The 44638-nt window shown below is 70.2% G+C and carries 59 protein-coding genes and 1 tRNA gene (1 of these 60 cut by a window edge); 46 read left to right on the forward strand and 14 right to left on the reverse strand.

What is annotated here, in order from left to right:
* The 9 genes from J7F03_RS20645 to J7F03_RS20685 form a co-directional block, all read left to right on the forward strand.
* On the forward strand, nucleotides 1-108 hold the end of the coding sequence (locus J7F03_RS20645; RefSeq protein WP_214951496.1) for a hypothetical protein. The gene continues 138 nt to the left of window position 1, outside the view; 108 of the gene's 246 nt are visible here — the last part of the coding sequence; its start codon lies off the left edge, out of view; the stop codon is at nucleotides 106-108.
* Between the two features lie 77 nt (nucleotides 109-185).
* The gene (locus J7F03_RS20650) at nucleotides 186-608 is read left to right on the forward strand and encodes a hypothetical protein (protein ID WP_214951498.1); all 423 of its coding nucleotides are present in this window, start codon (nucleotides 186-188) and stop codon (nucleotides 606-608) included.
* A gap of 2 nt (nucleotides 609-610) precedes the next feature.
* Entirely contained in the window at nucleotides 611-1015 is a 405-nt protein-coding gene (locus J7F03_RS41105; RefSeq protein WP_251072194.1) for a hypothetical protein, read from the forward strand.
* Nucleotides 1016-1109: 94 nt separating this feature from the next.
* Entirely contained in the window at nucleotides 1110-1475 is a 366-nt protein-coding gene (locus tag J7F03_RS20660) for a hypothetical protein (protein WP_214951500.1), read from the forward strand.
* On the forward strand, nucleotides 1475-1699 hold the full coding sequence (locus tag J7F03_RS20665; RefSeq protein WP_214951501.1) for a hypothetical protein: 225 nt from the start codon (nucleotides 1475-1477) through the stop codon (nucleotides 1697-1699). The genes J7F03_RS20660 and J7F03_RS20665 overlap by 1 nt, the downstream gene beginning before the upstream one ends.
* Nucleotides 1696-2010: a hypothetical protein gene (locus J7F03_RS20670; protein WP_214951503.1), complete on the forward strand. Its 315-nt coding sequence runs from the start codon at nucleotides 1696-1698 to the stop codon at nucleotides 2008-2010. Before J7F03_RS20665 ends, J7F03_RS20670 begins: the two co-directional genes overlap by 4 nt.
* Nucleotides 2007-2156, forward strand: a complete 150-nt coding sequence (locus J7F03_RS20675) for a hypothetical protein (protein ID WP_214951505.1) — start codon at nucleotides 2007-2009, stop codon at nucleotides 2154-2156. The genes J7F03_RS20670 and J7F03_RS20675 overlap by 4 nt, the downstream gene beginning before the upstream one ends.
* Complete coding sequence (locus J7F03_RS20680) at nucleotides 2153-2623, forward strand: hypothetical protein (RefSeq protein WP_214951507.1); 471 nt, start codon at nucleotides 2153-2155, stop codon at nucleotides 2621-2623. Before J7F03_RS20675 ends, J7F03_RS20680 begins: the two co-directional genes overlap by 4 nt.
* A 99-nt stretch (nucleotides 2624-2722) precedes the next feature.
* Nucleotides 2723-3433 (forward strand): hypothetical protein, encoded by a 711-nt coding sequence (locus J7F03_RS20685; RefSeq protein ID WP_214951509.1) that lies wholly within the window; start codon nucleotides 2723-2725, stop codon nucleotides 3431-3433.
* 1 nt (nucleotide 3434) lies between these two features.
* Here J7F03_RS20685 and J7F03_RS20690 read toward each other — a convergent pair whose 3' ends face one another.
* From J7F03_RS20690 to J7F03_RS20700, 3 genes are all read right to left on the reverse strand, one after another.
* Nucleotides 3435-3665, reverse strand: a complete 231-nt coding sequence (locus tag J7F03_RS20690) for a hypothetical protein (protein ID WP_214951510.1) — start codon at nucleotides 3663-3665, stop codon at nucleotides 3435-3437.
* Between the two features lie 88 nt (nucleotides 3666-3753).
* Nucleotides 3754-3960: a hypothetical protein gene (locus J7F03_RS20695; protein ID WP_214951512.1), complete on the reverse strand. Its 207-nt coding sequence runs from the start codon at nucleotides 3958-3960 to the stop codon at nucleotides 3754-3756.
* 2 nt (nucleotides 3961-3962) lie between these two features.
* Nucleotides 3963-4211: a hypothetical protein gene (locus tag J7F03_RS20700; RefSeq protein WP_251072195.1), complete on the reverse strand. Its 249-nt coding sequence runs from the start codon at nucleotides 4209-4211 to the stop codon at nucleotides 3963-3965.
* 140 nt (nucleotides 4212-4351) lie between these two features.
* On the opposite strand from J7F03_RS20700, the gene J7F03_RS20705 reads away from it, so the two are divergent.
* The 31 genes from J7F03_RS20705 to J7F03_RS20850 all read left to right on the forward strand — a co-directional run bounded on the left by J7F03_RS20705 (nucleotide 4352) and on the right by J7F03_RS20850 (nucleotide 28968).
* Complete coding sequence (locus tag J7F03_RS20705) at nucleotides 4352-5113, forward strand: hypothetical protein (RefSeq protein WP_214951514.1); 762 nt, start codon at nucleotides 4352-4354, stop codon at nucleotides 5111-5113.
* Nucleotides 5110-5406, forward strand: a complete 297-nt coding sequence (locus J7F03_RS20710; RefSeq protein ID WP_214951516.1) for a hypothetical protein — start codon at nucleotides 5110-5112, stop codon at nucleotides 5404-5406. Before J7F03_RS20705 ends, J7F03_RS20710 begins: the two co-directional genes overlap by 4 nt.
* Nucleotides 5403-5762, forward strand: a complete 360-nt coding sequence (locus tag J7F03_RS20715) for a hypothetical protein (protein ID WP_214951518.1) — start codon at nucleotides 5403-5405, stop codon at nucleotides 5760-5762. The genes J7F03_RS20710 and J7F03_RS20715 overlap by 4 nt, the downstream gene beginning before the upstream one ends.
* Before the next feature lie 206 nt (nucleotides 5763-5968).
* Nucleotides 5969-6100 carry a hypothetical protein gene (locus tag J7F03_RS42020; RefSeq protein ID WP_285440474.1) on the forward strand — a complete coding sequence of 44 codons (132 nt, stop codon included), beginning with the start codon at nucleotides 5969-5971 and terminating at the stop codon, nucleotides 6098-6100.
* A gap of 8 nt (nucleotides 6101-6108) precedes the next feature.
* Complete coding sequence (locus tag J7F03_RS20720) at nucleotides 6109-6393, forward strand: hypothetical protein (RefSeq protein ID WP_214951520.1); 285 nt, start codon at nucleotides 6109-6111, stop codon at nucleotides 6391-6393.
* A 305-nt stretch (nucleotides 6394-6698) separates the two neighbouring features.
* Nucleotides 6699-7142, forward strand: coding sequence for a hypothetical protein (locus tag J7F03_RS20725; RefSeq protein WP_214951522.1), 444 nt, complete (start codon nucleotides 6699-6701; stop codon nucleotides 7140-7142).
* Nucleotides 7143-7160: 18 nt separating this feature from the next.
* Nucleotides 7161-7700 (forward strand): helix-turn-helix domain-containing protein, encoded by a 540-nt coding sequence (locus tag J7F03_RS20730; RefSeq protein ID WP_214951525.1) that lies wholly within the window; start codon nucleotides 7161-7163, stop codon nucleotides 7698-7700.
* The gene (locus J7F03_RS20735) at nucleotides 7690-8985 is read left to right on the forward strand and encodes a PBSX family phage terminase large subunit (RefSeq protein ID WP_214951527.1); all 1296 of its coding nucleotides are present in this window, start codon (nucleotides 7690-7692) and stop codon (nucleotides 8983-8985) included. Before J7F03_RS20730 ends, J7F03_RS20735 begins: the two co-directional genes overlap by 11 nt.
* Entirely contained in the window at nucleotides 8972-10510 is a 1539-nt protein-coding gene (locus J7F03_RS20740; protein ID WP_308379813.1) for a phage portal protein, read from the forward strand. Before J7F03_RS20735 ends, J7F03_RS20740 begins: the two co-directional genes overlap by 14 nt.
* Nucleotides 10510-11649 carry a phage minor capsid protein gene (locus tag J7F03_RS20745; protein ID WP_214951529.1) on the forward strand — a complete coding sequence of 380 codons (1140 nt, stop codon included), beginning with the start codon at nucleotides 10510-10512 and terminating at the stop codon, nucleotides 11647-11649. Before J7F03_RS20740 ends, J7F03_RS20745 begins: the two co-directional genes overlap by 1 nt.
* 41 nt (nucleotides 11650-11690) lie before the next feature.
* A complete protein-coding gene (locus tag J7F03_RS20750; protein WP_214951531.1) occupies nucleotides 11691-12437 on the forward strand; it encodes a hypothetical protein in 747 nt (248 codons plus the stop codon).
* A 16-nt stretch (nucleotides 12438-12453) separates the two neighbouring features.
* A complete protein-coding gene (locus tag J7F03_RS20755; RefSeq protein ID WP_214951533.1) occupies nucleotides 12454-13458 on the forward strand; it encodes a major capsid protein in 1005 nt (334 codons plus the stop codon).
* Nucleotides 13459-13472: 14 nt separating this feature from the next.
* Nucleotides 13473-13694 (forward strand): hypothetical protein, encoded by a 222-nt coding sequence (locus J7F03_RS20760; protein WP_214951535.1) that lies wholly within the window; start codon nucleotides 13473-13475, stop codon nucleotides 13692-13694.
* On the forward strand, nucleotides 13691-14278 hold the full coding sequence (locus J7F03_RS20765; protein WP_214951537.1) for a hypothetical protein: 588 nt from the start codon (nucleotides 13691-13693) through the stop codon (nucleotides 14276-14278). Before J7F03_RS20760 ends, J7F03_RS20765 begins: the two co-directional genes overlap by 4 nt.
* Before the next feature lie 10 nt (nucleotides 14279-14288).
* Entirely contained in the window at nucleotides 14289-14795 is a 507-nt protein-coding gene (locus tag J7F03_RS20770; RefSeq protein WP_214951539.1) for a hypothetical protein, read from the forward strand.
* 11 nt (nucleotides 14796-14806) lie between these two features.
* Nucleotides 14807-15223, forward strand: coding sequence for a hypothetical protein (locus J7F03_RS20775; RefSeq protein WP_214951541.1), 417 nt, complete (start codon nucleotides 14807-14809; stop codon nucleotides 15221-15223).
* Complete coding sequence (locus J7F03_RS20780) at nucleotides 15220-15540, forward strand: hypothetical protein (RefSeq protein WP_214951542.1); 321 nt, start codon at nucleotides 15220-15222, stop codon at nucleotides 15538-15540. Before J7F03_RS20775 ends, J7F03_RS20780 begins: the two co-directional genes overlap by 4 nt.
* Nucleotides 15537-15890, forward strand: a complete 354-nt coding sequence (locus J7F03_RS20785; protein ID WP_214951544.1) for a minor capsid protein — start codon at nucleotides 15537-15539, stop codon at nucleotides 15888-15890. Before J7F03_RS20780 ends, J7F03_RS20785 begins: the two co-directional genes overlap by 4 nt.
* Nucleotides 15883-16305, forward strand: a complete 423-nt coding sequence (locus J7F03_RS20790; RefSeq protein WP_214951546.1) for a minor capsid protein — start codon at nucleotides 15883-15885, stop codon at nucleotides 16303-16305. The genes J7F03_RS20785 and J7F03_RS20790 overlap by 8 nt, the downstream gene beginning before the upstream one ends.
* A gap of 71 nt (nucleotides 16306-16376) precedes the next feature.
* Complete coding sequence (locus J7F03_RS20795) at nucleotides 16377-16835, forward strand: phage tail tube protein (RefSeq protein WP_214951548.1); 459 nt, start codon at nucleotides 16377-16379, stop codon at nucleotides 16833-16835.
* Nucleotides 16832-17311 (forward strand): hypothetical protein, encoded by a 480-nt coding sequence (locus J7F03_RS20800; protein ID WP_214951550.1) that lies wholly within the window; start codon nucleotides 16832-16834, stop codon nucleotides 17309-17311. The genes J7F03_RS20795 and J7F03_RS20800 overlap by 4 nt, the downstream gene beginning before the upstream one ends.
* A 144-nt stretch (nucleotides 17312-17455) precedes the next feature.
* Nucleotides 17456-20077 (forward strand): hypothetical protein, encoded by a 2622-nt coding sequence (locus J7F03_RS20805; protein ID WP_214951552.1) that lies wholly within the window; start codon nucleotides 17456-17458, stop codon nucleotides 20075-20077.
* 10 nt (nucleotides 20078-20087) lie between these two features.
* Nucleotides 20088-22784 (forward strand): hypothetical protein, encoded by a 2697-nt coding sequence (locus tag J7F03_RS20810; protein ID WP_214951554.1) that lies wholly within the window; start codon nucleotides 20088-20090, stop codon nucleotides 22782-22784.
* 11 nt (nucleotides 22785-22795) lie between these two features.
* Nucleotides 22796-23233, forward strand: coding sequence for a hypothetical protein (locus tag J7F03_RS20815; RefSeq protein WP_214951556.1), 438 nt, complete (start codon nucleotides 22796-22798; stop codon nucleotides 23231-23233).
* Between the two features lie 62 nt (nucleotides 23234-23295).
* Nucleotides 23296-24156, forward strand: a complete 861-nt coding sequence (locus J7F03_RS20820; protein ID WP_214951558.1) for an N-acetylmuramoyl-L-alanine amidase — start codon at nucleotides 23296-23298, stop codon at nucleotides 24154-24156.
* 2 nt (nucleotides 24157-24158) lie between these two features.
* Entirely contained in the window at nucleotides 24159-24422 is a 264-nt protein-coding gene (locus J7F03_RS20825) for a hypothetical protein (RefSeq protein ID WP_214951560.1), read from the forward strand.
* Entirely contained in the window at nucleotides 24423-24683 is a 261-nt protein-coding gene (locus J7F03_RS20830) for a hypothetical protein (protein ID WP_214951562.1), read from the forward strand.
* A gap of 8 nt (nucleotides 24684-24691) precedes the next feature.
* Nucleotides 24692-26293, forward strand: a complete 1602-nt coding sequence (locus J7F03_RS20835; RefSeq protein WP_214951564.1) for an SGNH/GDSL hydrolase family protein — start codon at nucleotides 24692-24694, stop codon at nucleotides 26291-26293.
* Nucleotides 26294-26384: 91 nt separating this feature from the next.
* A complete protein-coding gene (locus J7F03_RS20840) occupies nucleotides 26385-27569 on the forward strand; it encodes a helix-turn-helix domain-containing protein (protein WP_214951566.1) in 1185 nt (394 codons plus the stop codon).
* A gap of 108 nt (nucleotides 27570-27677) precedes the next feature.
* Nucleotides 27678-28004, forward strand: coding sequence for a DUF6415 family natural product biosynthesis protein (locus J7F03_RS20845; protein WP_214951567.1), 327 nt, complete (start codon nucleotides 27678-27680; stop codon nucleotides 28002-28004).
* Nucleotides 28005-28353: 349 nt separating this feature from the next.
* A complete protein-coding gene (locus J7F03_RS20850; protein WP_214951569.1) occupies nucleotides 28354-28968 on the forward strand; it encodes a hypothetical protein in 615 nt (204 codons plus the stop codon).
* 389 nt (nucleotides 28969-29357) lie between these two features.
* Here the strand turns inward: J7F03_RS20850 and J7F03_RS20855 are convergent, their stop codons facing one another.
* Entirely contained in the window at nucleotides 29358-29597 is a 240-nt protein-coding gene (locus J7F03_RS20855; protein ID WP_214951570.1) for a helix-turn-helix domain-containing protein, read from the reverse strand.
* 168 nt (nucleotides 29598-29765) lie between these two features.
* Nucleotides 29766-31181 (reverse strand): recombinase family protein, encoded by a 1416-nt coding sequence (locus J7F03_RS20860; RefSeq protein ID WP_214951572.1) that lies wholly within the window; start codon nucleotides 31179-31181, stop codon nucleotides 29766-29768.
* 202 nt (nucleotides 31182-31383) lie between these two features.
* Here J7F03_RS20860 and J7F03_RS20865 point away from each other — a divergent pair, with 202 nt between their 5' ends.
* Nucleotides 31384-31680 carry a DUF3303 family protein gene (locus J7F03_RS20865; protein WP_214951574.1) on the forward strand — a complete coding sequence of 99 codons (297 nt, stop codon included), beginning with the start codon at nucleotides 31384-31386 and terminating at the stop codon, nucleotides 31678-31680.
* Here the strand turns inward: J7F03_RS20865 and J7F03_RS20870 are convergent.
* Nucleotides 31667-32968, reverse strand: coding sequence for an MFS transporter (locus tag J7F03_RS20870; protein ID WP_214951576.1), 1302 nt, complete (start codon nucleotides 32966-32968; stop codon nucleotides 31667-31669). The two genes, J7F03_RS20865 and J7F03_RS20870, sit on opposite strands and share 14 nt — an antisense overlap.
* A 106-nt stretch (nucleotides 32969-33074) precedes the next feature.
* Entirely contained in the window at nucleotides 33075-33575 is a 501-nt protein-coding gene (locus J7F03_RS20875; RefSeq protein ID WP_214951578.1) for a MarR family winged helix-turn-helix transcriptional regulator, read from the reverse strand.
* A 93-nt stretch (nucleotides 33576-33668) separates the two neighbouring features.
* Between J7F03_RS20875 and J7F03_RS20880 the strand changes: the two genes are divergently transcribed.
* Nucleotides 33669-34493, forward strand: coding sequence for an NAD(P)H-binding protein (locus tag J7F03_RS20880; RefSeq protein WP_214951580.1), 825 nt, complete (start codon nucleotides 33669-33671; stop codon nucleotides 34491-34493).
* 116 nt (nucleotides 34494-34609) lie between these two features.
* On the opposite strand, the gene J7F03_RS20885 is transcribed toward J7F03_RS20880, so the two are convergent.
* The 4 genes from J7F03_RS20885 to J7F03_RS20900 all read right to left on the reverse strand — a co-directional run bounded on the left by J7F03_RS20885 (nucleotide 34610) and on the right by J7F03_RS20900 (nucleotide 37339).
* Nucleotides 34610-34682 (reverse strand) — tRNA-His (locus J7F03_RS20885).
* Between the two features lie 106 nt (nucleotides 34683-34788).
* Complete coding sequence (orn, locus tag J7F03_RS20890) at nucleotides 34789-35391, reverse strand: oligoribonuclease (protein ID WP_214951581.1); 603 nt, start codon at nucleotides 35389-35391, stop codon at nucleotides 34789-34791.
* An 81-nt stretch (nucleotides 35392-35472) separates the two neighbouring features.
* Nucleotides 35473-36642: a helix-turn-helix domain-containing protein gene (locus tag J7F03_RS20895; RefSeq protein WP_214951583.1), complete on the reverse strand. Its 1170-nt coding sequence runs from the start codon at nucleotides 36640-36642 to the stop codon at nucleotides 35473-35475.
* A 376-nt stretch (nucleotides 36643-37018) separates the two neighbouring features.
* Nucleotides 37019-37339 (reverse strand): hypothetical protein, encoded by a 321-nt coding sequence (locus J7F03_RS20900; protein ID WP_374104368.1) that lies wholly within the window; start codon nucleotides 37337-37339, stop codon nucleotides 37019-37021.
* Nucleotides 37340-37814: 475 nt separating this feature from the next.
* On the opposite strand from J7F03_RS20900, the gene J7F03_RS20905 reads away from it, so the two are divergent.
* Both J7F03_RS20905 and J7F03_RS20910 read left to right on the forward strand, forming a co-directional pair.
* The gene (locus tag J7F03_RS20905; protein WP_214951587.1) at nucleotides 37815-38345 is read left to right on the forward strand and encodes a universal stress protein; all 531 of its coding nucleotides are present in this window, start codon (nucleotides 37815-37817) and stop codon (nucleotides 38343-38345) included.
* A gap of 99 nt (nucleotides 38346-38444) precedes the next feature.
* Nucleotides 38445-39011: an acetate uptake transporter gene (locus J7F03_RS20910; RefSeq protein WP_214951589.1), complete on the forward strand. Its 567-nt coding sequence runs from the start codon at nucleotides 38445-38447 to the stop codon at nucleotides 39009-39011.
* 99 nt (nucleotides 39012-39110) lie between these two features.
* On the opposite strand, the gene glmS is transcribed toward J7F03_RS20910, so the two are convergent.
* The 3 genes from glmS to J7F03_RS20925 form a co-directional block, all read right to left on the reverse strand.
* On the reverse strand, nucleotides 39111-40928 hold the full coding sequence (gene glmS, locus J7F03_RS20915) for a glutamine--fructose-6-phosphate transaminase (isomerizing) (protein WP_214951591.1): 1818 nt from the start codon (nucleotides 40926-40928) through the stop codon (nucleotides 39111-39113).
* A 70-nt stretch (nucleotides 40929-40998) separates the two neighbouring features.
* Nucleotides 40999-41274, reverse strand: coding sequence for a hypothetical protein (locus tag J7F03_RS20920; protein ID WP_214951593.1), 276 nt, complete (start codon nucleotides 41272-41274; stop codon nucleotides 40999-41001).
* Between the two features lie 107 nt (nucleotides 41275-41381).
* Entirely contained in the window at nucleotides 41382-42293 is a 912-nt protein-coding gene (locus J7F03_RS20925; protein ID WP_214951596.1) for a DUF4429 domain-containing protein, read from the reverse strand.
* Nucleotides 42294-42345: 52 nt separating this feature from the next.
* Between J7F03_RS20925 and J7F03_RS20930 the strand changes: the two genes are divergently transcribed.
* Together J7F03_RS20930 and J7F03_RS20935 are read left to right on the forward strand one after the other, a co-directional pair.
* Nucleotides 42346-43935: a beta-N-acetylhexosaminidase gene (locus J7F03_RS20930; protein ID WP_214951598.1), complete on the forward strand. Its 1590-nt coding sequence runs from the start codon at nucleotides 42346-42348 to the stop codon at nucleotides 43933-43935.
* 479 nt (nucleotides 43936-44414) lie between these two features.
* The coding region (locus J7F03_RS20935) for a hypothetical protein (protein WP_214951600.1) at nucleotides 44415-44638 on the forward strand (224 nt) is incomplete at its 3' end.

Genomic DNA, 44638 nt, shown 5'->3' on the forward strand with positions numbered 1-44638 from the left:
GGGACCTGCGAGCACTGTGGCGAGCGCTTCACCCCCGGAACCCCGATCCGCATGGAGATCCCGGCTGGCTGGCGCGCCGCCTGCTGCTCTACCACCCCGTCCACCTGACCCGCCCGACCGCCGGCCCGCACTCGACCTGCGGGCCGGCGGCCACCCCGAGCATCCCACCGATCAAGGAGCAGACCGTGAACCGCTTCGAGTACACCGACGAGCACGACCAGCGTCTGCGCATCGCCCCCGTCGAGCGCGAGCAGCCCAACGAGGAGCCTGCGCTGTGGTTCGAGACCACCGACGGCGGCTTCCGGGGTACGTCCGTCAAGGTGCCGCTGTCCAAGCTGGAGGAGGTCATTGCCGGGGGCCGCGACATGGCCCGACAGGCCGTACCGCTCCCCGGCGCCCGCATCACCGACGAGCAGCTCGCTACCGCGCAGGCCGTGCTCTCGCCCGGAGCCGTCGTCACTGCCGCCGCCGTCCTCAGCACCGCCGAGCGCCAGTTCCTCACCTTCGCCCTCGACCTCGCCTTCGACCGCATGGTGTCCGAGGACGGGTTCACCAGCGAGGACGAAGCCGTGCTCGCCCGACTGCGCCAGCTCGCCAAGGAGGCCTAACCATGTCCAACTCCCGCCGCTTCCACCTCCTCCGCCATCAGGACATCTCCGGCGTCTCCGGTACCGGCATCGTCGCTGTCGGCGTGCTCTGGCCCGACGGCACCGCGAGCGTCCGTTGGCTCGGCGAACGGCCGTCCACCGTCCACTGGGACCGCATCGCCGACGCGAAGGCCGTACACGGCCACGGAGGCGCCACAGAGATCGTCTGGGACGACAACGGCAGCGACGCCAGCAGGCTCGCCCGCATCGCCGAGGGCCACAGCAAGAACCAGGTCCGCGGCATGACCTCGGGTCTGTGCGACGAGTGTGAGCAGAGCTGGCCCTGCCCCACCTACGCATGGGCCACCACCAACCGCGACGTCCTCGCCACCTGGGACCCGGACGACGACGAGGTGACCGAGCCGTGATCGTCCTCGCCGTGGCCGCCGGCTGGTGCGCCGCCTCCATCGCCGTCTGCGCCCTGTACAGCCTCACCCGCGCCCTCTACCGCAGGAGCCACCGATGACACCCGCCGAAGAACTCGAGGCCGCCGCCTCCCTACTCCGCGACCGTGCCACCGCGGCGATCCACGAGGACCGCACCACCTGGTCCACCGGCCACACCCTCGGCAGCAAGAGCCCCGTCGTCGTGGACGACCAGGAGAAGCCCAGCGTCCTCATCGAGACCTACGCCGCCCGCCTGGAGGCCGTCAACCGCTACCTCGCGCTCCTCGGCCCGGCCACCGGACTCGCGCTCGCCGACTGGCTGGAGCAGCAGGCCGCGACCCTCGCCGCCACCACCCATCCCGCCTGGCAGGAGACAGTCAGCGAACACCCCCTCGCCGCGGCCCGCGCCATCCTCGGCACCCAGCCCGACGGGAGCAGCTGATGACCGCCCAGCCCGCCCGGCACACCGTCGACACGATCACCTCGGACGACCTTGATCAGCTGTACGCCGAGCGGGACGAGCTCACGGCCCGAGCGAGCGTCCTCGCGGCCAAATGGGGTTACGCCTTCGGGCTCCTCGCTCGGGCCGTGGACTGGCTCCCCGAAAGCGACCTCCGCGACCGCATCCGTGCCTCCCTCGACGAGCCCAAGGCGTCCCGCCCGTGAGCGCCCTCCCGCCGTTCTCCGGCGACGAACCGACCTGCGCCAAGTGCGGTCACAAGGGCGCCAGTACCGAATACCTGGCCTTCGGCGACTGCCACCACGCGCCCCGCACCGGGATCACCATCGGCTGGCATGCCAACCAGCGGCTTCACCGTGAGTGCGGACGCTGCGGACACCAGTGGGACGAAGCCACCGTGCCGCCCGTCCACCTCGGCAACGGAGCAAACGCCGAGGACTGCCCGGCCTGTCACGGCACCAACCCGCCGTACCCGTTCATCTGCCCCGGCGAGACCCCGCCGGAGCCCACCCCGTGACCGGCCAGCCCGAACACTGGCCGGCCGCCTGGGCCGACGAGCCATGCCTCGACCCCGACGAGCAGCACGGCAACCCCTACGCCAACCTCCCCGACGACGACAGCCGCGACGTCGTGACCGTCCTGCCCAGCAAGGAGTACCTGTGAGCACCAGCACCAACGCCGTCCTCGCCTACGGCTACAACCTCGGCGGCGACGACGCCGGATGGACGTTCCGGGAGACCGGAGAGTACGGCGAACCCAACCTCGACTGGTACGACAACGAAGCCGAGGACGACTTCGCCACCGCCGCCGAGGCCCGTCTCCTCGCCAGCGTCGGCCTCACCGAGAAGTGGGGCGACAACCCCGACGGCGGATTCTGGGAACGCGAGAAGGCAGCCAAGGCCCGCCTCGCCGTCGAGCTGGACTCGTACTGCCACGTCGAGCACCCGATGTACGTCCTCGCCGCGAAGGTCATCACCGTGTACCGAGGCGACGCCAAGATCCTCGATCCGACCGAGCTGGCCGCCATCCCGCCCGAGTGGGACGAACGCCTCGCCGCCGCCGTGGCCGCGCTCGGCATCACGCCCGACCAGGAGCGGCCCGGCTGGGTCCTCGTCTCGTACTGGGGCTAACCGGCCCCACGCATGCGCGAGGGCGCGCGCCGGAACTCGCCAGGACAGGCGCGCGCCCCAGGTGATGGAAACCGTACCGCTTGAGCCCCAGGAGCAACGATGACCACCGCCACCGCACTCCGCACCATCGCCACCGACTGGCCCCGCCTCACCACCGCCCTCGAAGACGGCACCAACGGCACCTGGCCCCCCGCCGGCCGCATGACCGACTACCTCCGCGCCCTCGACGTGGAACAGGCCGAATACGACCGCTGGCGGGCCGGCCACCGCGCTGCCCTCGACCGGAACCCGGCTCAGCTCGGCGCAACCCGCCCGCCCCTGTCCATCCACGTCCACGACGCGATGCGCACCATCGAGATCGCCCTCGCCGGATGCGCCGACGTGATCGCGGCACAGTCCCAGATCGAACCCACCCCCTTCGCAACCGCGGACTGGCCGGCAGCCGACCGCACCCGCCGGAACGCCCGCGCCCGCGCCGACCTGGCCGATCCGAAGCGCTGGCGATTCCGCGGGAACGTCCCCCGCGCCCCGTACACGGCCTTGTGGCTCCTCGCGCGAGTCGAGGCCCGCCCTGGCCCCTTCCGGCCCCTCACGGACGCAGGACGGCGCCACATCGCCGGTATCGCGCGGGAGGCGGTTACTCGCATGGACCGCGTGCTCGGACTGGTCGTCGCCGACGTTGAGGACGCGCGCCCCTGCCCCGACTGCGGCGGCCTCATCACCGTCCGCTCCGGGGCCGGCGCACCGCCCATGGCTCGCTGCTCCGGCTGCGAGCGGCTGTGGACCATGGCCGACACCATGGCCGCGTAGGTCAGGCGGGCGGGCCCGACGTCCACACCTCGGGCCCGCCGCCCTCCCACCGGATCGGCCCGTCGTCCGACAGATCCACATCCTCCAGGCCAGCCCGGCGGAGGAACTCGGACACGTCCAGCGGATCGAACGCCCGGCCGAGGTCCGCATCCACGCCATGAACGTGCGCGGTGACCTTCCGGCCGCCCTTCGGCGACACGGGATGCACGATGATCTCCGTCTCATCCGCCATGCCACCAGGCTCACCCGGGACGGGCCCGGACGCACCCGGACAGCACGAAGCCCCCGCCCAAACGGGTCGGGGGCTCCGGCGCGTGCGGCTACTCGGCGGCAGCCATCCCCAGACCGAACGCGCGGACGTTGAGAGCCAACCCCATGAGCGCCTGTACGACGTTCCGCGTCGCCCCAGCAGGGACGGGCGGCACGGCCGCACCCGGCTCGAACACGCCGACCATCACGACGCGGTACCCGCCGTCCTCCTGGTACACGTCGAGGACTACGTCGGTGCGGTCGCCATTGCTGATCATCGTTACTCCTTGTTGAGGTCGGTGCGCTGCCCCTGTCGCGACTTCCGCCCGGCGAAGTACGGGCGCGCGAGCAGGTAGTCCACGGCCATGGACCGGCCGACGGGGACGACGGGCGGGAAGCCCTCCGGGTCGTCGCGGCGGATCTGAGAGACGCGCTGGTGAGTCATCCGCTGCACGATGCCGTCTTCGACGAGCCGTCTGGCCAACTCCCTGAAGCTCACCATGTCTGGCCCCTCTCTCTCGTCGGCCATGCGCACCATTCTCTCTGACTTCCTTGCCACATGGCAAGGAAGTCGTTACGGTCGTACCAGGAACACAGAACGGCCCCGGCCGGCGCTCGCAACGCCATTGGCCGGGGCCAGCCATCCACCTGCACGAACAGGGGACAGCCATGACACACCGTACCCAGCTCAGCCAGGCCGAAGAAGCCCTCGACCAGGTCACCGCCGAAGAACTCGTCACCACCGCCACCTGCCCGACCTGCCACGCCCCCGCCGGGAGCCGCTGCATCACCCGTGCCGGGAAGCCCGCCCGCGAACCACACGGCCGCCGCTTCGAGGCGCTGGAGCAGGCTGCCGGCATCACGGCACACCGCGCCGCCGCTCGCCGCGAGGCGGAGGCCCGCGGCGGCTGGGTGGCCGCCCTCGACCGCAAGGCCGAAGGCGCCCTGTTGACGGAGTATGCCGCCCGGCTCCGCCCTTCCGCGCAGCCGGACGCCGACTCGATCGCCCCCACCGCCCCGACCCCGGCCACCGAGCCGAGTCAGAACGCCACCCCGGCGCGACGCCAGCTCAACCACGCCCTCACCGCGCTCGCCGCCACCACCCCCGGGCGCCGCCGCTACATCGCCGAAGCCGCACAGGAGTACCTCGACCAGATCGACGGCCGCCGCCTGCCCCTCGGCTACGACCGCCCCTTCCCCGCCTGGGACGGCGCACGAAACAGGTCCGACGCCTACCGAATGCGCCGCGGCTGCACCGTCGCCGCCATGCTCGGCCTCGCCATCCAGTCCCACGACGAGCACTTCCCCACCACGGCACGCGCCATCATCACCGCCGTCAACGCACCCATCGACCGGCTCGTCGAGGCCGCGCACACCACCGGCGCTCCGGCCGCCGTCGCGCTCGCGCACATCCTCGGTGGTGCCCGATGACCTACCCCAGCCAAGCCGAAGAAGCCCTCCGGCAGGTCACCCGCGACGAGCGCGTCCGCGCCGGCCTCACCTACGCCGTGCAGCGCCTCACCGACCGCCGCTCCCACCACGTCATGACCGACGTCGCACGCCTCGCCATCGCCCAGCGGTACGCCACCGACACCCTCGGCTGGACCGACGTCGCCGACGAGCTGATCCGCGACCTCCTCACGGTCATGCCGGAGATCACCCGGGACATCACCCGCGGCGAGTACGCCGTGATCATCCAGCCCACCGCAGGGGCCCACCGATGACCACCGCGGCCACCCTGGCCGAGCAGCGCGCCACCGTGCGCCATCTCGCCCAGAGCGGCTCGTCCCACCGCGAGATCGCCCGCCAGCTCGACGTCTCCCGCGCCAGCGTGGCAACCATCCTGGCCGCACCCCCGACGAAGCGAGAACGACTGGCGCTCAAGGTGGTCGAGGCAGAAGCCGCCGTGGCCCAAGCCGTTGCCGCAGCTCAGGCCCTGGAGGCAGCCAGGCCGGCCTACACCTTCGCCGACGACGAGACGGCCCGGCGCTGGCACGACACCCTCCGCGCCGCCGCGGCGCAGCTTGTGAGCCAGGCCGATGCATTCGCCGACTACTACCCGTGCGCCGGTGGCTCATGACCGAGGTACCGATCACCCCGACGCGGATCATCCCGCCCGGCGCCGCACTCCCCCCGCGACTGCCAGCGCCCGGCGAAGCGCCGCCCTGGCGCACTCCGCCGCCGCCCCCGGCGCCACCTCCTGCGCCACCAGCCGAACCAAGGTGGTACTCGGCCCCTCCGCCGCCGGCGCCCGGGCCGATCGAAGTCCGAATCACCTACGCCCCGATGCCGCTCCCGCCGGAGCCCTCCCGCTGGGAACGCCTCCGCGACTGGCTGCGCCGGTTCGGCACGCCCTGGCAGGCCGCCGCCGCGCAGAAGCCGCCGACGCCGCCCCAGTCCGCACCGAAGAAGGGATGATGGACAGCATGAGCGAACAGCGCTTCACCCTCGACAACAGCGGCGCCACGTTCACCCCAAGCGAGCCGCGCACGCCCGTCTTCCGCCACAACCTTCGCTTTGAGAATCACAGCCGTGTGCTCGACTGGGAACCTGGGTCGACATACTCCGAGCGTGTGCCCACCGGTGAAACCACAGTCACATGCACGTGCGGCCTGGACACGGGCGGGGTGCCAAGCGATCGGGCACGCCTGGTCTACGAGGAACACCGCAACCTGATCCGTGACGAGATCGCCGCCGGGACTGACGGCTGAAATCCAGCCACGCGTGAGGGGTGTTGTTCCGGCCAGACCGGGCGTAGCGTGACCGCAACACCTGGAGGGGTCGGCGCGCTGGCAACCTCCGAGGACGGCAGCGCGCCACCCGAAGAGCCCCGCCCCGCGACCCCATCGCCCGGCGGGGCTCTTCTGCACCTAGTTGCAAAACCGGCGCCCGTGCCCCATCCTGGCCTCACGTCCGGCGTGCCCGGACCTGAAGCCCCGCCCCGAGCGGGGCTTTCGTGCGTCACAGGTACGTCACAGCCACCCCACAGCCGCCCGGCCCCGGCCAGCATGGCGCGATGCGCACACACCACACCATCACCGCCCTCGCCGCCGCAGGCCTCCTCGCCCTCACCGGCTGCTCATCCAGCGACCCGAAGCCTGCCCCGGTCGACGCGCCGGCGCCCACCTCCTCGCCGTCACCGAAGGTCGACCCGGCCAGAGTCGACCTGGAGAAGGCCGTCCGCGCGTACAGTGCCGCCTACTTCAAGCCCGATGGGGCCGCCGCATACGCCGCACTGTCGAAGCGCTGCCAGGACAAGGCCGGCGACGCCGACGTCTTCACGATCATCGTGGACACCGCGGCGAAGGCCTACGGCAAGCAGGAAATCCAGACCCTGACGATCGACCAGCTCGCCGGCGACCTCGCCCGCGTCTCGTACACGTACTCGGTGCCCAAGTTGAACCAGACCTCGCAGCCCTGGGCGCGCGAGGCCGGGACCTGGAAGTACGACGGCTGCTGACACTTGGAGGTGACCGGGATGGCCACACAGAAACAGGCCCCCCACATCCCGGTCACCCCGGACGAACACGACGAACTACGCCGCCTCCACGCCGAAGGCCACAGCCGCAACGAGATCGCCCGCAGGATGGACCGGAGCGGCCGCACCATCTCGCACCTCGCCGTCGAACTCGGCCTCACCTTCGACCGCACCAAGACCGCCATCGCCACGCAGGCCCGCGTCATCGACGGCCGGACCCGCCGCATCGCCCTCACCGAACGCCTCTACGCCCAGTCAGAGAAAATCCTGGCCCGCCTAGAGCGCGACGAGCACCACATCGTCGAGGTCAGCATCGGCAAAGTCGTCCGCTACACCGCAGCCGACCTGCCATCCGCTGACGTCCGCAACCTCCTCAACGCGTCCGCGCTGGCCATGAACCAGGCCGTCAAGCTCGAATCGATCGACTCCAACGGCGGCATCGACGACGCAAAGTCGATGCTCGGGCAGCTCGCCGCCGGCCTCACCGCCGCCTACACCGCGATGAACGAGGTGACCGAGGGGGACGGTGATGCTCCGTGACGTTCCCCTGCCTCTCTCGCCGGCCCAAATCCGGTCCATCGTTGAGTCCCAGGACGCGCCCATCGCCCTGTGGTCCGGGGCGGTGTCCAGCGGCAAGACGATCGGGAGTCTGATCGCGTTCCTGATGCGCCTCGCGGTCGCCCCCGACCACGGGCTGATCGTCATCGTCGGTCGGACGTTGCAGACCATCGAGCGGAACATCATCGACCCGCTCCAGTCGACGCACCTGTTCGGGCCGCTCGCCAAGCACATCATCCACACCAACGGCAGCACGACGGCCGTAATCCTCGGCCGGACCGTGCACCTCGTCGGCGCGTCGGACGCCCGCGCGGAGGGCCGGATCCGCGGCTCTACGATCGCTCTCGCCTACGTGGATGAGGCCACGCTGGTGCCGCACCCGTTCTGGATGATGCTCCTGTCCCGGCTGCGCGTCGGCGCCGAATCCCGGCTCCTGGCCACGACGAACCCTGATGGGCCGTTCCACTGGCTACGGAAGGACTTCATCCTTCGGGGCGCCGAGGTCGGCCTGCGTAACTGGCACTTCACCCTCGACGACAACCCCAGCCTCGACCCCGGGTTCGTCGAACGCCTCAAAGCCCAGTATGTGGGGCTCTGGTACCGGCGGTTCATCCTCGGCGAATGGTGCCTCGCAAGCGGCGCCGTCTACGACATGTTCGACGAGCACCGGCACGTCGTCGACATCCTCCCGTACATGCGCCGCTGGACGTGCGTGGGCATCGACTACGGCACTGTGAACCCCTTCAGCGCCGTCCTGATCGGGCAGGGCGAGGATGACCACCTGTACGCCGTGTCCGAGTACCGGCACGACAGCGTCCTCGCGCACCGGCAGCTCACCGACGCCCAGTACTCCCTGAATGTCCGCCAGTGGCTCGCGAACGTGCGCCGGCCCAGCGAGCAGGGCTCAGACCGTGGCGTCCGCCCCGAATGGATCTTTGTGGACCCTTCGGCGGCCAGCTTCATGAACCAGCTCTGGACCGAACGCGTGCCCGGCATCTCCCCGGCCGTCAACGACGTCTTGGACGGGATCCGCTCTGTCGGCGTCGCCCTCGGCTCCGGCCTGCTCCGCATCCACCGCTCCTGCGAGGGCCTCCTCGGCGAACTCCCCGGCTACGCCTGGGACGAGCGGGCCGCCGAACGAGGCGAGGACAAGCCCCTCAAGTTGGAAGACCACTCCGCAGACGCCCTCCGCTACGCCCTGCACTCCACCGTGCACGAGTGGCGCCATCTGATCGACTACGAGGAGGCGACCAGTGCCGCTGCCTGAGAACAACGTGCCGTGGCCGCCGCCCGCCATCGCCCCGCAGCTCGCCGACATGGCGATCGATGACGCCTGGTACTCCGGCGACAAGGCCCGACTCCGCCGCGTCTACGCGACCGAGGGCCTCGGCTACGGCACCAGTGAACGGGACTCTGCCGGCCGTCCCTGGCGGTTCTGGGAGCGGCCCCGCCCCATGGGTCGCCGCGACAACCGGCTGCACGTGCCGCTCGCCGCCGACATCGCCGCGAAGAGTGCGGCCCTGCTCTTCGCCGAGCCGCCCACCGTGTCCTTCGAGACCACGGAGACCCAAGACCGGTGGGAGGAGATCTCCGACGCGGGCGGCTTCGACGCCACCCTGAGGGAAGGCGCGGAGGTCGCGTCCGCGCTCGGGGGCACAGCATTGCGCGTCACCTGGGATATCGACCTCGCCCAACGCCCGCTGATGACCGCCGTGCACGCCGACGGAGTCATCCCCGACTGGCGGTACGGCGTACTGACCGGCATCACCCTGTGGCGGGAGGTCCTCCGCGAAGGCAACCGCGTGCTGCGCCACCTGGAGCGTCACGAGCCCGGCAAGGTCCTCCACGCCCTATTCGAAGGCACCGCGACCAACCTGGGCATGCGGGTCCCGCTCACCGAACACCCCGACACCGAGGCCATCGCAGCGAGCCTGAACGCCGACGGCGAGACCATCACCACCGGCGTCAAGGGCCTGACCTGCTGCTACATCCCCAACATGCGGCCCAACCGCAAGTACCGAGGCTCGATGCTCGGCCGCTCCGACTGGCAGGACGACGGCATCCGCGACCTGTTCATGTCCCTCGACGAGACGTACACGTCGTGGATGCGGGACATCCGCCTTGCGAAAGCCCGGCTCGTCGTCCCCGCCGGCTACCTGAACTCCGAGGGCCTCGGCAAGGGCGTCTCCTTCGACGACGACAAGGAAGTCTGGTCGCCGATCAGTGCATCGCCCACCTCCGGCGAAGGCCTGACCATGGTCCAGTTCGCGATCCGCGTCACCGAACACGAGCAGTCCTGGCGGGCTCTCAGCCGCAAGGCCGTCGAGTCTGCCGGCTATTCCGCTCAGTCCTTCGGCCTCGGCGACTCCACCGCGATCACCGCGACGGAAGTCGTCTCCCAGGAGCGCAGCTCGCTCCTCACCAAGGGGCAGAAGGGCGGCTACTGGATTCCCGAGCTCGCCTCGTTCATCGAGACCGTGCTCCAACTCGACAAGGCCCTCGGGTTCTCCTCCGTGACGCCCGAGCGGCCGCACATCGAGCTGGCCGACTCCGTCTCGGAGGACCCCAAGACGGTCGCCGAGACGATCGAGCTCCTCGCCCGCGGCACCGCCGTCAGCACCGAGATGAAGGTCCGGATCCGGAACCCCGACTGGGACGACACCGCGGTGAAGGAAGAGACCGACCGGATCCTGAAGGAGACCGGCGCGCTCGTCGCCGACCCGACGATGACCGGCGCCGAGGACCTGGGCGCGCCCGGCTTCGGCGCTTCTGGCGGTGAGGAGGCGGTCTAATGCCCGTTTCCCCGGCCATGGCCGAAGACCTCGCCGCGGCGATCACCGTGCTGTACGAGGACGCCGAGATCGCCCTGATCGAGATCCTCCGCAAAGCCCTCGCCGAGGGCATCGACAGTCCCCGCTGGGCCGAACTGAAGCTCCGCTCCGTCGGCGACCTCCGGGAGGCCGTCGAGGCGGTCACTCAGGCGCTCCAGACCGACGCGAACGGGGCCGTAGCCCAGGCCCTAGCCACGGCCTACGGGCGAGGCCGGCAAGCCGCGGTCGCCGAGCTCGGCGCTCTCGACATCGGCCGGGAGCTCCAGGCCCGCCGGATCCTTCCCGGGGCGCCAGCAGTTGACCGGCTGGCTGCCTCCTACGCGCAGGACACCCGCCCGCTGTACCAGCGCATCACCCGCGCCGTCCTCGATGTGTTCCGCAACGTCACGTCCCGGGCGGCCAGCACGCAGCTCCTCACCGGGCAGACCCGCCGCGACGCCAGCCAGCGCGCCTTGAACGACTTCGCGCGCCGTGGCGTCACCGGCTTCATCGACTCCCGCGGCCATGCCTGGGAGCTTGCCGCCTACGCGGAGATGGCCGTCCGGTCGATCACCGCGCGGGCCGCGATCGAGGGCCACATCGACGCGCTCGCCGAGATCGGGGCGGCGCTTGTGATGGTCTCCGACGCCCCGTTGGAGTGCGAGCGCTGCCGGCCCTGGGAGGGCGAGATCCTGGCCCTCCAGGGTGCCCCAGGGGCGCGCACGGTCCGCCTCGACAACGCCGTCCAGCCGAGCGGCTTGTTCGCCCGGACGGAGACCGTAGCCGTGCACGTCGCTGGGAGCCTCGCCGAGGCCCGCGCGGCTGGTCTGTTCCACCCGAATTGCAGGCACAGCCTCGGCGCCTACCTGCCCGGGGTGACCACCCGGCCGCCGCACGACGCGACGCCCGGCACCACCTACCAGGACTCGCAGCGGCAGCGCGCCATCGAGCGGCACATCCGCCAGTGGAAGCGCCGCCAAGCCGCCGCGATCGACGAGAGGACCCGCAAGGCCGCCGCCGCGAAGGTACGCGAGTGGCAGGCCGCGGCCCGCGCCAACGTGGCCGCGCACGACGCGATCGTCCGCAAGCCGGCGCGCGAGCAGATCGGCCAAGCACGCTGAACGCCCGCCAGGCGCGGGCCCGATGCGCCCCAGGAGGGCACATGCACACCATCCCTTTCCGTCACCCGAAGGCCACGCACGTCGCGGGAGCGATCCTCGGCTGGCGCCGCAACGGGTCACCGATCTACGCCATCGCGGGTGGCAGCGGCGAGGGCGAAGGCGCCTCCGGCGGAACCCCTCCGGTCATGCCGCCCGCCGGTAGCCCGCCGCCCGCAACACCCCCGGCAGTGACGCCCACCCCTCCGGCCGTGCCCCCGGCGCCGCCCGAGGACGACGTGAAGTCCCTGCCCGAGTGGGCGCAGAAGGCGATCTCCGACGCGCGGGCCGAAGCCGGCAAGGAACGGACCACCGCGAAGGCCAACGCTGCCGAGCAGGCACGCCAGCAGCTCGCGCAGGAGATCGGCAAGGACGACAAGCCCGCCGACCCTGCCGAGCTCACCAAGACCATCACCACCCAGACCAGCCGCATCGCCGAGCTGGAAACCGCTGCCCGCACCCAGGCCGTGGAGCTCGCCGTGCACGGCGCGGCAGCCCGCCTCGGAGCGAACGCGGCCGCCCTGCTCGACAGCAGGGCCTTCCTCACTTCCGTCCAGGGGCTGGACCCCACCGGGGCGGACTTCGCCACCCTCCTCGACGCCGCCATCACGGCTGCGGTCGAGCAAAACCAGCAGCTCCGCGGCGGCCAGGTGCCGAGGCGGGGCGGGGGCGACTTCGCCGGCGGGCCCGGCACCACAGGACGCCCCGCTTCCCTCGGACAAGCCGTAGCCGCCGCCCTCAGCGGCGGCTGACACCAAGGAGCCATCCATGCCCATCACCCTCGCGCAGGCGCAGGTGAACACCCAGGCGGACATCGACTACGCCGTCATCGACAACCTCCGCCGCTACTCCTGGCTGCTCGACCAGATCGTGTTCGACGACACGGTCACCCCCGGCACCGCCGGCGGAAGCCTCACCTACGGCTACACCCGCCTGACGACCGCCGCCCCGGCCGCGTTCCGAGCGATCAACTCGGAGTACACGCCCGGGCAGGCGACCCGGACCCGCTACACCGTGGACCTCAAGCCCATGGGTGGCTCGTTCTCCGTCGACCGCGTCCTGAAGAACCTCGGCGCCGCGGCGACCAACGAGGTCACGTTCCAGATGCAGCAGCTGGAGACCTCCATCCGGACCCGCTTCGCCCAGGAACTCATCCTCGGTGACACCGCGGTCGACGCGAACGGCTACGACGGCCTGTCCAAGCTCCTCGTCGGCTCCTCCACCGAGCGCACCGCGGTCGTGGCGGACTGGACCGCAGCCACCGTCATCACGCAGCCCCTGGCGATGGCCCGCCTCGACGAGGTCGACGAGTGGCTGTCCTCGATCGTCCCCTCCCACACCGGCGGCGGCGACCAGGGCACCCCGGGCGCTCTCCCGCCCGGCACGAAGGCCATCCTCGGCAACACCAAGAGCATCACCCGGTTCAAGGCGCTGGCCCGCTGGGCGGCGCTCTACAGCATGGAGCAGGACTCCCTCGGTCGGAAGATCGAGCGCTACGGAGACTGGGTCCTCGTCGACCTCGGCGACCGGGCCGACGGCGCATCCCCGATCATCCCCGTCTCCAGCTCCAGCACGGACCTGTACGCGGTCACCTTCGGCCTCGACTCCGTCCACGCCGCGTCCGCCGCTGGCCAGCCCATCGTGCAGACGTGGCTGCCGGACTTCTCCACCGCTGGCGCCGTCAAGACCGGCGAGATCGAGATGGGCCCGGCCGCGCTCGTCGTGAAGAACACGAAGGCCGCTGGCGTGCTCCGCGGCATCGACGTCGTCTGAGAGGGGTGGACCGCATGCAGTACCGCATCACCGCGCCCGTCATCGACTTCACCGGCGTCTCCGCGGGCGTCAACTTCACCGGCGGCACCGCCGACATCGACGTCCCGGACGACGTGCAGCACCCGTATGCGCGGGCGCTGGCCTACTTCCGGTCCCAGGGCTACGGCGTCGACGAGGTCGAGCCGGAGAAGCCCGCCAGCAGCCGCAAGACGACTCCGAAGGGGGCTGACCAGTGAGCCAGCTCGGTGCCTACACCCGCAACGTGCGCGACGCGCTCGCGCACATCAACTTGGCCGACCCGGCCAGCCCGGACACCTTCTACCGGCGCAACCTGCCGCGCGTGGGCCTGTACGACTCGGCCAGCGACTCCGGCCAGGTGGCCCTCGCCACCGGCGTGATGACCTCCGTGCCGATCTACCTCCAGGCCGGAGACGTCATCACGAACCTCAGCTTCCGCTCCGGAGCGACGGCGGCCGGCACGCCCACCGCATGGTGGTTCGCCCTGTACTCCGACGCGGCAACCCCGGCCCTGCTCGCGCAGACCGCCGACCAGACGTCCACCGCGTGGGCCGCGAACACCACGATGACGAAGGCCCTCGCAGCCGCCTACACGGTGCCGAAGACCGGCGTCTACTGGGCGGCGATCAACGTCACGGCGACGACCCCGCCGACCCTGCTCGGTGCCTGCGCGGCGCCGGCCATCGTGACCGGTGAGCGGAACCTGTCCCAGTCGTCCGGCTCGGCGCTCACCACGACCGCGCCGGCCACCATCGCGACGCCGACGGCCAAGCAGTTCGTGCCGTACGTCGTGGCCACGTGAGGGGGCTGACATGGCTCTGACCACCACAATCGGCGTGACCGTCGATGGGATCTACACCAAGACCGCAGACCTTTCGACGGCTGCAGACAACCTGTCAAAGCGGTACGGCGCGTACCTCGCGACCGGCACCGGCGCCGGCAAGGCAGACCTGCGGTTCGCGGACACCCGCACGCTCGCGGCGTCCGCGACGGAGGACATCGACCTGGCCGGAAGCCTCGTGGACATCTACGGGGCGACGCTCACCTTCGCGAAGGTCAAGGCCATCGTGATCGCGGCTGCGGCCGGGAACACCAACAACGTGGTCATCGGCGCGGGAACCAACCCGTGGATCACCGCGCTCAACAGCACGGGCACGATCACCCTCCGCCCGGGCGCGTTCATCATGCTCGGTGCGGGTGCGGCGGACGCCACGACCTACGCGGTCACGGCGGGTACCGGCGACATCCTGAAGATCACCAACTCGGCTGGTTCCACCTCGGTGTCCTACGACATCGTGATCATCGGTTCCAGCGCGTAGGAGGTGGCGGCATGGCCCGCATCTACGCCACCGCCGAGCAGTACGAGACGCACACCGGGGGCGCCCCGCCCGCCAACATCGACTACCGGCTCGCCCGCGCGAGCGCCATGCTCGACGCGCAGGTGTTCCGGTACTGCGTGTACGCCGTCGACGACACCGGCCTCCCCACAGACACGGTGGTGGCCGCCGCGTTCGCCGACGCAGTGTGCGCGCAGGCCCAATGGGGCGTCGAGGTCGGCGACACCGTCGGGGCCGCCGGCGTGGGCTACGGCTCGGCGAGGATCGGCTCTGTCGACCTCGGCCGGTCCGTCACCGCCGTGTCCGGGGCGGACTCCCCAGCCCGGCAGATCGCCCCCGCAGTGTGGGACGCGCTCCAGGCCCCGGACCTCACCCCGGACCGTATCCAGCTCGGGATGGTGGCCTGGTGAGCACCATCCCCGGCTGGCTCCTGCGGTACACGATCACCATCGAGGCGTACATCGGAGAGACGGCGTACGGGCCTCAGTACGCGGCGCCCGTGACTGCGCGCGCCTACACCGAGGAGACGACCCGCACCGCCCGCACGAAGGAGGGCGAGGAGATCACCTCGACGGCCACGAAGATCTGGCTGTTCCCCGATCAGGAATGCCCCCCGGAGTCCCGGGTGACGCTCCCCTCCGGGCGGGTCGCCTCGGTCATCACCTCCACCCTCTACAGCGGCGCCGGCCTGCCGACACCGGACCACCGGGAGGTGACCTGCACGTGAGCCAGTACGTGCGCATGAGCTGGCAGGGCGGCCGCCTCGGGGCGACCACCCGCGGCCGGGCCGCAGCCGAGGAGGGCCTCCAGAGAGCTTTGGAGCACCTCCTCACCGAGTCCCGGAAGCTGGTGCCGCTCGACGAGGGCACCCTCGAACGGTCGGGCCGGGTCGTTCGGGCCGGAACGGACGGCTTCGTCACCTACGACACCGTGTACGCCCGCCGCCAGCACGAAGAGCTGACCTGGAAGCACCTCCCCGGCCGCTCCGCGAAGTATCTGGAGATCCCCTTCAACCGGGACAGAGACGTCATGCTCCGGCTCATGCAGGTGCCGCTACGGAGGTGGCTGCGTGGCTGACCTCCTCGACGGCCTCGCCCGGCACCTCGCCGGACAGGGCCTCGGCGTCTACGACCCGACCGGCGCCAGCGGCAACATCTTCCTCGAAGCCAAGCCCTCCACCCCGGACGCGTGCATCGTCCTGACCGTCTACGACGACGGCGGCGAATCCGACAGCCAACTCGGCTACGACGACGCCCCCGTCCAAGTCCGAGTACGCGGCACCACCGACCCCCGCGTAAGCCGCCAGCTGTGCGAGTCGATCCGCAGCGAGCTCCACGGCCTCGGCGAGACCACCCTCCCCGACGGCACCTACCTGCTGCTCTCCCGCGCCAACCAAGCCGTGGCCGGCATCGGCACGGACGAGAACCGGCGCCACGAGCATGTGTGCAACCTGCGGATGCGGGTCCGCAGCATCACCGCGCACCGCGTCTGACCCACCCCCCGTTCCTTCAGCCCGTACGGCACTGCCGACGGGCTCCTCGCCATGCCCGGAGGAGAACAGCCATGGCAGTGACCACGTACAACGCGCGTGATGCGCGCTTCCAGATCGAGGACTACAACGCACCCGGCACCTGGGTGGACATCGCGGTCGGCGCGATCAACACGTGGACCAAGTCGGAGGAGGAGGAGACCACCGACATCACCACCTTCGGCAGCGCCGGTCAGTCCGAGTCGTACAAAATGCAGATCGGCAAATCCGTGCAGCTGGAGGGCTTCCGGCTGCGGGACCCGGTCACGTTCGCTCTCGACCCGGGGCAGACCATCGTCGAGGGCATGAACGAGCGCCTCGGCCCGGACTCCCTGACGGGCTTCCGGTACGCGCACGTCACGGACACCTCGTGGGTCGTCTTCACGAAGGCCCGCATCACGCTCGGCGACCAGGGCGGCGGCAACAACGACGAGGTCAGCTGGAGCGCCACGTTCACCCGCTCTGGCCCGTCCACGACGGCGGTCAAGTCGTGACCGTGCCCAAGACCCGGCAGGCGCCGGACTCCTTCGACGCGTACTGGGCTGAGGTCAGCGGCGCCCGAACGGAGACCATCCGCGGCATCACCGTGCGGGTCCCGGTCGACGTGCCGATGGTCCTGGAACAGCGCATGGCCGACCTCCAGGACTCCGAGCAGGAGGAGGACATCGCCGAACTCGTCGCGTTCCTCTTCAACGTCGGCCCGGACACCCTTAGCACCTGGCGACAGAAGGGCATGGGCCTGACCGAGTTCCAGGTCGTCCTGGCCTGGGGCCTCGCGCACGCCAGCGGCAGCGACCTGACATTCGCCCAGGCGCACGAGCTGGTCAAGAAGGCCGAGGCCGAGGGAAAAGCCCAGGCGGCCGCCCCGAACCGAGCCGCGAGGCGCGCCTCATCCGCCAGTACTGGTGGGCGCTCGAAGCCGACTTCCGGGCGCGCTACGGCATCACCCCGGAAGGTCTCGCGCGGCTGAGCCGCCGCACCTTCCGCGCCTACATGTACGGCCTGCCAGCGGAGTCCAGCTTCATGCAGCTGGCCGGCAAGCAGCTCGCCGTGATCGATGACGACGCCATGATCCGCGCTGCCCTTCGCAGCTGACCTCGAAGGGGGCGCCCCCATGGCCATGACCATCGGTGAGCTCGTCGCTGTCGTGCGCGCCGACGAATCAGACTTGGTGCGCGGTCTGGCCCGCGCCCAGCTGAGTGCCGAAGGGTTCACGGTTGACGCGGGCGGCCGGCTGCGTGGCCTGGCTGGCCGGTTCATCACGGAGTCGGCAGTCATGGACCGGGCGCTCCAGACCGTCGAGGGCGCCCTCGAAGACGTCTCCACCCAGACCACCGAGACCAACGCCGTGGTCGAGGTGGAAACCCGGACCATGGCCATGCGGTTCCGGGCCCTGGCGCGCGCTGCGGACGACTTCAGCGACTCACTTGGCGCTCGTCTCGGCCGTGCCGTGAACGGCCTGCGCGGCATCAACATCAACACGGAGCGGCTCGGCGCCATGGCGGGCCGAATTGGCGGCGTCGCCATGGCCTTCGGCAAATTCGGTGCCGCGGTCGGTACCGCCGTGCCGCTGGTGGCCAGTCTTGTCGGCCTGGTGGCGCAGATCGCACCGGCGGCCGGCCTCGCGGTGGCCGGGCTGTTCACGATGGTCCTCGCCACGCAAACCCTGAAGATCGGTATGCAGGGTGTCGGAGACGCGGTCAAGGCCGCGATGAACCCGTCCGACCCGGAAGCTTTCGCCGAGGCGATCAAGAACCTTGCGCCGTCCGCGCAGGCGTTCGCGAAGGAAGTCCGCACCCTCCAGCCGCAGATCAAAGCCCTACAGCAGGGCGTCCAGGAACAGCTCTTCTACAAGTTCGACAAGGTCCTGAAAGACCTCGGCAAGTACACCCTGCCGGTCCTCCACGAAAAGATGGAGGACGCAGCCTCCAGCCTCAACCTGATGGGCCGCGGAGTCGGCAACGCCGTCGTGGGCCTGTCCATGTCGGGCACGCTCGGCAAGGCGCTCTCCGGCGCCACCAACGGGCTCTACAACTTGGCCGCTGTCCCCTCCCAAATTGTCGTTGCCCTGACGCAGGTCGGTGCCGCCGCGGCACCCGCCTTTGGCCGCCTGACCAAAGCTGCGGGCGCGGGTGCGGACCGGCTCTCTGAGCAGTTCACCCGCGCTTTCGAGAACGGCAGCGTGGAACGGGCCATCGAGCGGGCCATCGTGATCGTCAAGCAGCTCGGCACGGTGATCGGCAACATCGGCTCCGTCATCGGCTCGGTTTTCAAGGCTGCGGAGACGTCCGGCGGCGGCTTCATGGGGACGCTCCTGGCCATCACGGGTGCTCTCAAGACGGCCTTCGCGAGCCCCGAGGTTCAGGGGGGCCTCAGGGCCATCTTCCAGACCATGGCGACGCTCGCTCAGACCGTCGGCCCGCTGATCGTCATGGCCCTCAAGGCTGTGGCGCCGGTCTTCACCGCGCTCGGGCCGCCCATCCAGCGGATCATCACCCTGCTCGGCGCCGCACTCGGGCCGGTCATCGCTGCACTCGGGCCGGTCCTGACGATGGCCGCGGTCGCGGTGGGTTCACTGCTGGACGCGGTGGCCCCGCTCCTCCCGGTCATCGGGTCGCTCGTGGCCAAGCTCCTGCCTGCGCTCACCCCGCTGCTGGCGCTCGTCGCCAACGTCTTCACCGCGCTGGCGCCGCTCGTCGCGCAGCTCGCGGAAATCCTGATGTCGGCGCTGGAGCCGATCCTTGCCGCGCTCATCCCGGTCATCCAGCCCATCGTGGACGCGCTGATGGTCCTCGTGAAGGCGGTCCTGCCGATCATCTCGGCGCAGGTGACCGCCTTCGCGCCGCTCATTGCCAAGCTGGCCGGGATGTTCGCGCAGCTCCTCGTGGCGCTGGCCCCGGTCATCGCCCAGCTCATCCTGCTCGTCGCCAACATCCTGACGAAGATGACGCCGATCTTGATTCCGATCATCGAGGCCATCGCGAAGCTGGCCGGGATGTTCGCGAACGAGCTCGGCCGGGTCATCAACTCGGTCATCATCCCCGCGCTGAACGCGATCGTCCTGCTCCTCAAGGGAGATTTCTCCGGCGCCTGGGACGCCGCCAAAACCATGGTCAAGGGCGCAGTCGACTTCTTCGTTCGGCTGCTCGTCGAGCTGCCTGCGCGTGCCGGTGCTGCACTCGCCAGCCTGGCGCCTGTGCTGTGGGCGCGCATCCAAGAGGCTGGCGGGCGCTTCAACCAGGGCGTGAGGGAGAGGCGAGACGAGGCCATCGCCCGCATCCGGGAGATCCCCGGTCAGGCCGCGTCCGCCCTCGGTGACCTGGGGTCCGTCCTGTGGAACGCGGGCGCCCGGCTGATCGGGGGCCTGATCGACGGCATCAGGTCGAAGATCGGCTCCATCCGGTCCACGCTCGGCGGGATCACCAACATGCTCCCGGACTGGAAAGGGCCGGCCGCAGTCGACGCCCGGATCCTGCGCCCCGCCGGACGCCTGCTGATGCAGGGCTTCCAGCAGGGCATCAACGACCAGACCCCGGCGCTTCAGCAGCAGCTCGGCGGCCTCACCGGGGCCCTCCCTGGGATGGCCCTCGGCGGCGCGGGCGGTGGCATGGCTGCCGGCGCGGGCCCGACACGCATCGTCGTCGAGCTGGCCGGGCCGCAGGAAATGCGGGCTCTGATCCGCGGCATCGTGCAGAAAACGGGCGGCACGGTCGAGACCGTTTTCGGCACACGATAGGAGTCTCGTCATGGCAGTGCCCGACGCCCGCGTCCAGCTCCAGATCGCCGGCGCGTGGACGGACGCTGCCGACGACACCCCCCACGGGGCTGCGATCCGGTACAGCTGGGGCCGCCGCGGGGAGGGGTCCCGCACGGACCCCGCGGCGGCCTCGTTCTCGCTCCTCAACCCGGACGGCAAGTACAGCGCCCGGAACCCCCGCAGCCCGTATTTTGGGCAGCTCGGACGCAATACGCCGGTGAGGCTCACCCATGGCGGCTCGACGGTCACGCTCGTCATCCCCAGCGGCGTGCAGGGCCGCGCTACGACCCCCGACACGGCTGCGCTCGACATCCTCGGCGACATCGACGTCCGCGCGCACCTCACCCCAGCCGTATGGGAGGGGACGCACACCAACGTCGCCTGGGACATCGTCGGTAAAACGGGCGCGTCTGGGCAGCGCTCGTGGAGCCTGCTCATGTCCAACACCGGCCTGTTCTTCCGGTGGTCGCCTGACGGCATCACCAGCATCAACACGACCGCGACCGATGTCGTGCCGTTCGCCCCGGGCCAGGAGGGGGCTGTCCGTGCCTCCCTCGACGTCAATAACGGCGCTGGGGGCTGGACCGTCACCTTTTACACGGCGTCGACTCTGGCAGGTTCCTGGACTCAGCTCGGTACCCCGGTCAGCGGCGTTGGTGTCACGTCGATCATCAACTCGACGAGCCCGGTCGAGATCGGCAACATTTCGACAGGCGCTTTCGCGACCGTGTCGCGGCGGATTCACGCGGTCGAAATCCGCAACAGTGCGGGGACGGTCGTGGCCAATCCGGTCTTCACCTCGCAGGCGAGCGGCGCGACCTCGTTCACGGACGCGGCGGGCCGCACCTGGTCGACGGCGGGCGGCGCCGAGATCACCTCCCGGCGGATCCGGGCCGTCCTGGAGGCCTCCTCCTGGACCCCGCAGTGGGGTGCCAGCGGCTACGACGTCACCACCCCGGTCGAGGCGGCCGGGATTCTGCGCCGCCTCGGGCAGGGAGACAAAGCGTTCGCGTCCACGCTGCGGCGTCGTATCCCCGCAGCCGGATCCCCGAAGGCGTATTGGCCGATGGAGGAGGGGACCACGGCGACGCAGGCGTTTTCGCCTGTCGCAGGCGTGGCCCCGCTGACTGTGACCGGTTTCGAGTGGGCCGCGGATAGCGACCTTGCCGGGTCGGCGCCGTTGCCGCGGATCACGGACGCTGCGAGCATGGCAGGCGCGGTCCCCACATATGCGAGCACTGGGCAATGGATGGTCGCTTTCGTCTACCACCTGCCGGCGGCTCCGGTCACACCGATCACCCTGCTGGAATTCACGACCACGGGAACGGCCCGACGGGTTGTCCTGACCATGGACGGCGCCGGCAACGTGGGCGTCAACGGGTACAGCGCGACCGGCGTCACCGTGTTCACCGCGGCCGGGGTCGCCACTGACTTTCATGGGCAGTGGACCCGGCTGGAAATCACAGCGACCGAAAGCGGCGCGAACACGGACTTCCACTTTGGGTGGGTTCCGATCGGAGACCCTACGGGCTTCGCGGTCAATACGACTGTTGCCGCGACGGCCGGGATCGTCACGGGCATCAACACGGTCTTCAGCCCGGCCGCAGCGGACTTCCGGCTCGGCCACCTCGGCGTTTTCAGTAGCGCCACCACGACCGTCTACACCGGTGGTGACTCCGGCTGGAACGGTGAGACTGCAGGTGCCCGAGTTCACCGGCTGGGAACCGAGGAAAACGTCCCCGTCATAGCTGGGTTGGCGCAGACCCTGATGGGCCCCCAGCGCTCCGACACCCTTCTGGGCCTGCTCGGCGAGTGTGAGATCTCCGACGACGGGATCCTGTACGAGGACCGGGAGCGGGCGGGCCTCGTCTACCGGGCACGCGCCAGCCTCTACAACCAAACCCCGGCGGTGACGATCCCCTACGGGCAGCTCGCGCCGCCTTTGACGCCCGTCGATGACGACCGGCACCTCCGCAACGACCGCACCATCCAGCGTGAGGGCGGCTCGTCGGCCCGCGCTGTCCTGACCACCGGCGCCCTGTCGGTTGCAGCACCGCCAGCGGGCGTCGGGACATACGACGACTCGCAGACTCTGTCCTTGAAAACAGATGCCCAGTGCGATGATGTCGCCTACTGGCTGCTCCACCGCGGTACGTGGGACGAGTCCCGGTACCCCAGTGTGAGGATCTTTCTCCACAAATACCCCGCGCTGATTCCCGCGGTGGCTGCGCTCCAGCCGGGCGACATCATCCGCATCACCGACTTGCCGGCGTGGCTGCCGCCCGGGCCCATCGATCTGATGGTCGAGGGCGCGGAGGAGGAGTGGAAGACCTTCGAGTGGACGATCACGCTCGCGTGCTCGCCTGCTGGCCCGTGGACGGTCGCCGTAACCGACAGCACGACACTGGCCCGCGCCGACAGTGGGGCATCCAGCCTCGCATCAGGGGTGACCACGACGGCAACGACGCTGTCAGTCGCGGTGGCGTCCGGCCCGCTGTGGGAGACGGCAGGCGCCGCCTTCCCCTTCAACATCCTGATCGGCGGCGAGGCCATGACCGTCACCGCCATCTCCGGCGCGGCTTCACCGCAGACGTTCACGGTCACCCGCTCCGTCAACGGCATCGTCAAAGCCCACCTCACCGCCGCGCCCGTGAGTCTCGCGCAGCCTGCGGTCATCGCCTACTAGGAGGCCGACGTATGACGCACTGGAAGGCCGGCCAGACAATCACCGCGGCGAAATTGGCCGTGGAAAATACGCAGGCCGAGGACACCACCTCGCGGACCAGCACGAATACGTTGTATGTGGACGCGTCCGGCGGGGTGTTCTCGGCTGCGGTCGTGGTGCCTGCGTCGGGTCAGGTGAAGGTGACCTTGCGGTCGACGCAGCGCAACAGCGGCGCCACGAACACGCTCACGTCGTGGACGGCGGTCGGTTCGACGTCCGGGACGGTCTACAGCGCGAACGACGCGGCCGCGCTGGTCGTCGGCGGCACCGCCAACTTCTCCTTGAGCCTCACCTACCGACTTACGGGCCTCACCGTGGGCGAGACCGTCACGGCGACGATCAAGCACAGGGTCGGCGCCGGTACCGGGACCTACGACTACCGCTACATCCTGCTCGAAGGCTGCTCGTAGCCCTCCCTACACCGTCCGCCCCGCGCCGTTGGCCGGGGCTTTTCTCATGCCCTGGAGGTGTCATGACGTGGTACCCCGGAGCGATCCGGATGGAACTCCAACCCGAGTCCGACAACCAGCCCGCGATCCGTCCGACGCAGTTCATCGTGCACTCAATCGCGGCGCCGTGGGACGAGAAGCGGCTCTACGCGTACTGGCGGGACTCCACCAACCTGGAGTCCCATTTCGGCCTCGACTACGACGGGAGCCTCGGCCAGTACATCGGCACGCAGACCCGCGCGGACGCCAACTACAAGGCCAACCTCAGGCCCGACGGTAGCGGCGCGGTGTCCATCGAGACCGCGTCGGACGGGGACGACCCGTGGACGCCGGAGCAGATCGAGGAGCTCATCAAGCTCGGCGTCTGGCTGCACCACACCCACGGCATTCCCCTGCACATCTGCCAGACCGCCGATGACCCCGGATACGGCTACCACCGGCTCCACGCCGCGTGGGCCGCAAGTGGCACCGACTGCCCTGGCGATACCCGGGTGCAGCAGTTCAAGAAGGTCGTCTTTCCGGGGATCGTCGCCCGGGCCACCGGCCAGACCACCGACCCGTCCGAGGAGGACGACTTGCCCACCGCACAGGAAATCGCAGACGCAGTCTGGGCCAAGGAGCTCACCAACGTAGCCACGGGACGCCCGGTGACCCCCGGCGCCGTCATGGCCTGGATGGACAAGGTCCACGCCACCCAGAACGACATCACCGGCCGCCAGATCGCTGCGATGCAGGGCGCCATCACCGCGCTCGCCACGCAGCTCGGACAGCACGACGACGTCGACACCGACGCGGTCGTCGCCGCAGTCCGCGAGGCCATCGCCGCGGCCGTCATCGACGTAGACGTCACCGTCTCCGGCACGCCCACACCGAAGGAGTCCTGACCATGACCACTCCGTTCCCCTCCGCCGACGTCGTCCTGAAGACCGGCAAGACCTACGCCAAGGACCTCACCGAGCGCGTCCTGTGGACCGGCGCCACCGCCGTGGGCGGCGTGCTCGTCGCGGCCGGCCCGGCCGACATGCTGCACGTCTCGTTCTGGAAGTCGGTGGGCGTAGCCGGGATCATCGCCGCGGGCACCCTCGTGAAGGGCCTCGCGGCGCGCCTGTTCGGTGACCCCAACAGCGCGTCCACCGCCAAGGGCGTCTAGATGGCCACCCCTGACCCTGGCGTGTACATCAGCCCGGCCCAGATGTACCAGGAGGTGAGGGGACTGGCACTAGCAGTGGGCCGGATCGAATCGAAGATCGACGGCATCCTCGACGAGACGAAAGACATCCGCGCGGACCTTCAGGACCACGAGTCGCGGATACGCACCCTGGAGCGCGGCCGGTGGCCCCTGCCGACGATCGGCGTACTCGCCGGCGTCGGTGGGGCCGTGACTGGGGCGCTCGCCCTGCTCGCCCGGTAGGAGGAGACATGTCGCAGCCCACCCGGACGATCACCGGGACGTACACCAACCCGGCCACGCAGCTACCCGCCACGGGCCGCATCGTCCTGTCGCCGCTGCCGCGGGTCTGGACCGACGCCGTCGGCGGGGAGATCCTCGCTGGCGGCGGCACGGTCGAGGTCGTGGCTGGCGTACTCTCGCGGGCCCTGGTCACCACGGACGCCCCAGGCATCGAGCCTACGACGGGCCGCTACTGGGTGTACGAGGAACGCCTCGACGGCCTGCCGTACCGGCGCAAGGTGTTCGAGTTGCCGCTCGGCGCCGGTAGCCCGATCAAGATCTCATCCATCATCGACGCGGACCCGGCGCAGCCCGGGTATACGCCCGTCCAGGGGCCGATCGGCCCGGCTGGACCAACCGGCGCCACCGGCTCGACCGGACCACAGGGGCCCGCAGGGCCCGTGGCCACGGCCTGGCGCCGCCGGGACCTCCCCGACCCGCTCCTCGCCGACGGCCTGTACACCGGAACAGCACCCGGCATCAGTACGGCACAGACCACCACCCCGACGGCCGGCTACGTGAAGTACGCGCCGCCCGGGGTCGCGCTCGCGGGCAGCGACGTCACCGGCCCGTACAACTACGCGGGCGCGTCCGGCTTCCAGATCGGTGCGGGCGCCCCGGACACGTCCTACGTCCTGCCGACGTCGAAGTACCCCAACAGCTACGCATCGGGCCAGTCAATCTGGAGCGTCGAGTTCGGCACCGACTCGCAGTTCATGCAGGTCCGCATGAAGTACATCAGCGCCGCGACGATGTTCCGGCTGACCATCGACGGCCGCAAAGTCACTGACCTGATGCAGTCGTCCGGGGGCATCACTCCAGGCTCCGGGCATCTGATCACCATCGACCTCGGCAGCGCGGCCCCACGCCGCATCCGGCTCGACTTCAGCACCTTCCCCTTCGGCGGCGTCTATCTCCCACCCACCGCGACGATGTGGCGCGTCCCGCTGGAGGGCGGCCGCCTCATGGTCCTCGGCGACTCCATCTCCGACGGGTCCGCGCAGAACGTCGGAGGCGGGGCCGGTACCTGGGTTGCGCGCGTAGCCCGCTTTCTCGGCGCCACCGACGCGTGGGAGCAGGGCCGCGGCGGCACCGGCTACATCACCGCCGGGGCATACGCGACGTTCGGGACGCGAGCCCCGGCCGACGTGGTCGCATGGGCACCCACCCGGCTCCTCGTGTCCGGCGGTTACAACGACAGCAGCGGCGACCAAGGAGCCATCGCTACTGCGGCTGCCGCGCTGTACACCACCATCAAGGCCAGCTTGCCGGGCTGCGAGATCTACGTCATCGGCTGCTGGTCCCCAGCCGCAACGCCCTCGGCAGGGGTGACCAATACGGACGCCACGCTCCGCACTGCTGCGGCGGGCGCCGGGATCCCGTTCATCAGCCCTGTCACGGGAGCTTGCTACGACGCGGCCGGAGCCCTGGTCGCTACGCATGGGCCGTGGATCACGGCAGGCAATGTCACCGCCTACATTGGCGGCGACGGCGTGCACCCGACGGACGCCGGCCACGTGTACCTCGCGCGCCGAATCACGGCCGCGCTCCGGGAACTCATGCCCGCGTGAAGCACAACGCCCCCTCTCGCCTACGGGCGGGAGGGGGCGTTTTTGTCATGTGCCGGTACCGTTCAGGTGTCGAGTCTGAACGGGAGCCAGTATGCACTCTCTACCGCACGACCACACCGGCGCGCGCATCAAGCGGTTGCGCCTCGAACGCCATCTCACCCAAAGGGCGCTGTCCGACCTCTCGGGCGTCCCGTACAGCACCCTCACGAAAGCCGAGCAGGGCGTGAAGCCCGCCAGCCCGTACGTCATCGGCCAGCTCGCCCGCGCCCTCCGTGTCGACGTCGCCACGGTCACCGGCCAGCCGTACGTCACCGAACTGCGCGAGGACCAGCTGGACATCCTGATCCGGCCGATCCGTGAAGCGCTGGACGTGTACGACCTCGGCGCTGACCCGGACATCACCCCCCGCCCGCACCAACTCCTCGCCGCCGACGCCGAGGCCCTTCTCATCGCCGTCCGTGCCGGGGAGATCAAGCAGGCCGCCACCCTGGTACCTGGGCTGATCGTGGAAGCCACCACGGCGGCGCACACCGCGCCCAGCCATGAGGGCTGGCTCCTGCTGGCCAGCACCTACCGCTCCGCGTACGACGTGGCATCAAAGCTCGGCTACAACGACCTCGCGGCCATCGCCCTGGCCCGCATGGACTGGGCCGCCGAGCGCGGCTCCAGCGCGGCTCTGGGCGGCATCTACCGCTACATGCGGGCCCTGACTTACCTCCGCGACGGCCAGTACCGCACCGGCCAGCGGCTGACGGACCTAGGTCTCAGAATCCTGGAGCAGGCCGAGCCGGGCCATGAGCGGGAGGTCGTCACCGGTCAGCTCCACCTCGGCGCTGCGGTGATGGCCGGCCGGTCGAAGGACAAGGCCCGGGCGGAGGGGCACCTTGCCGAGGCCCAGCGGATCGCCGACGGCACGGGCGAGGCGGCCACCATGCACTACCTCGCGTTCGGCCCGACGAACGTGAAGGTCCACCGGGTCAGCGTGTTGGCCGAGCTGGACGAGTACGGAAAGGCAGCGCAGACCGGGCGGAGTGTGCAGGTTCCGCAGGACTGGCCGAAGTCCCGGAAGTCGCACCACTACGCCGAGTTGGCGCGGGCGCAGCTGTGGACGGGTGACCTCGACGCGTCGTTCGACAACCTGCTGAGGGCGCGGAAGGCGGCTCCGCAGCAGGCCCGGTATCACCAGACTGTCCGTGAGACGTATTCGGGGCTGGAGGCGGCGCGGCGTCAACTCCCGGATTCCTTCCTGTCGTATGGCAACTGGCTGGGCGTATAACACTCCGCAAATCCTTGGCCCCAGCTATCACCAACTCGTGATAGCTGGGGCCTTGTTGTGCCCTCACCCTGGTCCTACCACCCGCTGACGACGGTAGGGAGCACCGCCATGGCCGATGAAGCACGCACGACTGAGGACCCCGTGCGGCGGGCCCTCGGCCCCTACTCGGACCGTCCCGACGCCGAGAGTGTGGCCGAGCTTCTCGCCGGCCTGACCGACCTCGGCGAAAGCCTTCATGCCAAGGTCAGCCGCATCCCGTCCAACGTGCAGACCGAGCGCGCGAAGGCCCTGCTCGCCGAGTGGCCATACGTTCTCAGCATGGGCCCGTCCGACACCAGCGACCATGCGGGCTGGAATCACGCCCGCGGCCTCGCCCGCATCATCATGGGCCTGACGGCCGCCCTCGGCGACCACCACGCAGGCGGCGTCCGGTGATCCGAATCTGCTGCCGATGCGACCGGGCCATCATCAAAGGTGACTACGTCACGATCCCCGGGCATTCGGCGTCCGGCGCCCGCCCTGACATGAACGCCCACGTGTCTGGCGCCTGGGAGTGCCGGCCCATCACCGCGAAGGACCCGCGGTGACCGAGCGCGCCCGTCAGGCCCTGTACGTACTCACTGTTCTCGGGATTCTCGCCGTCATCGTCATCGGCACCCACTGACCCCCGCCCCCGGCCCTCCGGATCCAGTTCCCCCTTCGGGCGGCCGGGGCGGGCTCCTACTTCGGCGGCCGTCGAGCCGGCCGTCGGCACACCCACGTCCTGATTGAGAGGTACACCCTCATGGCCACGCCCACCACACTCCGGGCCTCCGCCCGCCACCTGCTCTCCGACGAGGACTTCAACGCCCTGGCCGACCTGATCGTCCGCGACAATCCCGGCCTGACGCCAGCCATGGCCGAGGCTGTCTTCGGGGAGGCCCGCAACCTGCTGTCTGACGAGGCCGTCGCAGGCTTCGTGGCCAAGGCTGTCAGCAACAACCCTGGCGTCGACCGGCTACTCGCCGAGGACATCGCGGATGAGGCGATCAAGTTCTGTGCCGCTGCCGCGCATCGCGCCAAGCTGCGCAGGCAGGACCCGGCCCAGGAGTTCAGCAAGATGCTGCCCTCCGCGACCGTCGATGCCGGATGGCATGCCCTGCTTCTGTGCTCGAAGATCGCCGCGAAGCTTTCGGCGGTCCTCGGCCACTTCACCCACCACGTGCCTGAGGTCGCGAACTACGACCGCGACGACGCGGCCCTCGAGGAAACTCAGGACGCCATCCGCGCCGCCGGCTACGAACCGAACCCTCCCATGTGGGATCCCGCGACCGACCGCCTCGTGAAGATCTCCGGAGTGAGCATGCACTCGGAGTGCACCGAGGGCGGCTCGGCTTGCGCGGCCCCGCCGCCGGCTTGAGACAACCGCGGCCGGCCGACGCCTTGCACCACTACAGTCGACTACGTTCCGCAAGGAAGGAGTTCCAGTGAGCGACGAGACTGGCGATGCTCGAGAGACGTGGGTGGACCCGCGGCTTCGGGATGTGGTGGCGCTGTTGGGTACGACGCGGGTCGAGAGGCGAGCTAGCGGGCGGCGAGGTCGCCGGGTCTGCCCGCACGGGTTGGGCGTGACGCTCATGGTCGACCTCGCGACCGGCGCACCACGAAACGTCCACTGCTCGGCCTGCACCGGCTGAGCACGCCTGCCCCGGCCAGCAGTCCCCCCGTCGGCCGGGGCTACCTAACGGCGGCCTCGCCCCGTATGGTGCGTGCATGCCGCACATAAAGGCCTTACGTTCCGCTTAGCCTCTACTCCCGCACCAGCTCGGCGAGCGGTACACCGAGCGCGTCGGAGAGCCGCAGGAGCGTGTCTAGGCGCGGGCTGACCTTGCCCTGTTCGAGCAGGGTGTACGACGGCCGGTCCATTTCCATGGAGTTCGCCACCCGCTCCTGGGTCAGGTTCCTGTGCTCTCGCGCAGCCCGGATCTGGAGTGCGATGCGTCTCCGACGGGCGAGCACGTCGTCGGAGGGCGGTACGGAGCGCGGCACCTGTCCACGCTCGGGCAGTCATGATCGAATGTCAGTTGGCCAAACCCTACATCGAGTGATCTTGCATATATGCGGGAATGAGCCCCGCACCTAGATCGGCCCTCCCAGTCCAGCCCCCCAGGCGGCGGGAGTGGCCGGCAGGCCCCCACCGACGGGTGGGGGCCTGTCTCACTTCTTCCAGTCAATCCGAACGGCGTCCGAATCCCACCCAGGCCCACGCCGCGCCGGCAGCACCGTCACCGTGGCCAGAAAGGCGAGGACGGCACGCTTGCGTGAGAGGTCGAGCCCCCTCCACGCCGCCTCGACATCGCCGCCCACGAGCTCCAGCGCCGGGTTCACTCGGACGGCCCGAGACAGCAGGGCCTCAGCGGCGGCCATCCGTTCCTTCGCTCCCGTGCTTGCGACCCGCCAGGACCGCAGGTCCATACCACCGGCGCCGAGCTCCGCAGCCAGTTCATCCAAGGTCTCGCGCGCATCCTTGAGTTCCGCCTGCGCGGCCCTCACATCGACGGGGTCCTCATGCCGGGCAATCAGATCCACGGCATCTGGCAGGGACAACCGATCCACCACAGCCAACTGCACATGGTCATCAAGGAGCTCCGCCGAACGTCCCAGGTGGGGAGTCGCCCGGCACATGTAGTGCTTCGTCACTGGCCCACCGCGCCGCTGCGATTGGTTCGCCTTCAGCGTTGAGCCGCACCGGCCACACAGATAGATTCCCGACCCCAGATACCGCCGCTCCGTCTGAGGAACGATCTGCCTGCTCGCGTTCTCCAGGTAGGCAACCACACTTCGCCAGGTCGGTTCGTCCAGCGGGAAGAGCCAGCTACCCGCGCCCACTGAAACACCGCGATGCACCTGGAAGCCAGCGTTCCTAGGCCGCAGGAGCATCGCGCGCACCCCTGCGCTGGTCCACTCCGATCCCCGGCTGGTCTGGAACCCGGCCCGATTCCAGGAGCGGGCGATAGACAGCCGGCTAGCCCCCGACAGGACAGACGCGGCGGCCTCGCGGATGGCGGTGAACTCAACGCTGATCGGCGTGACACCGTCAGCCTCCCATCCGAATGGGCGACCGCCTCCGAGGAACTTGCCATCCTTGGCCAGCTCCTCGCGCTTCCGGCGCTGCCGCTCTACCATCCGCTCGACCTCGTAGCGGGCCTGCACGCCAAGCTGCCGGGCGATCATCCGCCCGGTCGCCGTCGTGAGATCCAGATCGCCCGCCTTGACGGTGCGAGTCTCGACCCGCCGAGGCTCGCAGATGTCGATGTACGCCTCAAGCTCGGCAGGCGATCTATGTAGGCGGTCGGTATGCCAGGCAAGTACGCAGTCCCCCTCACCGTCACGCAGCGCTGTCAGTGTGGCCTGATAGCCCGGGCGGGGCTTACCGGAGTAGGCGCTCATGTCGTTGTCCTCGAAGATGAGGACGACTCGGTACTCGGCGTCGTTCGTCGAGAGCCGCTTGGCGAGGGCGGTGCAGTCTTCGACCTGTCGAGCAACGCCGAGGCCGGCGCCCTCTTTGTCCTCGCTGATGCGGGCGTAAATGATGCATCGGACGACGCGTCGTCCGGTCAAGGGATGCTCCATGACTGGATGCTGCCATTAGTTAACTTGCTTAGCTAGGTTTCGACGACCCGGCGCGCTACCAGTTCTTCTACGACGTCGGAATCCTGGACTGACCGGGGCGGGCCCGCCCGAGCGGACGGAGTAGCCGCACGCCCGGACGGAGGCGGAGATGTTGCCGCCGTCCCCGGCTCCGCTCAGGGTGGCGGTGACGAAAGGAGCCGGCATGAGAGTCATGCTCAGGGCCCACTTGGACACCGCCACCACGAACGAGGGCATCAAGAGCGGGGCCCTGACCCAGGGGATGAAGGACCTGATCGACAAGGTCAAGCCGGAGGCGGCCTACTTCGGTCTGCACGAGGGCGTGCGCTCCTGCTGGATCGTCTTCGACCTGAAGGACAGCACCGATGTGCCGGCGCTGGCATGGGACCTGTTCATGAAGTACAACGCCGAGATCGAGGTCGCTCCGGTCATGAACGCGGCGGACATGCAGAAGGCGCTGGGCGCGCTCATGTCGTCGTAGCCGTCGTAGCCGTCGTAGCCGTCGTAGCCGTCGTAGCCGCGCGCGGGCGGAGCCGGTCCTTGCCTGCGGCCGTCGTCGCCACGACGGCGGACGCGGCCGCCGCGCCGCAGGACAGGGCGAAGGCGGCCCGGTGCCCGTACGCCTCGGCCAGCGGTCCCGCGACGGCCGCGGCCAGCGCCTGGCCGATGATCAGACCGCTGCCCGCCATGGTCATGGCCTCGCCCATCCGCTGCGCGGGGCCGACCCGTTCCACCAGGCCGAACAGTGCGATCAGGTGCGGGGCGACGGCCAGCCCGATGCCGGCGACGGCGAAGGCCGCGCCCCACGGGCCGCAGACGGCGAGCAGCGGGAGCGTCAGCAGCGCCTGGGCGGCGATGGTGCGGCGCAGCCGGACGGTCAGGTCGGCCGAACCGGGGCGGGCCACCGTCACGAAGCCGGCGATCGAGCTGGTCACGGCCATGGCGGACCACACCAGCCCGGCGGACCCAGGGGAGCCGGCCGACTCGGCGAGCGCGTTGACCCCGGTATTGGCCCCGCTCCACGCGGCGCCCTGCAGGACGGCCATGGCGAACAGCAGGGCCAGCCCCGGGGACCACAGCCGTACGTCGCCACGCGCGGCGGCGCTGCCTCCCGTCGGCCCGGGCGCTGTGGGATGCAGGGCGAAAAGCGTCCCGAAGACGAGGATCAGGGCGGCTGCGAGGACCAGCGCCGACGCGGGATGGACGGTCACCGCGAGGATCCCGGCCAGCGCGGGCCCCACCATGAAGCCGACCTCGTCGAGGGTGGTGTCGAAGGAGAGCGCGGCTCCGACCAGGGCCTTGTCGTCTCCGGCCAGCCGCGCCCAGCGGGCCCGGGCCAGCGGCCCGACCTGCGGCACCGTGAGACCGGCGGCGATGGCGAGCGCCATCCGGGCGGCGAGGGGCAGCCCGCCGAGGACGGCGGCGACGAGGGCGAAGAGCACGGCGGCGTTCGCGGCGCAGGCGATCAGCAGGACGGGGCGGTGGCCGCGCCGGTCGGCGAGCCGGCCGATGACCGGTCCGCCGAGGGCCTGGCCGAGCCAGAGCGCGGCGGCGACGGTGCCGGCGTCGCCGATGCCGTCGCGCTCGTTGACGAGCAGCAGGGTTCCGATGGGGCACAGCGCGGCGGGGAGCCGCGCGAGGAACCCGTAGACGGGGAGGACGCTGCCGCCGAGGGCGAAGACCCCGCGGAAGCCGCCGCGGGCGGGCGGGGGCGGCGGCGGGGGCGCGGACACGGACGGGTCTTCGGGTACGGACGGGGATTCGGGCACGGGCACGGACAACCTCGAGCCGCACGCCGACCCCCCCCGTTTCTCCGGCGCGCGTTGTTGCCCGTTGATCAGGACGGTAGCGGCGGAACGGACCGTTCGGGAGGTGTCAGTCGGGGTCGCCCGAGGTCAGCCGCTTGGCCTGGGCGCGGCCGACTTCGGCGGCGCGGTGCAGGTAGTCGGCGATGACGGCGAGTTCGTTGTCGGAGTAGCCCTGAAGGACGGCGCCGAAGGCCCGGCCGGGGGTCTCCCAGGCGGCGCCGATCCGGTCGCGGGCGGCGGGCGCGAGGGCGACGAGGGAGCGGCGGCGGTCGTTCGGGTCGGCGTGGCGCTCGACGACGCCGGCCTTGACCATGCGGTCGACGAGCCGTGTGGCGGAGCCGGACGTCAGGCCGGTGAGACGGGCGATGTCACCGGTGCTGACCGGGCCCGGCTCGATGTCGAGGAGGGCGACGCACTGCATGTCGGTGGGGTGCATGCCGACGTGGTCGGCCATGGCCTGGTTGAAGAGCGAGTAGTCGGCGTAGTGCCGCTGGCTCTCGGTGACGACGCGCGCGAGCAGCTCGGCGCGGGTCCACTCGTCACTCGAACGAGGGTTGTCGATTGACATCGGCTTCTCCATGGTCCAGATTTATCTGCGTGACGCAGAGAATGTGTCACACAGAATCTGTGTCACGTATCCAGTCTAGGACAGGAAGACGCCATGTCGAAGATCCTCGTCACCGGCGGCCGCGGCGCCATCGCCCGCGGCCTCTCCTCGCTCCTCGCCGCCGCCGGTGTCCCGCACCGCCTCGCATCCCGCGAGCCGGACAAACCCGGCACCGTCCACTGCGATCTCACCGACCCCGCCACCTTCGCCGGCGCCCTCGCCGGTGTGCGCTCCGTCTTCCTCTATGCCGAGGCCGCCGCCGTCGACGCCTTCGTGAAGGAGGCCGTCACCGCCGGCGTCGAGCACGTCGTGCTCCTGTCGTCCTCCTCGGTCCTGGCACCCGACGCCGCCGACAGCCCGCTCGCCGCCTCCCATCTCGCGGTCGAGGAGGCCCTTCTCGCCTCCCCGCTGCGCACGACCCTGCTGCGCCCCGGATCCTTCGCGAGCAATGCCCTCGGCTGGGCCTGGTCGCTGAAGTCCGGCCGCCCGGTCCACCTGCCGTACCCGGGCTCCTACTGCGACCCGGTCCACGAGAGCGACATCGCCGAGGCCGCCTTCGCCGTCCTCACCGATCCCTCGCTCGGTGGGCGCGCCTACCATCTGACCGGCCCGCAGTCGCTGACCTTCGCCACCCAGCTCGCCATACTCGGCGACGCGGTGGGCCGACCCATACCCTTCGAGTCCGTCTCTCCCGGGCAGTGGAAGTCCGAGGTCGACGGCTACATACCGGGTCCGTACGCCGAGGCTCTGCTCGACTTCTGGGCCGCCACCGACGGCCTGCCGGTCGAGATCACCGACACGGTCGAGCAGCTCACGGGCCACCCGGCCCGCACCTTCGAAACCTGGTCCGCGGACCACGCCGACGCCTTCCGCTCCTAGTGCCTTCGGGAGCCGGTCAGGGGCGGGCCGGGGTGCGGCCCCGCGTGCCGGCGCCGCAGGAGCCCGGGTACGCGAAAGGCCCCGTCCCGCTTTCGCGGAACGAGGCCTTCTCGCAGGGTGAGTGACGGGACTTGAACCCGCGGCCACCTGGACCACAACCAGGTGCTCTACCAACTGAGCTACACCCACCATGTCCGGTCGGAAAACCGACCGGCCGAAGAAAAGGGTACAGGGTCCGGGAGGGTGCTCGCTCCCTCCATTCCCCTGACGCCTCTCCGCCGGGTGCTACGGGTTGCTACTCGCCGGGGACGACGTGCTTGGCGGCGATGGTCCGCGCCGTGTCCGAGTCCGGTCCGGGCTGCGGCACGAAGACGGCCTCCCGGTAGTAGCGCAGCTCGGCGATGGACTCCTTGATGTCCGCGAGCGCCCGGTGGTTGCCGTTCTTCGGGGGGCTGTTGAAGTAGGCGCGCGGGTACCAGCGGCGCGCCAGCTCCTTGATCGAGGACACGTCCACGATCCGGTAGTGCAGGTACCCCTCCAGTGCGGCCATGTCGCGCAGCAGGAAACCGCGGTCGGTGCCGACCGTGTTTCCGCAGAGCGGGGCCTTGCGGGGCTCCTTCACGTGTTCCCGTACGTATGCCAGGACCTGTGCCTCGGCGTCCGCGAGGGTCGTCCCGCCGGCCAGCTCGTCGAGCAGGCCGGAGGCGGTGTGCATCTCGCGCACCACGTCGGGCATGGTCTCCAGGGCCGCGTCCGGCGGGCGGATCACGATGTCCACGCCTTCGCCGAGCACGTTGAGCTCCGAGTCGGTGACCAGTGCGGCCACCTCGATAAGTGCGTCGTCCGTCAACGAGAGCCCGGTCATCTCGCAGTCGATCCACACCATGCGATCGTTCATGCGCCCCACCTTATGCGGAAGGTCCCCCACATCGGTGACCACCGATGCGGGGGACCTTCTCCAAGCAGTGCGCTTACGGGGCTACGCGTGCTCGCGCAGCACCCGGCCCGGGGCGTACAGCTCCGTCACCGTGGGACCGGCCGCGGCCAGTGCCGCAGCGGCCCGCTGAGGCTGCGGAGTGCGCTGGTGCGGTACCGGCGACTCCGACAGCTGCGTCACCTGGGCCACGTCCGCCTGCGGGCGACGGGCCCGGTAGGCGGAGCGGTAGGCGGCCGGGGAGGACCCCAGCTGGCGGCGGAAGTGCCCGCGCAGCGCGACCGGCGAGCGGAACCCGCAGCGTCCGGCGACTTCGTCGACCGAGTAGTCGGAGGTCTCGAGCAGCCGCTGTGCCTGGAGCACCCGCTGGGTGATCAGCCACTGCAGTGGCGCGCTGCCGGTGAGCGAGCGGAACCGCCGGTCGAAGGTGCGCCTGCTCATATAGGCGCGTGCGGCGAGGGTCTCCACGTCGAACTGCTCGTGGAGGTGTTCCAGCGCCCAGGCGACGACCTCGGCCAGCGGGTCGGCGCCGATCTCCTCCGGCAGCGACCGGTCGAGGTAGCGCTCCTGGCCACCCGTGCGGCGCGGCGGGACCACGAGCCGGCGGGCGAGTGCCCCGGCCGCTTCGCTGCCGTGGTCCGTGCGCACGATGTGGAGGCACAGGTCGATTCCGGCCGCGGTGCCCGCGGACGTCAGCACGTCGCCGTCGTCGACGAACAGCTCGCGCGGATCGACGTGGACGGACGGGTAGCGCTTGGCCAGCGTCGGCGCGTACATCCAGTGCGTCGTCGCGGGCCGGCCGTCCAGCAGACCGGCGGCGGCGAGCACGAATGCCCCCGTGCACAGTCCGACGATCCGGGCACCCTCCTCGTGCGCCAGACGCAGTGCGTCGAGCGCCTCCGGTGGCGGCGGTGAGGTGATGGAACGCCACGCGGGCACGACGACCGTGCCTGCCCGGGCGATCGCCTCCAGCCCGTATGGCGCGGTCAGTTCGAGTCCGCCGGTGGTCCGAAGCGGACCGTCTTCACCGGCGCAGACGAGCAGTCGATAGCGTGGAACTCCCGCGTCCTGCCGGTCAATGCCGAACACGGAAAGTGGAATGGAGCTCTCGAAGATCGGCCCGCCGCTGAAGAGCAGCACCGCGACGATCTCCCTGCGGCGACGCCCCGCGAGCTTCCTGCCGTCTACGACGACGGCGGTGGAATCCTGGCTCATGGCGCTAAGCCCCCCTTGGGTGTCGCGACTCCTTGGTCTGGTCGCACCTGCACGTTTCCCCTCGGCCTTGCACGTGGCTCCCCCGCCGTAAATACATGATCGAATCTACTGCGTCCCGTGGTGTCGGCGTGACAAGTTCAGCACGCAGCGCTATGTCGACTTGGCAACTTGGCGAAAAGTATTCGATCAGGAAGCGTTCCGCTCCGCTACCCGTACGGGAAGCGCACTGTCCGGCCATGGCCAGTACTCATGGGGTCAACGACCCCCTGTGGCGCCGTAGTCGCTGATGGTGAGGAGGCTGGGGGGACATTCCGGCAAGGGGGGCGACGTGCCGGGAAGTTGGCTGAAAACGTGCGGGTGTGGATGTGCGAATCGGTCAGTCATGAGGGGACATACCGCCGGAACCGTGACATCCCCGGTGAGCGGAGCTCCCCGCGCGCGAGTGCCGGCCGCGGTGGGCGGGCGCCGGGCGGTCCTCCACGAGTACCCGGGCCGCATTCCGTTCTTCCCTCTCCGAGTGCCGCAGCAGCACCCGGCACGCGGCCGTGACGGCGGCCAGGCCGAGCGTGGCCACCGCGGCCCCGCCGAAGGAGGTTCCGTAGACGACGAGGACGACGGGGACGAGCAGGCAGCTGAAGGCCGCCCAGCGCACCACGTCACCCGCGGGGTCGTCATGGGGGCGTCTCGCGGGGTGCACGGACGAGTGAAGGGGGGAAGGCGGCATGTGGACGGACTGCGTCGGCTGAGCGGGCGACTGAGCGGGCTGGACGGGGTGAACCGGATGACCGGGCACGGCGTGCTCCCTGCGGGCTCTTCCTGGACGGTCGGACTCGTGTCCAACGCCGGGCGGAGCGGCTCGGTCACTGCGCGCACGGGTGGCACGTACCCGGCGCGAAGTCATTCGTCACTGGCTGTAGGGGGCAGCGGCCATTGCCAAGGAGTCGTCGCTGCGGCATGCTCCCTTGGACGCTCTCCAAGGGCGGCATGCCCTGTGCAGCACAGGAGTGCCGCCGTACCCTGGTGGGTATGGGCTTGGAAAGATGCTTCCCGGACAGAGCTCGGTCACACTGAGTCGCCGTTTCGTGAATCATCGCCGCTCAATCCGTCGCTTCCGCCTACTGTCGCCCCGCCGCCTTGTCCCTTCGCCCGAGGACCTCTTCGCCGAGACACCCATGGCCGGTCACGAATTCTCCGAACCCGCGGACCGCAAGCGCAAACGCCTCGCCGACCCCGAATCGGCCGACCTGCGCGCGGTGGAACAACCACGTCATCCCTGCGACCCGGCCTTCCGGCACGGGGTCGTTGTGGGCTTCGACGGATCCACGTCCAGTGAGCGCGCCCTCGCGTACGCGATCGGGATGGCCCGTCGCTCCGGATCCGGGCTGATCATCGTCCACGTGGCCAACCGGCTGCCCACCACCGTGTGGGCCGGCTGCGAGCCGCCGGTCTTCGTGGACGTGCCGGACCACCGCACCGAGGTGCTGGGTCTGGAGCTGGCCTGCGCCGACTACCTCTCCGAGGTTCCGTGGATCCTCGTCGAGCGCGGCGGGGACATCTGCCACGAGCTGGAGGAGGTCGGCCGGGAGTATTCGGCGGACGCCATCGTGGTCGGTTCCACGCACGGGATCGTCGGCCGGATCTTCGGCTCGGTGGCGGGCCGGCTGGCAAAGCGGGCGCAGCGACCGGTTGTTGTCATCCCGTAACCGACCGTATGTCGATTGTGTGGTTGTGAACCCCCATGTAAGGGGTAGATAAAGGCTGCTGGGACGCAGCAAACAACTGCAGATCGAAGGGAGCCCGCCGTGGACAATGGTGTCTCTGCGGGAAGCACGGCCTCGACTTCGACCCTCGGGCACATCGCCCTGGGTCTCACCCTTCTCGCGTTCGGTATCGGCCACACCGGGATCATCGACGGTGTGTCCGTGGCCGACTCCGTGTCGCTCGCGACCTTCCTTGGCGGCCTCGCCCTGTTCGTCCTCGGGATCCTCGAATACCGCGGCGGCAACGGCTTCAACGGCACGGCCTTCGCGGGCATCGGAGCCTTCTGGTTCACCTGGGCCAACGGCGCCGACGGAAAGGTTTCGGCGCACGCGGCCGGAATGTTCCTCGTACTGTTCGCCATGCTCGCGCTGACCCTCACCGCCGCGGCCTCGCGCGGGCTGTTCGGTCAGGGCGTGTACGCACTGTTCACCCTCTCCCTCGTACTCCTGGCGATAGGCACTTTCGCCGAGGCCGACGGGCTGGCCAAGGCGGCCGGCTGGGTGGCGGCGCTCTCCGGGCTGCTGGCCTGGTACGGGGCCACGGCGGCGCTGGCGAGCTGGCCGATGGCGCTCGGCAAGAGTTCGCGCGGCGCGGTCGCCGCGAGCTGACGGCTCGAGCACACGAAGAGGCCCCCGGGGGGATCCATCCCCGGGGGCCTCCTTCGTACGCGGCGCGCGGTCCGGCCGGCGGTGCGGCCGGCGGTCCGGCTATTCGACCGTGACGGACTTGGCCAGGTTGCGCGGCTTGTCGATGTCCCGGCCCAGGGCCAGGGCGGTGTGGTACGCCAGGAGCTGCAGCGGGATGCCCATCAGGATCGGGTCCAGCTCGTCCTCGTTCTTGGGTACGAGGATGGTGTGGTCGGCCTTCTCCTGCTCGCGGTGGGCGACCGCCAGGATCCGGCCGCTGCGGGCCTTGATCTCCTCCAGCGCCGCGCGGTTCTTCTCCAGCAGGTCGTCGTCCGGGACGATCGCGACCGTCGGCAGCGAGGGCTCGATCAGGGCGAGGGGACCGTGCTTGAGCTCGGAGGCCGGGTAGGCCTCGGCGTGGATGTAGGAGATCTCCTTCAGCTTGAGGGAGGCCTCCAGGGCCACCGGGTAACCCCGGACGCGGCCGATGAACATCATCGACTTCGCGTCGGCGTAGTCGGCCGCGAGCTTCTTGATGTCCTCTTCGCCGTCGAGGATCTCCTGGATCTGCGCCGGCAGCTTGCGCAGGCCGTCGATGATCCGCTTGCCGTCGGTGACGGACAGGTCCCGGATGCGGCCCAGGTGCACGGCGAGCAGCGCGAAGGCCACGACCGTGTTGGTGAAGCACTTGGTGGAGACGACGCAGACCTCGGGGCCGGCGTGCACGTAAACGCCTCCGTCGGCCGCGCGGGCGATCGCGGAGCCGACCACGTTGACCACGCCGAGGACGCGGGCGCCCTTGCGCTTGAGCTCCTGCACGGCCGCCAGCACGTCGTACGTCTCACCGGACTGGGAGACGGCGATGTAGAGGGTGTCGGGGTCCACGACCGGGTTGCGGTAGCGGAACTCGGAGGCCGGCTCGGCGTCGGCGGGGATGCGGGCGAGGCTCTCGATGAGGCCCGCGCCGATCATGCCGGCGTGGTATGAGGTGCCGCAGCCGAGGATCTTGACCCGGCGGATGCCGCGCGCCTCGCGCGGGTCCAGGTTCAGGCCGCCCAGGTGGACGGTGTTGAAGCGGTCGTCGATCCGGCCGCGCAGGACGCGGTCGACCGCGTCGGCCTGCTCGGAGATCTCCTTGTGCATGTACGTGTCGTGGCCGCCCATGTCGTAGGAGGCGGCCTCCCACTCCACGGTCTCGGGCGTGGCGGTGGTCGTCGTACCGGAGGTGGTGTAGGTCCGGAAGTCGTCGGCCTTCAGGGTCGCCATCTCGCCGTCGTCGAGGGTGACGATCTGGCGGGTGTGGGCGACGAGCGCGGCGATGTCCGAGGCGACGAACATCTCCTTCTCGCCGATGCCGAGGACGACGGGGGAGCCGTTGCGGGCGACGACGATGCGGTCGGGGAAGTCGGCGTGCATGACGGCGATGCCGTAGGTGCCCTCGACGACCTTCAGCGCCTCGCGGACCTTCTCCTCGAGGGTGTCGGCCTGGGAGCGGGCGACGAGGTGGACGAGCACCTCGGTGTCGGTCTCCGAGAGGAAGACGATGCCGTCGGCCTCCAGCTTCGCGCGCAGCTCGGAGGCGTTGTCGACGATGCCGTTGTGGACGACCGCGACCTTGTTGTCGGCGTCCAGGTGCGGGTGGGAGTTGATGTCGCTCGGGGCGCCGTGGGTGGCCCAGCGGGTGTGGGCGATGCCGGTGGTGCCGGCGAAGCGCTTGGGTACCCGGGACTCCAGCTCGCGTACGCGGCCCTTGGCCTTGACGACCTTCAGGGCCGCGGCCTTCGGGCTGTTGACGACGATGCCCGCGGAGTCGTAGCCGCGGTACTCCAGTCGCTGCAGGCCCTCCAGCAGCAGCGGTGCCACGTCACGCTTGCCGATGTAACCCACGATTCCGCACATAAGGTTTTTCCCCTCCTGAAGCTTCGTTTTGCTTTCTTGCCGCTGCCCGCGCCCCTGACCGGGGCGGTGCTCAGCCGTAGACGATGCGGCGCAGTTGCCGGAGCGACAGCTCCGGCGGCGCCACGGCCCGGTGCGGCAGTTCGGCCGCGATCCGCTCGAAGATGTCCGCGTTGACCGCGCCGCCGGACTGGAGCTCACGGTGGCGGCGGCGGACGAACTCTTCGGTGCTCTCGTCGAAGTACGCGAGGACGTCGAGCACCACTCGGGCGGCTTCGCCCCGCTGGAGCGAGGTGCTGCGCACCAAGTGGTCGACGAGGTCGTCGTGCGACGGGCGGCGGTCGGGCATCCGTCGATATTGACGGTAGGAGCCGTAGAATGCAAAGATCCTGCCCGAAATCGGGCAGGATCATGCTGGTCTGGACCAGCGGATGGCTTTATTCCGGTCTTCGATGCCTAGAAACGCCCTAGAATCGCCGCTTTCGCCGTGGCGAACTCCTCGGCCGTGAGGATCCCCGCCTGGTGCATCTCTCCCACCTCGCGCAGCCGCCGCAGCAGGGCGTCGTGGTCCACCGCCCCGGCGCCGGCCGGCGCCGCCGGGCCGTCCGCCGCCAGGGCGGGTGCCAGGGCGGGCGTCGGCCCGGGCCCGGCCTCGGGATCCGGCGCCGCCGGGTGTGCCATGCGTACCGCCACGGCCGCCGCGACCAGAGCCATCAGCGGGTCCTTCTTGAAGCCGAACAGCTCCACCGCGCACGGGTCGTACTTCGGCGGGGGCGGGGCCGCCGGGGCGCCGGCCAGGGCGAAGCGGATCCACCCGTTCTCCAGCCCCCTCGACGGGTGCCACGCCACCGACCGCACGTCCGCGATCCGGAACTCGCGCGGCCCCCCGGAGCGCTTGGCCTCCTCCGTCGTCCAGTTCCAGTCCAGGGACACCCGGTCCCCGTCGAAGGCCACCGTGCCGTCGCCCGCGCCGACCGTGATCGGCACGGCGGGGCCGGGCAGGAGGTAGGAGTCCGCGGGCCCGGGGTCCACCTGGTCCAGCAGCAGGGCGTTGCGCACCTCGTCCACGAAGTACTCCGCGACGCCCGACCGGTCCGACTCCACGGCCAGCCGGTACGGATCGGAGGCCTCCGGCAGCCGACCGCCCGTCACCTGGAGCAGCGGGTCGGCGCCGTCACGCAGCCGCAGGCGCAGCCGGCCCGCCTTGCGCCCCGGTTCGTAGGAGATCCCGGCCAGCGCGCGCAGCGGCACGATCACCTCGCCCAGCGTCTGGCGCAGCAGTCCCACCCCCTTGTCGCGGCCCGGCACGATGCGTACCGCGTCCCCGTCGAAGGTCCATGTGCCGTCCTTCTGGATGATTTCCGCCATCCTGGGATTCTCGCACCGCCCTTCCGGGCCCGGTTGGCCTATACCTGTGCGCATGAGAGTCCCGCGACGCACGCTCGCCGCCCTCCTCGTCCTCGCCGTCGTCCCCGCGGCCGCCTCCTGCGGCGCCGCCCGCGGGGACGACGCCCGCCCCGGGGACAAGGCCCCCGCCGCGCTCGCTCCTTATCAACGGCTCCTGCCGGCGCCCGCCTCCGCGCACGCCGAAGGCCCGGGTTACGCCTTCGGCCCCGGCACCGTCATCCGTACCGGCCTCGACGGTGACGAGGAGGTCCGCAGGGTCGGCGAACTCCTCGCCGAGCAGCTGCGCGGCCCCAGCGGGCTGCCGCTGCCCGTGGTGGACGGCGCGGAGGGCGACGGGATCCGCCTCAGGCTCGACGAGGAGGCCGAGGGGGCGGGGGAGGAGGGGTACCGGCTGGAGGCCGGCTCCGGCGGGGTCACCCTCACCGCCCGCACGCCCGCCGGGCTCTTCCACGCCGGCCAGACGCTGCGCCAGCTGCTGCCGGTGTCCGGTCCGGGCACGGTGCCGGGCGGGACGGTCACCGACGCGCCGCGCTTCGCGTACCGGGGGGCGATGCTGGACGTGGCCCGCCACTTCTTCTCGGTGGAACAAGTGAAGAGGTACGTCGACCAGCTCGCGCAGTACAAGGTCAACACCCTGCACCTGCACCTGACCGACGACCAGGGGTGGCGCATCGCGATCGACTCCTGGCCGAGGCTGGCGGAGTACGGGGGAGCCGGCGAGGTCGGCGGCGGGCCCGGCGGCCACTGGACGAAGGACGACTACCGGGAGCTCGTGGCGTATGCGGGGGAGCGGTACGTCGACGTGGTCCCGGAGATCGACATGCCGGGCCACGTGAACGCGGCGCAGGCCGCCTACGCCGAGCTGAACTGCGACGGCAAGGCGCGCGAGCGCTACACCGGGATCAAGGTCGGCTTCAGCTCGCTGTGCGTCGGCAAGGAGCGGACGTACGAGTTCATCGACCAGGTGCTGGGGGAACTCGCGGAGCTGACCCCGGGCAAGTACCTGCACATCGGCGGCGACGAGGCGCATTCCACGCCGGCGGCGGACTACGCGGCCTTCATGGATCGGGCGCAGGCGGTCGTGGCACGGCACGGCAAGACGGTGGTGGCCTGGCACCAGCTCGCGACGGCCCGTCCGGCCGACGGCGCGGTGCTCCAGTACTGGGGCCACGACCGCACCCCGGCGCCGGAGAGGGCGGCGGTGGCTGCGGCGGCCAAGGCGGGCCATCCGGTGATCCTGTCCCCGGCGGACCGGCTGTACCTGGACATGAAGTACGACAAGGCGACGAAGCCGGGGCTGGCCTGGGCCGGGTACGTGCCGGTGCGCAGGTCCTACGACTGGAACCCGGGGGCGTACCTGGCCGGTGTCCCGGAGTCGGCCGTCCTGGGCGTGGAGGCCCCGCTGTGGACGGAGACGGTCGCGACGCGCCTCGACCTGGAGTACATGGCGTTCCCGAGGGTGCTGGGCCTCGCGGAACTGGGCTGGTCCCCGGCCGCGGGCCGCGACTGGGACTCGTACCGCCTGCGCCTGGCGGCCCAGGGTGCCCGACTGGACTCCCAGGAGGTGAACTACTACCGCGCGCCGGACGTGCCGTGGTCTTGAGCAGGGACAGCGGTAACCGGCAATCACCCCCGCGAGCCCGACGGCGACCTCGGGCCGGTGCCCATGCCCGAGGAAGAGGAGTGGGCCCGAAGCGCGGGGACCGGGCCGCGCCGCCCCCCGATCGCTGACGGGTACGACCCCTCGTTGCGCAACGACTGAGGCCGCCGGCGGCTGGGAACACCTGGGCCGCCAGGCTGCCCGCCGGCCGCGCTGCGGGCGGGGGCGCCGCGGCGGAGAACAGCGGTCGACCCTGCGCAGCGGATACGGCGACGACCCCGACCGCACCGGCACGGGCTCACCCTGGCGCGGCAGGGGACAACCGGATCCGAGCATCGACATTTACCAACATCAATTCCTGGAGTCAAGCCACGTATTCCTGTGACGTGACGCCACCCTGGCCGTCGGGTTTATTAGAAGCAGGTCCTCACCGGGAAATCCCGCCGAAAATACGAGGCCGAAAAATATCGCATAAATACCGAATGGAGAAAATCGAAATGAAGCTTTCCCGCAAGATGATGCTGACCGTAGCCACCATGACCCTGGCGGGCGGTGTTGCACTGCCGGCCACGGCGATGGCCGCACCGGCGCCCCAGACGGTGCAGACTTCGATGGAGTCGCAGCAGGTGACAAAGGGCTGGTGCAAGTTCAATAAGATCAATTGCAAGGTCCATGCGCCGAACACGCCGAACACCCCGAACACGCC

Origin of the sequence: Streptomyces sp. ISL-43, from assembly GCF_018614195.1 — a bacterium.
Taxonomy (GTDB): Bacteria; Actinomycetota; Actinomycetes; order Streptomycetales; family Streptomycetaceae; genus Streptomyces.

What these genes read in the sequence shown, in the direction of transcription:
- J7F03_RS41105 (WP_251072194.1), top strand. Translation starts at nt 611, where the DNA reads ATGTCCAACTCCCGCCGCTTCCACCTCCTCCGCCATCAGGACATCTCC.
- J7F03_RS20660 (WP_214951500.1), top strand. Translation starts at nt 1,110, where the DNA reads ATGACACCCGCCGAAGAACTCGAGGCCGCCGCCTCCCTACTCCGCGAC.
- J7F03_RS20665 (WP_214951501.1), top strand. Translation starts at nt 1,475, where the DNA reads ATGACCGCCCAGCCCGCCCGGCACACCGTCGACACGATCACCTCGGAC.
- J7F03_RS20685 (WP_214951509.1), top strand. Translation starts at nt 2,723, where the DNA reads ATGACCACCGCCACCGCACTCCGCACCATCGCCACCGACTGGCCCCGC.
- J7F03_RS20690 (WP_214951510.1), bottom strand. Translation starts at nt 3,665, where the DNA reads ATGGCGGATGAGACGGAGATCATCGTGCATCCCGTGTCGCCGAAGGGC.
- J7F03_RS20695 (WP_214951512.1), bottom strand. Translation starts at nt 3,960, where the DNA reads ATGATCAGCAATGGCGACCGCACCGACGTAGTCCTCGACGTGTACCAG.
- J7F03_RS20700 (WP_251072195.1), bottom strand. Translation starts at nt 4,211, where the DNA reads ATGGCCGACGAGAGAGAGGGGCCAGACATGGTGAGCTTCAGGGAGTTG.
- J7F03_RS20705 (WP_214951514.1), top strand. Translation starts at nt 4,352, where the DNA reads ATGACACACCGTACCCAGCTCAGCCAGGCCGAAGAAGCCCTCGACCAG.
- J7F03_RS20710 (WP_214951516.1), top strand. Translation starts at nt 5,110, where the DNA reads ATGACCTACCCCAGCCAAGCCGAAGAAGCCCTCCGGCAGGTCACCCGC.
- J7F03_RS20715 (WP_214951518.1), top strand. Translation starts at nt 5,403, where the DNA reads ATGACCACCGCGGCCACCCTGGCCGAGCAGCGCGCCACCGTGCGCCAT.
- J7F03_RS42020 (WP_285440474.1), top strand. Translation starts at nt 5,969, where the DNA reads ATGCCGCTCCCGCCGGAGCCCTCCCGCTGGGAACGCCTCCGCGACTGG.
- J7F03_RS20720 (WP_214951520.1), top strand. Translation starts at nt 6,109, where the DNA reads ATGAGCGAACAGCGCTTCACCCTCGACAACAGCGGCGCCACGTTCACC.
- J7F03_RS20725 (WP_214951522.1), top strand. Translation starts at nt 6,699, where the DNA reads ATGCGCACACACCACACCATCACCGCCCTCGCCGCCGCAGGCCTCCTC.
- J7F03_RS20730 (WP_214951525.1), top strand. Translation starts at nt 7,161, where the DNA reads ATGGCCACACAGAAACAGGCCCCCCACATCCCGGTCACCCCGGACGAA.
- J7F03_RS20735 (WP_214951527.1), top strand. Translation starts at nt 7,690, where the DNA reads ATGCTCCGTGACGTTCCCCTGCCTCTCTCGCCGGCCCAAATCCGGTCC.
- J7F03_RS20745 (WP_214951529.1), top strand. Translation starts at nt 10,510, where the DNA reads ATGCCCGTTTCCCCGGCCATGGCCGAAGACCTCGCCGCGGCGATCACC.
- J7F03_RS20750 (WP_214951531.1), top strand. Translation starts at nt 11,691, where the DNA reads ATGCACACCATCCCTTTCCGTCACCCGAAGGCCACGCACGTCGCGGGA.
- J7F03_RS20755 (WP_214951533.1), top strand. Translation starts at nt 12,454, where the DNA reads ATGCCCATCACCCTCGCGCAGGCGCAGGTGAACACCCAGGCGGACATC.
- J7F03_RS20760 (WP_214951535.1), top strand. Translation starts at nt 13,473, where the DNA reads ATGCAGTACCGCATCACCGCGCCCGTCATCGACTTCACCGGCGTCTCC.
- J7F03_RS20770 (WP_214951539.1), top strand. Translation starts at nt 14,289, where the DNA reads ATGGCTCTGACCACCACAATCGGCGTGACCGTCGATGGGATCTACACC.
- J7F03_RS20775 (WP_214951541.1), top strand. Translation starts at nt 14,807, where the DNA reads ATGGCCCGCATCTACGCCACCGCCGAGCAGTACGAGACGCACACCGGG.
- J7F03_RS20795 (WP_214951548.1), top strand. Translation starts at nt 16,377, where the DNA reads ATGGCAGTGACCACGTACAACGCGCGTGATGCGCGCTTCCAGATCGAG.
- J7F03_RS20805 (WP_214951552.1), top strand. Translation starts at nt 17,456, where the DNA reads ATGGCCATGACCATCGGTGAGCTCGTCGCTGTCGTGCGCGCCGACGAA.
- J7F03_RS20810 (WP_214951554.1), top strand. Translation starts at nt 20,088, where the DNA reads ATGGCAGTGCCCGACGCCCGCGTCCAGCTCCAGATCGCCGGCGCGTGG.
- J7F03_RS20815 (WP_214951556.1), top strand. Translation starts at nt 22,796, where the DNA reads ATGACGCACTGGAAGGCCGGCCAGACAATCACCGCGGCGAAATTGGCC.
- J7F03_RS20820 (WP_214951558.1), top strand. Translation starts at nt 23,296, where the DNA reads ATGACGTGGTACCCCGGAGCGATCCGGATGGAACTCCAACCCGAGTCC.
- J7F03_RS20825 (WP_214951560.1), top strand. Translation starts at nt 24,159, where the DNA reads ATGACCACTCCGTTCCCCTCCGCCGACGTCGTCCTGAAGACCGGCAAG.
- J7F03_RS20830 (WP_214951562.1), top strand. Translation starts at nt 24,423, where the DNA reads ATGGCCACCCCTGACCCTGGCGTGTACATCAGCCCGGCCCAGATGTAC.
- J7F03_RS20835 (WP_214951564.1), top strand. Translation starts at nt 24,692, where the DNA reads ATGTCGCAGCCCACCCGGACGATCACCGGGACGTACACCAACCCGGCC.
- J7F03_RS20840 (WP_214951566.1), top strand. Translation starts at nt 26,385, where the DNA reads ATGCACTCTCTACCGCACGACCACACCGGCGCGCGCATCAAGCGGTTG.
- J7F03_RS20845 (WP_214951567.1), top strand. Translation starts at nt 27,678, where the DNA reads ATGGCCGATGAAGCACGCACGACTGAGGACCCCGTGCGGCGGGCCCTC.
- J7F03_RS20850 (WP_214951569.1), top strand. Translation starts at nt 28,354, where the DNA reads ATGGCCACGCCCACCACACTCCGGGCCTCCGCCCGCCACCTGCTCTCC.
- J7F03_RS20860 (WP_214951572.1), bottom strand. Translation starts at nt 31,181, where the DNA reads ATGGAGCATCCCTTGACCGGACGACGCGTCGTCCGATGCATCATTTAC.
- J7F03_RS20865 (WP_214951574.1), top strand. Translation starts at nt 31,384, where the DNA reads ATGAGAGTCATGCTCAGGGCCCACTTGGACACCGCCACCACGAACGAG.
- J7F03_RS20875 (WP_214951578.1), bottom strand. Translation starts at nt 33,575, where the DNA reads ATGTCAATCGACAACCCTCGTTCGAGTGACGAGTGGACCCGCGCCGAG.
- J7F03_RS20880 (WP_214951580.1), top strand. Translation starts at nt 33,669, where the DNA reads ATGTCGAAGATCCTCGTCACCGGCGGCCGCGGCGCCATCGCCCGCGGC.
- orn (WP_214951581.1), bottom strand. Translation starts at nt 35,391, where the DNA reads ATGAACGATCGCATGGTGTGGATCGACTGCGAGATGACCGGGCTCTCG.
- J7F03_RS20895 (WP_214951583.1), bottom strand. Translation starts at nt 36,642, where the DNA reads ATGAGCCAGGATTCCACCGCCGTCGTCGTAGACGGCAGGAAGCTCGCG.
- J7F03_RS20905 (WP_214951587.1), top strand. Translation starts at nt 37,815, where the DNA reads ATGGCCGGTCACGAATTCTCCGAACCCGCGGACCGCAAGCGCAAACGC.
- glmS (WP_214951591.1), bottom strand. Translation starts at nt 40,928, where the DNA reads ATGTGCGGAATCGTGGGTTACATCGGCAAGCGTGACGTGGCACCGCTG.
- J7F03_RS20920 (WP_214951593.1), bottom strand. Translation starts at nt 41,274, where the DNA reads ATGCCCGACCGCCGCCCGTCGCACGACGACCTCGTCGACCACTTGGTG.
- J7F03_RS20925 (WP_214951596.1), bottom strand. Translation starts at nt 42,293, where the DNA reads ATGGCGGAAATCATCCAGAAGGACGGCACATGGACCTTCGACGGGGAC.
- J7F03_RS20930 (WP_214951598.1), top strand. Translation starts at nt 42,346, where the DNA reads ATGAGAGTCCCGCGACGCACGCTCGCCGCCCTCCTCGTCCTCGCCGTC.